Origin of the sequence: Actibacterium ureilyticum (assembly GCF_002285435.1) — a bacterium.
Classification (GTDB): Bacteria; Pseudomonadota; Alphaproteobacteria; order Rhodobacterales; family Rhodobacteraceae; genus Actibacterium_C; species Actibacterium_C ureilyticum.
In genome coordinates this window covers 273823-329211 of record NZ_NSBT01000024.1, presented here as the reverse complement: position 1 = coordinate 329211, position 55389 = coordinate 273823, and the positions used below count along the sequence as shown (strand labels likewise).

Sequence of the window (55389 nt, the reverse complement as noted above, 5' to 3'; positions counted from 1 at the left end):
GTTTCCCGATCTTTTCGGCCAGCGGCAGGTTGGCGTTTCCAGCAATAAGCTTGGGTTCGGTAAGAGTGGGCATGGCAGCGATCCCGGTGCAGTCTGATGACAGATTCGTGACGTGGGTTTCGCTTATCACCCCGCTACGATCTTGCAAACCACGCGCGACAGGGAGCCGCCAAGATGACGCAAATTGACTACTATTTTTCGATGATCTCGCCCTTCACCTATCTGACCGGCACAAGGTTGGAAGAGATCGCCGAAAAACACGGCGCCGGCGTGGCTTACAAACCGGTGGATATTGGCCAGCTGTTTGCGCGGACGGGGGGCACGCCGGTGCCGCAGCGTCACGAAAGCCGCCAGGCCTATCGCCTTCAGGAATTGCGCCGTCAGGCGGCCAAGGCGGGCTTGCCGCTGAATGCCAAGCCGATGTTCTGGCCGACCAATGCCGCGCCGTCGGCCTATGCGGTGATCGCGGCGCAATCGGCGGGCGGGGGCGATCTGGGCGGGTTGGTGCACGGGCTGTTGCGCGCCTGCTGGGCCGAGGAGAAGGATATCGCCGAAGACGCGGTGATCCGCACCTGTCTGGAACAGGCCGGGTTCGACGCGGGTCTGGCCGATAGCGGGCTGCTGGCGGGGGCCGAGACCTATGCCGCGAACCTGGAAGAGGCCGTGTCGCGCGGTGTCTTCGGCGCGCCGTTCTATATCACCGATGGCGACGAACGGTTCTGGGGGCAGGACCGGCTGGACGATCTGGACCTGCATCTGGCGGGCAAGATCTAGCCGCGCAGGATCTCGATGAACCGCTCGATTTCCGGGTCGGTCGTGCACCAGCTACAGGCCAGCCGCACATGCACGCGATCCTCGGGCAGGGTGGCGGGGTCTTCGGCGGGCCATTCGGCATAGCGCGCGCCCGCCGCGCGCAGCCGGGCATCGGCGGCGCGGGGCAGGGTGGCAAAGACCAGGTTGGCATCGGTGGGCTGGGTGATGCTGGCGCCCGGGCTGCGCGCCACCGCATCGGACAGCCAGCGCGCGGCGCGGTTGGCCCGCCGCGCCAGCGTGCGCCACAGATCGTCCTGCAACAACGCCAGCATCTGCGCCGACAGATAGCGGTTTTTCGACGCCAGATGCCCGGCCTGTTTCCGGCGGCGCTGAAACTCCCACGCCAGCGCCGGGTCGAAGATCACCACCGCCTCGACCCCCAGCAGCCCGTTCTTGGTGCCGCCCAGGCACAGGATGTCGGCGCCTGCCTTCCATGACAGCTCGGCCGGGGTGCACTCCAGCGCGACAAGCGCATTGGCGAAGCGCGCGCCGTCCATATGCACGCGCAGCCCGTGGTCGCGGGCAATCGCGGTCAGCGCGGCCAGATCCGACGGGCCATAGACCGTGCCGTATTCGGTGGCATTGGTCAGCGACAGCGGCCCCTTGGCCACGTGGTGAATATCCGTCTCGTCAATCGCGTCCAGCGTATCGGCCAGCGCGGCGGGATCCATCCGGCCATGCGCCCCGGGCAGCAGCGTCAGCTTGGCGCCGCCCGTCATGAAGCCCGGCGCGCTGCATTCATCGACCTCGATATGCGCTGCGTTATGGGCAAAGATCGTCCCCCACGGCGGACACAGGCAAGCCAGCGACAGCGCATTCGCGGCGGTGCCGGTGGTGACCAGAAACACCTCGGCCTCGGGCGCCTCGAAGATCTGGCGGATGCGCAGGGTCAGCTGCTCGCTCAGCGCATCGGCGCCATAGGATCGCGCGTGACCCGCATTCGCGGCCTCGATCGCGCGCAGGATTTCCGGCGGGGCAGGGGCGGCGTTGTCCGAGGCGAAATCCATGGCGCTTACAGCTCTTCGTCGATCACGTGGTCTTCCCAATCCTCGACCGGCACTTCGATCTCGGGCAGGGTCCAGCCCTGAACCGATACGCCCGCCTCGTGCACGCTGTCGGCCCGGCCCGATACCAGCGGGTGCCAGTCGGCCAGCTTGCGCCCCTCGTAAAGGCGGCGATAGGCGCAGCTTAGCGGCATCCAATAGGCGATGTCGGCGATATTACCGGGCGTCAGCACCACGCATTCCGGCACGATGGTCTTGCGCACCTGGTAATGCGCGCAGCGGCAGGTTTCATCGTCCAGCAGCTTGCAGGCGATGCGTGTGAACACGACCTCGCCGGTGTCGGCGTCTTCCAGCTTGTTCAGGCAGCACTTGCCGCAGCCGTCGCACAGCGCCTCCCACTCGGGTTGGGTCATCTTTTTCAGCGGCACACGTTCCCAGAACCGGGGACGCAGCCCGGTGCGTGTGATCGGGTCGGTCATGGGCAAGAGCCTAGCGTTTGTTCAGCGAAAAGAAAGGACTAGAGCGCTTTGAGGATCGCGCGCGCCTGATCGCAATCGGCGTGCATCTGCGCGACCAGCGCGTCCAGGGTCGTATACGCGACCTCGGGGCGCAGGTAATCGACCAGCGCGACCGAGACATGGGTGCCGTAGAGATCGCCGGCAAAGTCGAAGATGAAGGTCTCGCAATTCGGGACATTGGTCCCGAATGTGGGCCGGATCCCGACCGAGGCCGCGCCGTGATAGCTGCCCTTGTGCGGGCCGTCCAGAATGTCGATCAGCACCGCATAGATGCCGAATTTCGGCGGGTGCAGCCGGTCGACCGACATGTTTGCGGTGGGAAAGCCCAGATCGCGGCCGCGCTTGTCGCCGTGCAGCACCGCACCTTCGATCCGGTGCCAATGGCCCAGCATCGCGGCGGCGTCGCGCGGGCGGCCTTCGGACAGGGCGGTGCGGATCGCGGTGGACGAGACCGGCGTGCCCAGATTTTCCAAGAGCGGCACCAACGTTGTTTCGAACCCCATCTGCTGGCCGAACGCCTTCAGGTCCTGCGCGGTGCCCTTGCGGCCCTTGCCGAAACAGAAATCGGCCCCCACCACCACATGGCGCAGGCCCAGCCCATCGGCGATCACCTGACGCGCGAATGCCTCGGGCGTCAGACCGGCCAATGCGGCATCGAAGGGCAGTTGGAACAGCTGTTCGACACCCAGCTTGGCCAGCCGGTTCGATTTCGCCTCGGCGTTCATCAGGCGAAAGGGCGGGGCGTCGGGTGCAAAGAACTCGCGCGGGTGGGGCTCGAACGTGACCACGCCCAGCGGCGCGTCATGGGTGTTGGCCCAGTTCCGGGCAATGTCCAGAACCGCCTGATGGCCCAGATGCACACCGTCGAAATTGCCAATCGCGGCGCTGGCGCCGCGATCTTCCGGTGATAGACCCGTAAATTCCAGATGCGTCTTCATCGGCCCCCGGGCGTGCCGGGTTCCGGCACAATCAGTCGAACTTGCGGCTGGGCGCCAGAACCAGCGCTTCACCCTTCAGAACGACCGTATCGCCCACCACACACAGACATTCAAGGGCCACGCGCCGCTTGTCGAACTGGATGTCGGTCACGATGACCTCGGCCATCACCACGTCGCCGGGGCGGACGGGGGCCAGGAAGGTCAGCGATTGCTTCAGATAGATCGTGCCATGGCCGGGCAGTTGTTCGCCGATCACGGCCGAGATCAGCCCGGCGGTCAACATGCCATGGGCGATGCGCCCTTCGAAGATCGTGTCCTGTGCATAGCTGTCATCCAGGTGCACCGGGTTGTGGTCGGTGGACACTTCGGCAAACAGCTCAATGTCGCGATCGGTGATTTCCTTGCGCAAATGGCGGCGCATACCGATCTCGATATCCTCGATGCAAATCGTTCCGCGTGGCATATTGTCGAGCATCTGCTCCTCCAATTCCATGTTGCAGCGCAGCATAGACAAACCGCCCGGGCTGCGCAATCGCGAAAGCAACTTTAGGACCTATGTTGCCAATTTGGCGCAATTATGTTGCTTGGCTGATCGACTGTTTCGGATCAGCGCAGGAAGCCGATGGCATAGGTCGGGGCCGATTTTTCCTTATCCAAAAAGCGGTTAAGCGCATCTTCATCGGGTTGCCGGGTGGTTTCGGTCTCTGCCGCGGCCAGACCGCCGGTGATGAACAGGCTGTCGATATCCTCGCCCATCGCGCCGCGGATATCGGTGGCGATGCCGTCGCCAATGGCCAGGATTCGGTCATCCGATACCCGCGCCACCTGGGCCAGGCGCCGCCGGGCCAGATCATAGATCGGCGGGTGCGGCTTGCCGAAATACAGGCTCTCGCCCCCCATTTCGGTATAAAGCCGCGCCACCGCGCCCGCGCACCATTCGCGCACCTCGCCCCGGTCCACCACGATATCGGGGTTGGCGCAGAGCAGCTTCATGCCCATCTGCTTGGCGTAAAGCAGCTGCGGGCGCAGCTCGGCGGGATCGGCATGGGGGTCGAACGGGCCGGTGCAGACGATTCCCTCGGCCTCGTCCAGCGGCACCTGGCTGATCTCGACCGGGTCCTCGATGATCTGCAGCGGGTCGAAAAAGGTCTGGTCATGCGGCTCGCCGATGAAAAACACCTTTTGCCCCACCGCGCCGCGATACATGGCGGCCCGGGCGCTGTCGCCCGATGTGGTGATGGTGTCCCAGGCATCCTCGGGCACGCCCAGAACGGCCAGTTGCTTTGCCACGCTGGCCCGGTGGCGCGGCGCGTTGGTCAGCAAAACCACCACGCCGCCCGCCGCGCGATACGCCTGTAGCGCCGCAACCGCGTCGGGAAAGGGTTTGCGCCCGTCATGCACACAGCCCCAAAGGTCGACGAACAATGCTTCGTATTCTGATGAAATCTCCGACAGGCGTTCGATCATACGTGTCATGCGTGGCCCTTCCCTGCGCAACCTTTTGCCCGTTCAACGCGCATTCGGCGCCGTTGGGTCCTTGGGTGCTTTCTATTGCGCATCGTCCCGCTTGGCGAGGGGGTGCGTGGCCCGCGCGGCGCTTGCCACAGGCGGCAAACCGTGATTGGCTTTGGCTAAACCCACAGGAACAGCGCGATGATTTTCAAAGGCATTCTTTTTGCCCTGGCCGCTTTTGGCCTTTATGCGACCCATGACGTGGTGGTGAAGACCCTGGGGGGCAACTATTCCCCGATTCAGATCGTCTTCTTCTCGACCCTGATGTCGTTCCCGCTGGTCACGTTCATGCTGATGAACGACCGGACCCAGGGCAACCTGTTGCCGGTGCGGCCGGTCTGGACGCTGCTGCGGTCGGCCAGCGCGACAATCGCGGTGTCGTCGGCATTCTATGCGTTTTCGGTGCTGCCGCTGGCGCAGACCTATGCGATTCTGTTTGCCATGCCGCTGTTGATCACGCTGCTTGCGATCCCGATCCTGGGCGAGCGTGTGGGCCTGCACCGGGGGGCTGCGGTGGCGCTGGGGCTGATCGGGGTGATCGTGGTGCTGCGCCCGGGTTCGGCCGAACTGTCGCTGGGTCACCTGGCGGCGCTGATGGCGGCGGTCTTCAGCGCGCTGGCCGGGGTCATCGTGCGCAAGATCGGCCAGGAGGAACGGATGGTCGTCCTGATGCTGTATCCCATGGCGCTGAACTTTCTGGTGATGGGGCTGCTTCTGCCCTTTGTCTATCACCCGATGCCGCTCTTGGATCTGGGCGGGCTGGCGCTGGTGTCGGTCTTCGGCTTTGCCGCGGGCCTGTGCCTGATCGCCGCCTATCGCTATGCCGAGGCCGCGATCGTCGCCCCGATGCAATATTCGCAGATGCTGTGGGCCACCGGCTATGGCGCGCTGCTGTTCGACGAAAGCGTCGACAGCGCCACGCTGACCGGCGCGGGGATCATCATCCTGTCGGGGCTCTACATCGTCTTCCGCGAGGCCCGCGGAGGCCAATCCCGCACCACACCCGTGCTGCGCACCCGCTCGCGCGCGGCCACATCGATGTCGTTCCGGATCTCGCCCATGTTGCGGCGGTTACGGGTGCGGGGGGAGTAGCAGTATGTTTCGGTTCTTAATCTGTATTACATGATGCCAAGTGTTGTTGGGTTATCCACAGCATTTCTCCATACATCTGTTGACGGGTCCGCAATATGCTGTGTATAACTTTTTTAAGTTCGCCATATTTTGCGGAAACCCGGCAAATATGGTGGTTTATCCGTTGACATTGAAATTGATGCGCGCCAGCCTTCCTTTTGACAGCTGGTGAATCAGAAACGCCGCCATGGTGGCTAGACCAAGGCGGCGTGATGCTCCAGCTCCGCTTCCTGGGAAGGTCGCGGCGGTCATTCGGAGAACATCTTCTTTCAATAGAAAGAGGACGAGTGAGTCAAGCGGCCTTCGATCACAACCTTAGGCACAGTTATGTCTTACTATTACCTAAACCGAAACGCCCAACCTGATGGATATCACGAAGTGCATGTCGACTCGGGGACATGTCCATTTCCGCCAGATACGGAAAATCGTGTGCCTCTCGGCTGGCACAGCACATGCGCAAGTGCGTTAGCTACTGCGCGTGCTTACTACCCACTGGTTGATGGTTGCCATTGGTGCAATCATCCTTGTCATACGCGATAGGTGCTATCATGGCGACGAACCCGCCAAGCGGCGACGGAAAACGAAACGGAATGGTGCGTGGGCGTTCGCAAACGCAAGCGCCCAACGGAAATTGGGTCAAGCGCGACACGAAGACCGGGCGTTTCATGGATCAGAAAACTTCTAGCAAGACGCCATTCAAGGGTGTCCGAAAAGAGAGATGAGGCACGAATTTGCGGGCGGTTTTTCCGCCCGCATCACACAGCCTTTCGCCCCCACAAATCATACTCCCCGGCCTCGTCGACCTCGACACTCACGATATCGCCCACCTTCAGCCCCTCGGTACCCTCGTCGATGAACAGGTTACCGTCGATCTCGGGGGCGTCGGACTTGGTGCGGCAGGTGGCGATGCCGTCTGCGTCGATATCGTCCACGATCACGTCCATGCGCTGGCCCACCTTGGCGGCCAGTTTCGCCTCGGAGATCGCCTGGGCCTTGGCCATGAAGCGGTCCCACCGGTCCTGTTTGACTTCATCCGGCACATGGTCGGGCAGGGTGTTTGACCGCGCGCCCTCGACATTTTCGTATTGAAAGCAGCCGACACGATCCAGCTGTGCCTCGTCCATCCAGTCCAGCAGGGTCTGGAATTCATCCTCGGTCTCGCCCGGATAGCCCACGATGAAGGTCGAGCGCAGGGTGATCTCGGGGCAGATCGACCGCCATTCGGCGATCCGGTCCAGCGTGCGTTCGGCGGCGGCGGGGCGGGCCATGCGGCGCAGCGTGTCGGGGTGGGCATGCTGGAACGGGATGTCCAGATAGGGCAGCACCAGCCCATCCGCCATCAGCGGGATCAACTCGCGCACATGCGGATAGGGATAGATGTAATGCAGCCGCACCCAGGCGCCGAGCGACCCCAGATCGCGCGCCAGATCGGTGATATGGGCGCGGTGGCCATGTCCCTCGGCATGTTTGATGTCGACGCCATAGGCGCTGGTGTCCTGGCTGATGACCAAAAGCTCGCGCACGCCGTTTTCGACCAGCTTTTCGGCCTCGCGCACCACCGCATGGGCCGGGCGGCTGGCCAGCTTGCCGCGCATGTCGGGGATGATGCAGAACTTGCACTTGTGGTTACAGCCCTCGGAGATCTTGAGATAGCTGTAATGGCGCGGGGTCAGTTTCACGCCGCTGGCGGGCAGCAGGTCGATGAACGGGTCGGGGTCGGGCGGCACCGCGCCGTGGACGGCGTCCAGCACCTGTTCGTATTGGTGCGGTCCGGTGACGGCCAGAACCGATGGGTGGGTGCCGCGAATGTAATCCTCTTCCGCGCCCAGACAGCCGGTGACGATCACCCGGCCGTTTTCCGTCAACGCCTCGCCAATCGCTTCCAGGCTTTCGGCCTTGGCCGAATCCAGAAACCCGCAGGTGTTCACGATCACGGCGTCGGCGCCGGCATAATCGGGGCTGATCGCATAGCCTTCGGCGCGCAGCCGGGTCAGGATGCGTTCGCTGTCGACCAACGCCTTGGGGCAGCCCAGGCTGACAAGGCCCACGGTGGGCTGACCGGCGCGGCGGGCGTCGGCAATGCGGGGGGCGGGGGCGCGGTCGGGGCGCAGATCGGGCGGGTTTTGTACCATGCCGCCCCTATATCGCAGGGCAATCGCGTGGGAAAGCGCGCTCTTGCCTTGTTGGGTGGGCGGCTTGGCCCTAGATTCAGGGGCAAGTGTGTTCAGGTTGGGAGGCTGCGCCATGCGGTGGCTTTTGCGGTTCTTGTTGTCCCTTGTCATTCTGGCGGTCCTGCTGATCGGCGGTCTGTTCCTGTTGCCCGCCGACAAGATCGCGGGGCTGGCCAGCGAGCAGCTGCGCGCCGCCACGGGCCGCGATGTGACGCTGACCGGGCGGCTGGCCCCCACCGTCTGGCCGCAACTGGGCGTGTCGACCGGGCCGGTGACGCTGTCGAATGCCAGCTGGTCCGAGGCCGGCCCGATGCTGCGGGCCAAGGGGTTGTCGGTGGGCCTTGATGCATCGGCGCTGATCGGCGGGCAGATCAAGATCCGCAAGCTGGAGCTGCGCGGGCCGCAGATCATCTTGGAAAAGGCCGCCGATGGCCGGGTGAACTGGGATCTGGCCGTGGCGGATGCCGCGGCACAGACGGTGGAGCCGGGCGGCACTGGCACCGGCGGCGCGGCCAAAAGCAGCGCGCCGACCGAATTTTCCATCGACCAGGCCGAGATCAGCGATGCCACCCTGCGGTTCATCGACCACGCGGCGGGGACCGAAACGCGGATCGACGGGCTGACCGCCCGGATTACCGCGCCCGAATTCACCGGCCCTGCGGATCTGTCGGTTCAGGCCACGCTGAACGGCCAGCCGATGCAGGCCGAGGCGCATCTGGACCAGCTGGCCGCGCTGCTGGTCGGGCAGGTCAGCGGCATGAAGCTGGACCTGTCGCTGGGCGAGACCACGCTGGATTTCGCGGGCCGTGGCGGGTTGGAGCCGCTGGCGGCCGAGGGGCAGATGTCGCTGAAAAGCGGCGATCTGGCCGGGGTCTTTGCCGCGCTGGGCCAGCCCGCGCCCGAGCTGCCCGCCGATCTGGCCAAGGGCCTGTCGCTGAGCGGCGGGCTGACCTATGCCCCCGCCGGGTCGGTGCATCTGCGCCAGGCGGTGCTGCGCGCGGGGTCGAACCAGTTGGCGGGTGACGCGGACCTGACCCTGGACGGCAAGCCGCGCCTGACCGGCAGCTTCACCACCGATGCGCTGGACCTGAGCCCCTTCATGGCCGACACGCCCAAGGGCGGTTCGGGTGGCAATGGCGGTGGCGGCGGCAAGAAATCCGCCGGGGGCTGGTCGACCGATCCCATCGATGTCAGCGCGCTGGCCGCGCTGGATGCCGAGGTCGCGCTGGACGCGGGCAGTGTCGATTTGGGCGACACCAAGCTGGGGCGCACCCGCATCCTGGCCACCCTGACCGACCGGCGGCTGGTGCTCACCCTGCGCGAGGTGCGGGCGCATGACGGGCTGCTGACCGGGGAATTCGTGGTCAACGGGCGCGGCGGGCTGTCGGTGGGCGGCGATCTGAACGCGCAAGGGGTCGGGATGCAAAGCCTGCTGTCGGAGCTGGCGGGGTTCGACCGGCTGCTGGGCGCGGGCAACCTGCAACTGAATTTCCTGGGGTCCGGCAACAGCATGGATGCGATCATGAAAAGCCTGAAGGGTGACGGCAAATTCTCGGTCGGCAAGGGCGAGTTGCGGGGGCTGGACCTGGCGGGGATGCTGCGCAACCTCGACACCTCGTACGAGGGGCAGGGCGCCAAGACGATCTTCGACAGCATCGGTGCGAGCTTTGCGATCAGGGACGGCGTGCTGCGCAACAAGGACCTGAGCCTGCTGGCACCGCTGTTGCAGGCGGTGGGTCTGGGCAAGGTCGACCTGGGCGGCCAGACGCTGGATTACCGCGTGACGCCCACGGCGTTTTCCGGCGCGGATGACGAGGGGGTGAAGGTGCCGCTGCTGATCACTGGCACCTGGGCCAGCCCCAAGTTCAAGCTGGACCTCAAGGCGCTGGCCGAGCAGGAGCTGGAGCTGGAACGCCGCAAGCAGGAACTGGAAGACCGCGCCAAGGCCGAGACCGAAAAGGCCAAGGCGCGGGCCGAAAAGCAGGTCGGCAAGAAGCTGGGCGTCAAGGCCGAGGATGGCGAGTCGCTGGAGGATGCCGCCAAGCGCCAGCTGCGGGACGAGGCCAAGAAATCCCTGCGCAAGCTTTTCGACTGACCGGCGCGCAGGGCGCACAGAAAAAGGGCGGCGCCGTGCGGTGCCGCCCTTTCACGTTCGAAAGCGGTGCGATCAGTCGCCGGTGGTGACCTTGGCCACCGCTGCGGCCAGGATCGGCACGGTTTGCGCGTTCAGCCCGGCCACGTTCATCCGGCTGTCGCCGATCACATAGATGCCGTGATCATTGCGCAGGGTGTCGACCTGCGCGGGCGTGATCCCCAGCATCGAGAACATGCCGCGATGACGGCCGATGAAATCGAACCGGTCGGAATTGGTCAGGCGTTGCAGTTCGGCGGCCAGCTGTTGGCGCAGGTCCAGCATGCCGGTGCGCACCTGTTCCAGCTCGGCCTCCCAATCGGCGCGCAGGGCGGGATCGGTCAGCACCATGCTGACCAGCCGCGCGCCGTGATCGGGCGGGAAGGAATAGGTCTGGCGGTTCAGAAAGTTCAGGTTGCCCTGGTTCAGCGTTTTCAGCCCGCCATCCTGCGCCACGGCCATCAGGATGCCGGTGCGTTCGCGGTAAACGCCGAAATTCTTCGAACAGCTGGCGGCGATGATGGTTTCCGGCACGGACGAGGCCACCAGCCGTACGGCGGCGGCGTCTTCCTCCAGCCCGTCGCCGAACCCCTGATAGGCGATGTCGATCATCGGGATCAGCCCCTTGGCCAGCAGCGTGTCGATCACCGCCTGCCACTGATCCGCGGTCAGGTTCGCGCCCGTTGGGTTGTGGCAGCAGCCATGCAGCAGCACCACGTCGCCCGGCGCCGCACCGTTCAGATCGGCGATCATGCCGTCGAAATCGACCGTGCCCGTCGCCGGTTCGAAATAGCGATAGGGGCGGTTCTTGATCTGAAGGTAATTCAGGATGCTGACATGGTTGCCCCAGGTCGGGTTCGACACCCAGACCGTGACATCGGGGTTGGCCATCCGCGCCAGGTCAAAGCCCAGCCGCACCGCACCGGTGCCGCCCGGCGTGGCGATGCTGGCGACCTTGTCGCGCGCCACGGCGTCGCCCAGAACCAGCGCCACCATCGCGTCGTTGAATTCCGGCGCCCCGGCCAGCGCGACATAGGTCTTGGTATCCTCGACCTCCCACAGCTGCTTTTCGGCGGCCTTGATGGCGCGCATGATCGGGGTGTGGCCGGTGGCATCCTTATAGACACCAACGCCCAGGTCGATCTTGTCGGTGCGGGGGTCTTCGCGGAAAATCTGCATCAGCGCCAGGATCTTGTCGGCGGGATGGGTCGGCAGATCGGAAAACATCGGGGCCAGTCCTTTTCTGAGGGGGTAGGGGGCCGTTCGCAGGCGGTTCAGACCATGCCTCAGAGCGTCTGACAGGGCAACTGGGAATTCAGCGCGTCCGCCGCATCAGATAGATATCCATGATCCAGCCGTGCCGCGCCCGTGCCTCGGCCCGGGCCGCGACGATCTGCGGGCCGACTTGCGCCAGCAGGCCGGTGATGCGGATCTCCTCCGCCATCCCGGCATAGGCCGACCACCAGATCTCGACCCCGTCGGGGTCCAGCGCCTGAAACGCGCCGCCCGCGTCCAGCATCACCACCACGGTATCGGCGCCGTCGGGCCAGCCGTGGTCGCGGATCTGGCGGCCGGTGGTGATCTGCACCGGCGCGCCGATCTCGTTCAGCGTGATCGCGTGGCCGGCGGTCAGGCTTTGGATCGCGGTGATGCCGGGAATGACGGTCAGGGTCAGCTTCATCCGCCGTTGCAGCCGCTCGGCGATGCGCATCGTGCTGTCGTAAAGCGATGGATCGCCCCAGACCAGAAAGCCCACACGGCCGGTGCCGCCGGTCGCTTCCATGATCTCGGCCTGCCAGATTTCGGCGATCACGTCGTGCCAGTCATCGACGCGGGTGCGGTAATCGGCGGTGGCCGCGTCGCGCACGGGCAAGTCGAATTCGCGCAAGACCGGGCCGTCAGGACCCAGATGCTCGGCACAGATCTGGCGGCGCAGGGCGGCCAGATCGTCCTTTTGCGCGCCCTTGTTCGGGATCAGGATCACATCGGCGCTGCGCATGGCATCAATGGCCTGCAGGGTCAGGTGCCGTGGGTTGCCCGCCCCGATCCCGATCAGCAAAAGCTCCAACATGCGCTGCCCCCAAATGAAAAACGCGGCCCCCGAAGGCGCCGCGCCAGACCCCAATGGGTCGAAATCAGCCCGCGTTGTGCAGGCGCGGTTCGAACAGGCCGTTGCCGGTCAGGCCGCGCAGCGATTTCGCCACGGCCAGCACCGCCAGATCGGCCAGCGGCTCGACCAGAACGACCAGCATATAGGCGCCGCCAAAGGCCAGAACCGAGCTGACATTCGCTGCGCCGAAGCCCTGACCATAGAACGCCCAGAACGCCACCCAGGCCACGACGCCACCCTGATAGGCGGTCGAAAGCGCCAGCGCCTGGCTGTATTTCAGGTCAACATAGGCGGTGCCCGGCGCGATGATGCGCTTGGCCAGCTCGCGCATCGCATACAGCGGCACCAGCAGCGTGGTGATGTTGATGAAATATTGCGGCAGATCGAAGGGCGCAAAGAAAACGCCCTGCGCCAGCAGACCCAGCGCCAGGCCAAAGGCCGCAGGCGCCGCGCCGAACAGCAGGAACAGGGTCGAGCCCAGGATGAAGTGAACCTCGGACACGCCGACCGGGTAATGCGGCAGAACCTGGAAGAAGCAGAACACCAGCGCGGTCGTGGCAACGGTGCGCGCGGCAAGCGAGGCGACGCCGCTTTCCTTTACCGCGTCCCACGCCAGTTTCGCGCCAACAGTGGCGGCACCGGCGGCGGTGACGAAGCTGAGCGCCATTTTCGCGCCGTGAACGATTCCGGGTTCGATATGCATAAACTTTTCTCCCTGCCGTCTCACCCGACGGCGTTGCGATGTGTGGACCGCGTGGCGCGGCATGGTGCGGGGCCGATTCATCGGCCCCATGACGGCAGGTCTCCTGACTCGCGGGTCGTCGCTTTCCCGGGCCTTCCCAACCCCCGGATGGGGTCAGTGGCATGTGCCGGGCACGCTCGCCGCTTACAGTTGCGGGGGCAGTCACGGAATTGGCGCCTGATGGCTACACCGCACCGTGTTCCCTTTTCATCCCCTGAGCTTCATGTCGTGGGGAACCGTCAGGTTTCGGGGTCTCATGCCGGACCCGGGCTTGTCAAGCGTCCTGCGCCGCCAGCGGGCCATAAAGGATCAGCGCGGGTGCGCCCCTGGTGTCGGCGGGGATGGTTTCGGCCAGGGCGGCGACGGTGTGGCGGCTTAACACCTGATCTGGCGTCGACACGGATTCGGCCAGCATCGCGGGGGTGTCGGGCGGCAAACCGGCATCCAGCAGCAGCTTGGCAAAGGCCTGGAACGTGCGGCGGCCCATATAGACGACGGTCGTCGCCTCGGCGTCGGCCAGCGCGGCCAGGTTCAGGTTCTCGGGCAGGGCGCCGGTCACGTCATGGCCGGTCACGAACTGCACGCGCCGCGCGGTCAGCCGCCGGGTCAGCGGGATCGCGGCGGCGGCGGCGGCGGCCGAGGCCGCGGTGATCCCGGGGATGACCTCGAACCCGATCCCGGCGGCGCGCAGGGCTGTGATCTCTTCCTCAAGCCGGCCAAAGATCCCCGCATCGCCGGATTTCAGCCGCACCACCCGCGCGCCGGTCTTGGCATAGTCGACCAACAGCCGGCTCACGTGATCCTGCCGGGGCGACGGGCGACCGGCGCGTTTGCCCACGCCCACCAGATCGGCATCGTCGCGCGCGTGGCTCAGGATCGGGCCGGATGACAGATCGTCGAACAGCACCGCATCGGCGGTCTGCAACCGTTTGACCGCCTTGACGGTCAAAAGCTCGGGGTCGCCGGGACCCGAGGATACGAAACTGACGAATCCGCTCATGCGCTAGCTCGCCCTTGCAATCAGGTGAAAGAATGTACCCGTGGCATGGCCGCAACGCGAGCCTGTTTCCGGCACTTCGGCGCCATTGGCGTCGGTCACGTGGGCCAGCGGCGCGTCGGGCTGGGACAGGATGGTGGAATAATGGAATTCGTGCCCGCGCAGACGTGCGCCCGCCGCATGGCCCGGCAGGGGCGCCGCAAGCTCGGCCAGCCGATAGCCCAGATGCATCTTGCGCTTGGCATAGGATGTCTCCAGCCCCAGCAGCCCGGCCATCTGGTGGCGCGTGCCGTCCTTGTCGACCAGCCCCGCGCCCATCGCCATATAGCCCCCGCATTCGCCATGCACGGGCCGGGTTTCGGCAAAGGCTTGCAGCCCTGCGCGGAATGTCTCGGCCGCGGCCAGTTGCCCCGCGTGCAGTTCCGGGTATCCGCCGGGCAGCCAGCAGATATCGGCGCTGTCATCGGGGGCTTGGTCGGCCAGGGGGGAGAACGGCAGAACCTCGGCCCCTTGCGCGCGCCAGCTGTCCATCAGATGCGGATATACGAAGGAAAACGCCGCATCGCGGGCCAGCGCGATCCGTTGACCCGGCGGCGGGACGGGCGTTACCGCCGCATCCGGCGCCTGCGTGGGGCGGGCCGCCGCGATCAGCCGGTCCAGATCCAGATGACCGGCGATGAACGCGCCCGCATCGGTCAGGATCTGGTTCAACGTGCTGTGTTCTTCGGCCTGCACCAGCCCCAGGTGGCGTTCCGGCATCTCGATGCTTTTCAGCCGGGGGAGGGCGCCCAGAACCTCGATCCCCGTGCCACGGAAGCCCGCGCGCAACAGCGCCTCGTGCCGTGGGCTGGCGACCCGGTTCAGCACCACGCCCGCCAGGTCGACATCCGGGCGCATGGTGGCAAAGCCGCGCGCCACGGCGGCGGCCGATTGCGCCTGGCCCGAAGCGTCAAGGACCAGCACCACCGGCCAGCCGGTCAGCGCGGCAATGTCTGCGCTGGCGCCGATGCCGGTCTCGCCGGGGCTGGCGACACCGTCAAACAGGCCCATGGACCCTTCGGCCAGCACCAGATCGGCGCCCGATGCCACGCCCATCAGCCGCCCCAGCAGCCCCGGGGCCATCGCCCAGCTGTCCAGATTGACCGAGGCCTGCCCCGCCGCCGCGCCGTGAAAGCCCGGATCGATGTAATCCGGTCCGCATTTGAACGGCTGCACCGCCACGCCGCGATCGGCCAGCGCGCGCAGAAGCCCCAGCATCAGCGTGGTCTTGCCCGTCCCCGACGCAGGGGCCGAGATCAGCAGGCCCGGGGGCAGGGTCATTCCGTCCCCTCCGGGAAGCGCGGGTTGGTGCCCACGGGGCGATAGCGGCGGTCGTATTCGCCCGCGTACAGACGGCTTTCGCCGAACTCCTCGGCCCCGATGGCGCGGCCCACCAGGATCAGCGCGGTGCGCCCGCGTTCGCCGCCCGTGGCCTCGATCACGGTGTCCAGCGTGGCGCGGATCACCTTTTCGTCCGGCCAGCTGGCGCGCCAGACCACGGCCACCGGGCAATCGCCGCCGTAATGCGGGGTCAGCCGGGCCACCACGTCATCGAGCACATGTACCGACAGGTGGATGGCCAGCGTCGCGCCGGTCGCGGCGAAGTTTTCCAGCGTCTCGCCCTCGGGCATGGCGCTGGCCCGGCCCGAGGTGCGGGTCAGCACCAGCGATTGCGCCACGCCCGGCAGGGTCAGCTCTGCCCCCAGCAGCGCGGCGCTGGCGGCAAAGGCGGGAACCCCCGGCGTCACGTCATAGGGGATGCCCATCTCGCGCAGCCGCCGCAGCTGTTCGCCCATCGCCGACCAGACCGACAGGTCGCCCGAATGCAGCCGCGCCACATCCTGGCCCGCCGCGTGGGCGGTGGCGATCTCGTCCATGATCTGGTCCAGCGACATCGGCGCGGTGTTCACGATCCGCGCGCCGTCGGGGCAGTGATCCAGCAGCGCCTCAGGCACCAGCGACCCGGCATACAGGCACACGGGGCACGCCGCGATCAGGTCGCGTCCACGCAGGGTGATCAGGTCGGCGGCGCCGGGGCCTGCGCCGATGAAATGCACGGTCATGTGTCTGGTCCTTCTGCAAGGGCGGCGGTCGCCATGCCGTCGCCCGAAATCGCCCTGGGGGCAAGCAATACCGCGCCCGCCCCCGCCACGGCCAGCGCGGCGGCCTCGGCCAGGCTGCCGGTGCCGAATTGCGCGGCCACGCGGGCCGACTGTGTCTGTGTTTGCTGCGCGGCCAGCCGGTCGGCATCGACCGCATGCAGCGGCAGGCCAAGCCGTTTGGCCAGCGCGCGGATCTGTGGCGCATCGGCCTTGGTCGCGGCAGTGGCCAGCGCGTCGATGCGCGCGGTTCCCGCCGCCAGCTGCAGCGCCTGTTGCAGGTCGTCCAGCGTCGCCGCGCCGCGAAATCCGATCCCCGCCACGATCATCGCGTGACCGCCCATTGCAGCTGCGGGCGCGCGGGCGTCCAGCCCTGCATCCGTCCCAGCGGTGCGGCCTCGGCCATATCCATGCGCAGAAGCTGTCCCCGCTTGGCCTGATGCCAGCGCATCAGCAGCGCCTCTGTCTCCAGCGTCACGGCGTTGGCCACCAGCCGCGCGCCGGTGGGCAGGCGGTCCCACAGCGCGGTCAGCAGGTCGTCATTCGCGCCGCCGCCCACGAAGATCGCATCTGGTGTCGGCAGGGCGTCCAGCCCGCCGGGTGCGGTGGCGTGGTGTGCGGTGATGCGGTGGTCCAACCCGAACCGCGCGGCGTTCTCGCGGATATTCTCCAACCGGTCGGCGCGGGTTTCCAGCGCATGGGCCGTGGCGCGCGGCGCGGCCAGCGCCCACTCGACGGAAACCGAGCCAGAGCCCGCCCCGATATCCCACAGGCATTGCCCGGCGCGCGGGGCGAGTGCTGCCAGCGTCAGGGCGCGCATGGCCGGTTTGGTGATCTGACCGTCGCTGGCAAACAGATCCGACGGCAGGCCCGGCGTCGCAGGCAGGCCCGGCGCGCCCGAGGCCGCGATGGCGATGGCCACGGGGGCCTCGAAACTGCGAGCGCCCAGATCGGCGGCGGTGGTTGTGACAACCGCCTCGCGCGGGCCACCCAGCGCTTGCAGGACCGCTACCGCGCTGTTGCCGAAGCCTTGCGCCACCAGCCAGTCTGCCAGCGCCGCAGGCGCCGCGCCGTCGCGCAGGGTGGCGATGATCTGCTGTCCGGGGGTCAGCACCGGGCGCAGCCGGTCGAACGGCGCGGCGTGCAGGCCCAGGCACAGCGTGTCCTCCAACCGCCAGCCCATGCGCGCCGCCGCCAGTGCAAAGGTCGAGGGCGCGGGCAACGCGCGCCATTCGCCGGGCGCCAGCGCGTCGGCCAGCGTGCTGCCCGCGCCGAACCAGAACGGATCGCCCGACACCAGAACCACGACCCTTTGCCCGCGCAGCGCCAGCACCGGTTCGATGGAAAACGGAATCGGCCAGGGGTGGCCCCGGTCGCCCGCGCGTGCCAGGTTCAGGTGCCGCAACCCGCCGAACACGACCTCGGCCCCGTTGATGGCGGATCGGCTTGCATCCCCCAGCCCGCTCGGGCCATCTTCGCCGATACCGACGATTGTCAGCCACGGATCAGCCATGACACGCATCCTTCTTCTGGGCGGTACGACCGAAGCCTCGGCCCTGGCCCGCGCGCTGGCCGACAGCGGCGCGGATGCGGTCTTTTCCTATGCCGGGCGCACCAAGGCGCCGATGGCGCAGCCGCTGCCCACGCGGGTGGGCGGGTTCGGTGGCGTGCCGGGGCTGGTGCGGTATCTGCGCGCGGCTGGCATCACCCATCTGATCGATGCCACCCATCCCTTTGCTGCGGGCATGAGCCGTAATGCCATCGCCGCCGCCGGGGAAACCGGCGTTGCGTATTGCGCGTTGGAGCGGCCCGCCTGGGTGGCCGGGCCGGGCGACGACTGGCACCATGTGGCCGACATGGCCGGGGCGGTCGCCGCGCTGCCGGACGATCCGGCGCGGGTGTTTCTGGCCATCGGCAAACAGCATGTGGCCGATTTCGCCGCCAAGCCGCAGCACCATTACCTGTTGCGGCTGGTCGATGCGCCCGACGGGCCGCTGCCGCTGCCCGATGCGCAGGCGGTGATCGCGCGCGGGCCGTTCACAACCGACGCCGACCGGGCACTGATGGCGGACCATCGCATCACCCATATCGTAGCCAAGAATGGCGGCGGCGCGGGCGCGCGGGCCAAGCTGGACGCGGCGCGCGATCTTGGCCTGCCGGTGATCCTGATCGACCAGCCCGCCTTGCCACCCCGCCGGACATTTGACAGCGCGAAGGATGTGATGCGCTGGCTGGGTCATGCGACCGACCGGGGGGTGTAAAGGTAGCCGCCCACCCGGCGGGTATCGGCATTGCCGACGATCACCAGCGTGCGCATATCGGCCATGTCGGCGGTGGCCTCGGCCAATGTCACGGTGTTCAGCGTCTGGTCCGGGCGGCTGACATTGCGCGCGAAAGAGATCAGAACCTCGGGGCCCGCCTCCTCGCGCAGGATCTCCAGCGCGCGGCCGAACTGATGCGGCCGGGATTTCGAGCGCGGGTTGTAAAACGCCATCGCGAACCCGGCCTGCGCGGCCAGCCGCAGGCGCTTTTCGATCAGCTCCCACGGCTTTAGATTGTCGGACAGGTTGATCGCGCAGAAATCATGGCCCAGCGGCGCGCCAAGCGCGGCAGCGGCGGCCAGCATCGCGGTGATGCCGGGCAGCACGCGGATGTCCAGATCGTGCCAGTGGGGGGCGTCCTCCAGCGCCTCGAACACCGCGGCCGCCATGGCAAAGACGCCCGGATCGCCCGAGGACACCACCACGACGCGCTTGCCCTCGGCCGCCATCTGCAGCGCATGGCGGGCGCGGTCGATTTCCACCCGATTGTCGCTTTCGTGCAAGGTTAGTCCGGATCTGGGCGCAATCCGACGCACATAAGGTATGTATCCGACAATATCGGTCGCCGCATCAATCGCGGTGCGGACCTCGGGCGTGACCAGATCCTCGTTCCCCGGGCCAAGCCCCGCGATGACGACCCAACCGGTCATGGGCGGCGCCCTTGGCCGTGGATCAGCACGATGGCGAAATAGGGCGTGTCGCCGGTGAACTCGGTCAGCTTCTGCACGCTCTGGCCCGGCATGGTGCCGCGTTCGACCAGCCATGCATCGTCGAGCCGCCCGGCGGCGGCCAGCGCACGGGTCAGCTTGGGCAGATTGCGCCCGATCTTCATCACCACCAGCGCGTTGGTGTCGGCGATGCGGCGGGTCAGCTCATCCTCGGGCAGGGTCGCCATTGCCACGGTCAGCACGTCATCGCCCCAGGTGATCGGCTGGTCGGTCGCCGTCCAGCAGCCCGACATGCCGGTGATGCCGGGCACGATTTCAACCGCCGCGCGCCCTTGCAGCCGCGAATGCAGGTGCATGAACGAGCCATAGAAGAACGGGTCGCCCTCGCACAGGACGATCACGTCGTCGGTCTTGGCCAACGCTTCCAACTGGTTGGCCCAGTCGTCATAGAACTCGGCCAGCAGGCGCTTGTATTCGGGGTCGTCGAAAGGAATTTCCGTGGTGACCGGGTATTCCATCGGGTGTTCGACCGCTCCGTCCGCCAACATCCCGTTGACGATCTGGCGCGCCTGGCCCTTGCGCCCGGCCTTGCGGAAATAGGCCACATGGCGCGCGCCCCGGATCAGCCGGTCGGCACGCACGCTCATCAGATCGGGGTCGCCGGGGCCCAGCCCCACACAGATCACACGTCCCATTCTCATTCCTTCCGGCTGGCCAGCGCGTTGACGGCGGCCACGGTCACGGCCGAGCCGCCCAGGCGACCGGCGACGATCATCGCGGGGACGGGCGGGTCGGCCATCAGCGCGTCTTTCGATTCCGCCGCGCCCACGAACCCCACCGGGCAGCCGATGATCGCCGCCGGGCGTGGGCATTCGGGGTCTTCGAGCATGTTCAACAGGTGAAACAGCGCCGTGGGCGCGTTGCCGATCGCCACGACGGCACCCGCCAGATGCGGGCGCCACAGCTCCAGCGCGGCGGCGGAGCGGGTATTCGACATCTGCCGCGCCATGTCGGGCACGCGCGGGTCCTGAAGGGTGCAGATGATCTGGTTGTCGGCGGGCAGGCGCGGGCGGGTGATTCCCTCGGACACCATGCGGACATCGCACAGGATCGGCGCGCCGTCCTTCAGCGCGGCACGCGCGGCGGTCGCCATGCCGGGGGTGAAGCGCACATGGCGTTCCAGCCCCACCATGCCAAGCGCGTGGATCATCCGCACGACGACCGGCTCCTCGTCGGCGTCGAACCGGTCCAGCGCGGCCTCGGCCCGGATGGTGGCGAAGCTTTCGGCATAGATGGCGGCGCCATCCTTTTCATAAACATGCGGCATTTATAGGCTTTCGGTCAGGATCGCGGGTGTGTCGGTCAGCTGCGCGGCGGTCAGGTCGCTTTGGGCGGGGTGGCCCGCGGCGGTGCCGTTGCGGATCAGGTCGAACCGGTCGGGTCCGGTGGCGACCAGCGTCAGCGGGGCCGGGCCGGGATGAGCGCAGCCCTTGGCGCAGCCCGAGACATGCAACGACGTGTCGTTCGGCAGGTGTGGGGCCAGCGCGCGGGCAAGGGGGCGGGTCGGCGCCAACCCTTGCGGACAGCCGGGCGCGCCGGTGCAGGCCACGACGCGCAGGCGCGGGTCATTGGGATCGGTGATCAACCCCGGCAGATCGGGCAGGCGATCCGCGCCCTCGATCAGCACCATACGCCAGGGCGTCAGGCGCAGCGGCCCCAGATCGGCCAGCGCGGCCAGGTCTTCGGCGCCCATCTGGCCGAATTCCAGCGCCACCAGCGCGCCGGTTTCGGTCAGGTCGGGGTGGGGCCGTGGGGCGGTGGGTGCGGGCGGGACGCTGTGGCCGTCGGGCAGGGGCGTGCCCTTTGCCAGATGCCGGGCCATACGGCCGCGCCCGTCTGGCGCGCCGCCGGTTGCCAGAAACCAGCGGGCCAGGTCCAGCGCGGTTTCTGCGGCGGTCCCGGGCGTGACCGCCACGCCACCCGGCGCGCCATCGGCACGACAGATCAGCCCGCCCTTGGCGCCCGTTTCGATCCGGATATCGGCCGATATGTCGGACAGCACCGGCGCGCGCCGGCAATCGACGGCAAAGCCGAACTTGCCCGGCAGGTCGGGCGCGTCCGGTGCGGCCAGCGCGTCGGTCAGGGCGCGGGCGACGGTGTGGGTCGCATCGCCATCGCGCCAGAACGGGGTCAGGACCAGATTGCGCCGCGCCTCGATCTCGGGCGCGGGATCGATCAGGCCCAGATCGGTCAGCCCGGCGATCAGGGGCGCGTGGCTGTCGGGGGTGACGCCGCGCAGCTGCATGTTGGCGCGTGCCGACAGGTCGATCCGGCCATTGCCATGCGCCGCCGAAAGCGCCGCAATGCCGCGCGCCTGTTCCGGCGACAGCCGCCCCAGCGGCGCGCGGATGCGCACCACCCAGCCATCGCCAGACGCCATCGGGCGCAGCGCGCCGGGGCACCAGCCATGGACGATGGGCGCGCTCATGCCGGGACCTCCAGCTCCGCGACGATGGAATTGCGGCGGGTTTCCCACAGGCCGGCCTCACGTAGGGCGGCAAAGCGCGCCTGCATCGCGGCCAGCGCCTGCGGGTTGGCCTGTTCCATGAAGGCGACAAGATCGTCGCGGCCCAGCGTGGCCTCGTAGTAAAGGTCAAACAGATGCGCGGGCACGACGCCCGCCAGATGCGCAAACGCCGCCATGTGATCCAGCGTTGCCGCGATTTCGGCCGCGCCACGAAAGCCGTGCTCCATCATGCCGGTGGCCCAATCGGGGTTGGCGGCGCGGGCGCGGGTGACGCGCGCGATCTCCTCGCCCAGGTCGCGGGCGCGGGGGGCGTCGGGGCGGGTGGCGTCCATGTGATAAAGCGCAGGCTTTGCCGCGCCCAGCCGCGCCATGGCGGCGGCAAAGCCGGCCTCGTGCGCGGCATAATCGGTGGCCATCAGCAGGTCGGTTTCCGGCAGGTCCTGCAAATGCACGAAACTGTCGGCGCTGCGCAGGCGGGTTTCCAACGCTGCGCGCGCCGGCTGGATCTGACCATTTGCGTCGATCGCGTGGGACGATGCCGCCAGCCAGGCCTCGCCCGCCGCCTGCCGAGCCTCGGCGCTGTAATCGTCCAGCATCTCGGTCATGCCCAGCCCGTACAGGCCCGGCTTGGGGCCGAAGACGCGCGCGATCTGTTGGCGATAGGGGTTGTCGGCGGGCGCCTCGTCCCGGTCGGCCAGCGCGGCGCTCGCGGCCTCGAACATCTGCGCCAGACCCGGAAACACATCGCGGAAGAGGCCCGAGACCCGCAGCGTCACGTCGATCCGCGGGCGGTTCAACAACGCCAGCGGGACGATCTCGAACCCCGACACGCGTTCGGACCCGTCATCCCATTTCGGCGCCAGACCGGCCAGGTGCAGGGCCATCGCGAATTCCTCGCCGCCCGTGCGCATCGTGGCCGACCCCCACAGGTCGATGACCAGCCCGCGCGGCCAGTCGCCCTGATCCTGCAGGTGGCGGCGCAGCAGCTCCTCGGCCAGTTTCACGCCCTGGGCATGGGCGGCGCGGGTGGGCACGGCACGCGGATCTGTGGTGAACAGGTTCCGCCCGGTGGGCAGCACATCGGCCCGCCCGCGAAAGGGCGAGCCTGACGGCCCCGGCGCGACGAACCGGCCCGACAGCGCGGTGTGGATCGCGGTCAGTTCGGACGCGCCACAATCGCCGGTGCCGAAAATATGCAGCCCCTCGCTGAACTGGCTTTCCTTGATGTCGCAGACGAACCGGTCGATGCGGGTGATCGCCTCGGCCGGGCTGGCGTCGGGTGTCAGGCCCAGATCGGCCTCGACCCCCGAACCCTGCGCCTCGGCGCGGATATCGGCGATCAGCCGGTCGCGGCGGGCCGGGTCCAGCCCGTCGGCGGTGGAATATTCGTCCAGCAGGTGTTCAAGCCGCCCCATGCCCTCGGGCAGGGTGGTCTGGGCCAGCGGCGGGGGCAGGTGGCCGATGGTGACCGCGCCGATCCGGCGCTTGGCCTGCGCGGCCTCGCCCGGGTCGTTGACGATGAAGGGATAGATGACGGGCAGCGGCCCGGTCAGAACCTCGGGCCAGCAATCGGCGGACAGCGCCACGGCCTTGCCGGGCAGCCATTCCAGCGTGCCATGCGCGCCGATATGGATCAGTGCATCGGTCTGCGCCCGCAGCCACAGATAGAACGCCACATAGGCATGGCGCGGGGTGCGTGACAGGTCGTGGTAATCGTCGGCGCGGGTCTGGACCGCGCCGCGTTCGGGTTGCAGCGCGATCAGCGCCTTGCCCGCGCGCAGCGCCGGGAACTGAAACGCGCCGTCCCGCACCATCGGATCGGATTGCGGATCGCCCCAGGCTTCGGCCAGATCCTGTTGCAACGGGTCGGGCAGAGATCTCAGCGCCTGCTCATAAGCCGCGACCGGCCAGGCGATGTGTTCGGCCAACAGCCGCTGGCCCAGATCGCCCGGCGCTTCGGTCGCATAGCCCGCCGCGCCCAGCGATTGCAGCAGCGCATCGCAGGAGGCCAGCGCATCCAGCCCCACCGCATGGGCCAGCTGATGCGCCTTGCCGGGATAGGTCGACAGCACCAGCGCCAGCCGCTTTTCGGCGGGCGGCGTTACCCGCAACCGGTGCCAGCCCGCCACGCGGTCGGCGATCATGGCGATGCGGCCCGCATCGGCGCGATGGGCAAAGCGGCTGTACTCCAGATCGGGGTCGCGCTTTTCGGGCTGTTTGAAACTGGCCACGCCGGTGAAGATGCGGCCGTCGACCTCGGGCAATACCACATGCATGGCCAGATCGGCGGGCGACAACCCGCGCTCGGCCTCGGCCCAGTCCTTGCGCCGCGCTGTGGACAGCGCCACCTGAAACACCGGGCATCCGGCGGCATCCAGGGGCGAGGGCGCGCCATCGCCGCTTTGTGCCGAAAACGCCGTGGCGTTGACGATGGCGGCGGGCGACAGGCGGGCGATCTGGTCGCGCAGCCAGCCGGTCGATCCCGGCGCCTTGAGGCTGGGCGCAAAGAGGCCCCATGTCTGGAACCCGCGCGCGCGCAATTCGGTGATCAGCGCATCGACCGGCCCGGTATCGGCCGCCGTCAGATAGGAGCGATAGAATGTGACCAGCGCCACCGGCTGTTCCGCGATAGGTTCGGGTGCGGCGACCACCCCGGCATCGGGGCAATAAAACCCGGCCTCGGGCACGGTCTTGGCCCCGGCCACCGGCCCGGCATAAAGCCCCGCCGCCAGCGCCAGCTGCGCCAGTGCCGCCTGCGCGGCCACCGCCCCGCCGGAATCGCACAGGTGCTGCAACCGCCGCAGCGTGCTGACCGGCAGGGTCGAGACCGCATCCAGCCGCGTATCGGGCCGCCCGTCGGCGGGCAGAACGGCCAAGGCGATGCCGTTGCGCCGGGCCATATCCTGCAACGTGGCCAGCCCATAGGGCCAATAGCTTTCGCCGCCGATCAGCCGCACCAGCACGCCCTTGGCGCCGGCCAGCGTCTGTTCGGCATAAGTGTCGACCGACAGCGGATGTTTCAGCGCGACCAGATTGGCCAGCCGCAGGCTGGGCAGGGACCCGTCCGCCCGCCGCCATCCCGCCGCAAAGGCCCCCAGGTCGGAATCGGAAAAGGACAGCACGATCAGGTCCGCGGGCGTCTGCCCCAGATCCTGTGGCGTGTCGGTTTCCTCCAACCCGTGGCTTTCACGGAAGACGACGTGCATGGCTTGCCCCCGCGCCCGTCCGTCAGACCGCCAGCGCGGCGCGAATGGCGGTTTCGTCGATATGGTCGTGCTCGGCGATCACGACCAGCTGTGTCTGGCGGGGCATGTCGCCCCAGGGGCGGTCGAACTGCGCGCGCAGCCGTTCGCCCACGGCCTGAACCAGCATCCGCATCGGCTTGCCGGTCACGGCGACATAGCCCTTGACGCGCAGGATGTTCAGATCGCGCGCCATGCGCACGATGGCGGCCTGCAACGCGTCGGGGTCATTAACCTCGCCCAGATCCACCACGATACTGTCGAAATCGTCATGTTCGTGGTCGTGATGGCCGTCATGGTGGCTGGGCCGCGCATCCAGGTCATCCTCGGCCGCGGCGTTCAGGCCCAGCACCACGCGCGGGTCGATCACGCCCTCGGTCATCGGCAGGATCGGCAGCTTGCGCGGTGCCTCTGCCTCGATCACGGCGCGGGCCTTGGCCAGACCATCTTCCCCGGCCAGATCGGCCTTGGAGAGCAGAATGATATCGGCGCAGGAGATCTGATCCTCGAACACCTCGGCCAGGGGCGTGTCGTGGTCCAGGCTGTCATCGGCCTCGCGCTGGGCCTGTACCGCATCGACATCGGTGGCGAACTGGCCCTTGGCCACGGCCTCGGCATCGGCCAGCGCGATCACACCATCGACGGTGATGCGCGAGCGGATCGCGGGCCAGTCGAACGCCTTGAGCAGCGGCTTGGGCAGCGCCAGGCCGCTGGTTTCGATCAGGATGTGCTCGGGCGTTTCGGGCAGGGCCATCAGCGCCTCGATCGTCGGGATGAAATCGTCGGCCACGGTGCAGCAGATACAGCCATTGGCCAGTTCCACGATGTTTTCCGCCGGGCAATCGGGCACGGCACAGGATTTCAGGATGTCGCCATCGACGCCCGCGGTGCCGAACTCATTGACCAGAACCGCCAGGCGCTTGCCCTGCGGGTTCTGCATCAGGTGACGGATCAGCGTCGTCTTGCCCGCGCCCAGAAAGCCGGTGATGACGGTGACGGGAATTTTCGAAAGATCGGACATCGGTTACTCCTGCGGGGGGATACGGGCGAGGGATTGCTTGCGAAAGACCTGCGGGCGTTCGCGCCAGGGCACGATCCCGTCCCCGGTCGCGTCATAGGCGGCGGCGCCCTCGACGATCTGCGGCACATGGTCCAGCGTCAGGTGGCCATAGACATAGGTCCATTTGTCAGCGCCCCCCGACAGCACCAGCGCGCAGCCATTGTCACAGGCCGACAGGCATTCGACCCCGCGCAGGGTCACGCCCTGCGGCAGCTGGCCCTCCAGCGCGTCGAACAGCTGCGCGCCCGGGCGCGGCCCCTCGGCATCGGTGGGCAGACCTGCGCGGCAGGTGGTGCAGACGGTGATCACGGTTCCGGCCAAGGGCACACCTATTGTTATAGGGCATAGGGGCATGGTCAGACAGCGGGACGGATCGGCCCCCGATGCCCGCGCGAAACACCCCGTTCGCCCGTTGCGTCACATGTGCTGGCAGGTCTCCCGGCTTGCAAGGATCGGGTTTCCCCGGCGGATGACCGGCCTTCCCGACATGTGTCAGTGGCCCTTGGCACCCTTCCTCGGTCACGGTCGCGGGGGCGGCTGCGCTTCGGTTTCCGGACCGTTCCGGTCGCGGACCCTATCGCATTCCCTCTTCGCCTGTCATAGACAGGCACCAGCAACGCCTCACCTGAGGCAGAACCCGCCCCCTTGTCAAGCGAAGGATGCGCCATGAGTGACACCGTTTCCGACGAAAACGCCCGCCACGCCGCGAAGATGGCCAAGAAGAAAGCCGCGCGCGACAAGATCATGGCCGGGAAAGAGGGCGAGAAGGGCCTGGTCATCGTCCATACCGGGCCGGGCAAGGGGAAATCCTCGTCGGGCTTTGGGATGATTCTGCGCTGTATCGCGCATGACATGCCCTGCGCCGTGGTGCAGTTCATCAAGGGCGCCTGGGACACCGGCGAACGGCGGTTGATCGAGGGGAATTTCGGCGATCTTTGCCAGTTTTACGCGATGGGCGAGGGCTTCACCTGGGAAACCCAGGACAAGGAACGCGACATCGCCGCCGCCCGCAAGGGCTGGGAAAAGGCCAAGGAGCTGATCCGCGACCCCGAAATCCGCTTCGTCCTGCTGGACGAGATCAACATCGCGCTGCGCTATGATTATCTGGACGTGGCCGAGGTGGTGGCGTTTCTGCGGGACGAAAAACCACCCATGACCCATGTCTGCCTGACCGGCCGCAACGCCAAGGAAGAGCTGATCGAGATCGCCGACCTGGTGACCGAGATGACGCTGGTGAAGCACCCGTTCCGGTCGGGTATCAAGGGCCAGAAGGGCGTGGAGTTTTGAAAGTGCTCGCGGGGCGCTGCCCCGCACCCCGAGGTATTTTCGCCAAGATGAAAGCAGTAAATTGTTAACCTTAATCGGGCAGAACGGAGTCGCGGTACAGGGAGAGGTCCCGATGACCGCCCAAGGTGAAAGCGCCGCGTGTCTGACCCGTGACAAGGCAGGGGCGCGGCGCGGCCTGTTCTTTTGCAGTCCCCTTTTCATCATGGCCCGAAATACCTCCGCCGGAGGCATCCGACGGCGCCACAGGCGCGGCGGTGGTGGGGTGGCATGACCAGATCCCTAATGATCCAGGGGGCGGGCTCGAATGTGGGCAAGTCGCTGTTGGTGGCGGGGCTGTGTCGGGCGGCGCGGTTGCGCGGGTTGCGGGTCGCGCCGTTCAAGCCGCAGAACATGTCGAACAATGCGGCCGTCACGGCGGATGGCGGAGAGATCGGGCGGGCGCAGGCCTTGCAGGCGTTGGCTTGCGGGGTGGACCCCGTGACCGACATGAACCCCGTTCTGCTGAAGCCCGAGACCGATATCGGCGCGCAGGTGGTGGTGCAGGGCAAACGACTGACCACATGCAAGGCGCGGGACTATGCCAGGCTGAAGCCACAACTGCTGGAGGCGGTTCTGCAGAGCTTCCACCGGCTGAAGGCGCAGAACGATCTGGTGATTGTCGAAGGCGCGGGCAGCCCGGCAGAGGTCAACCTGCGCGCGGGCGATATTGCCAATATGGGCTTTGCGCGCGCCGCCGATGTGCCGGTGGTGCTGGCGGGCGATATCGACCGGGGCGGGGTTATCGCCCAGATCATCGGGACGCAGGCAGTGCTGGACCCCGAAGATGCGGCAATGATCGGCGGCTTTCTGATCAACAAGTTTCGCGGCGATCCCAGCCTGTTCGACGATGGGTATCGGTTGATCGAAACGCGCACCGGCTGGCGCGGCTTCGGCGTGCTGCCCTATTTCGCGGATGCGCACAAACTGCCGGCCGAGGACGCATTGGACATTGCGCCCAGCAAGGGCACGGGCGGGGTGCATATCGTCTGCCTGCGCCTGTCGCGGATCGCGAATTTCGACGATCTGGACCCGCTGGCGCAAGAGCCGGGGGTGCGGCTGACCATGCTGGGCGCGGGCCAGCCGATCCCGGGTGACGCGGATCTGGTGATCATTCCGGGCAGCAAATCGACACGGGGCGATCTGGCCTTTCTGCGTGCGCAGGGTTGGGATGTCGACCTGCAGGCGCATACAAGACGCGGCGGGCATGTGCTGGGCATTTGCGGCGGCTATCAGATGTTGGGCCGCACCGTTGCCGATCCGCAGGGGCTGGAGGGCGCGCCGGGCACCGATCCGGGGCTGGGCCTGTTGGCGATCGACACGGTGATGAGCGCCGACAAGACGCTGACCCGGGTACAGGCGACCCATGCGGCCAGCGGCGCGCCGATGCAGGGCTACGAGATCCATATCGGCCGCAGTGACGGGCCGGACCGCGCGCGGCCCTTTGCCCATGTTGCGGACCAGCCCGAGGGCGCGGTCAGCGCCGATGGCCGGGTGATGGGCAGCTACCTGCACGGAATGTTCGCCGAGGATGGCTTTCGCCGCGCGTTCCTGTCGGCGCTGGGCGCCACCGCGTCAGAGCAAAGCTATTCCGAAACCGTCGACCAGACGCTCGATGCTCTGGCGGCACATATGGCGGCGCATCTGGATATCGACGGGCTGCTGGCGCTGGCGCGCTAGGGTCCTGACCCTAGCGTTCCTCCCACGCGGTGGGGGTGTTCTGTTGCCAGTCGGCGCGGTGCAGAAGCGGGGTGTCGTCGGTGAATTCCGGGTGGCCGATGCACAGATAGGCGCTGAATTGCCAGCCCTCGGGTGCGTCGAAGATGTGCGCCATGCGGTCCGGCCGCAGGATCGACACCATGCCCACGCCCAGGTTCAGCGCCCGCGCGGTCAGCCACAGCGCGTGGATCGCCATCGCGGTCGATTGCTGCAGGGTTTCAGGCATGGTGCGGCGGCCCAGCTTGCGCCCCTGCGCCGGGCTTGTGTCGGTGAAGACGGCCAGCTGTTCCGGCGCGGCGTCCAGCCCGGCGAGCTTCAGGCGCAGGTATTCGTCGCGCGTGGCGTCGTCATAGGACGCGGCGGCATCGGCGTTGCAGGCCTGGAATTCGTCCCGCACCTGCGCGCGCAGGCTGGCAGAGGTCACGCGGATCACCCGCCAGGGCCGGGCATTGCCGACCGACGGCGCCATATCCAGCGCGTGCCGCAATGCGTCCATCTGTTCGGGCGCGACGGGATCGGTGCGGAAATGGCGCACATCGCGGCGCCAGCGCAGCAGGTTGGAAAGGGCGGTGCGGTCGGCCTCGGTGAAGTTCACAGCGCTTCCTCCAACCTTTGCCATTCCGCGTCGGACCCGGGCAGGCCCAGCCGGATCAGGTCGGGCGACCAGGGAAAGATGCGGCTCCAGATCCGCGCCTGTGCCAACTGGTCCTGTGCCGCAACCGCGTCGGGTGTGCGGTACAGGCGGAAAAGCTCGGTCCCGCCGATAAGGGGCCACCCCGCAACGTGGGCGATGCGGTCGATACGCTCGACCTCGGCCCGCAGGCGTTCCACAGTGGCGCGCGCCCATGCGGTATCGGCCAGGGCCTGTTGCCCGATGGCAATCGCCGCGCCCGAGATCGGCCAGGGACCGGCCAGTTCCGACAGTTGGGCGATGGCCTGTTCCGTGCCCAGCACGAAGCCCAGCCGCAGCCCGGCCAGCCCATAGAACTTGCCGAAGGACCGCAGGACATAAAGCCCCGGCAGGTCGCCCGCCAGGCTCGCAACGGACAGCTCGGGGCTGGGATCGGCAAAGCTTTCGTCGACCACCAGCGTGCCGACCTGCCCCGCCAGATCGCGCAAGGCGCCGGGCGACACGCGCCGACCATCGGGATTGTTGGGGTTCACCACCACCGCCAGATCGGCGCCGGGCAGGGCGTCGACCGCGGCCACCTGTTCCACCGTCCACCCCGCAGCGTGCAGGCTGGCGGCGTGTTCGTTATAGGTCGGGCCAAGGACGCGGGCGGTGCCAGGGGGCAAAAGGCGCGGGATCATCTGGATCGCGGCCTGCGCCCCGGCCAGCGGCAGGACCGCGCCCGTGGTGCCATAGGCGCGCGCGGCGGTCGCGGCCAGCGCGGCGATCTCGGCCCGCGTGGGCAGGGCCGTCCAGGCATGTTCGGGCAGGTCGGGGATGGGATAGGGCACGCGGTTGATGCCGGTCGACAGGTCGATCCAGTCGGCCCGCGTGCCGCCGAACCGGGCCATCGCCCCATCCAGATTTCCGCCGTGATCGCGCATCACGTCCCCCCTTCAGACAGCCGCCCATAGCAAGAGCAGCCCGGCAAAGGCAACCAGCATCCGGACGTAGGCGCGCAATCCGCGCCAGATGTCGCGGGCATCGGGATCGGGGCGGCCTGCATTCACCCACGGCTCGTCGGTGATCCGGTCGCCATAGCTGCGCGGGCCCGACAGGCGCCGGTCCAGCGCGCCGGCCAGGGCGGCCTCGGGCCAGCCGGCATTGGGCGAGCGGTGGTGGCCCGCGTCGCGCCACATGACCCGCAACGCCGCGCGCGGGCGGGCGGTGGTCAGGGCGAAGAGCACGCCGGTCAGCCGCGCGGGGATCAGGTTCACCAGATCGTCGAGCCGCGCGGCGGTTTTGCCGAATGCCTCGTACCGGTCATTGCGGTGACCGATCATGGAATCGAGCGTATTGATCGCCTTGTATCCAGCGATCCCGGGCAGCCCCAAGAGCGCTCCCCAGAAGAGCGGCGCGACGATCCCGTCCGAGCTGTTCTCGGCCAGGCTTTCCAGCGTCGCGCGGCTGACCCCGGCCTGATCCAGCGCCGCCGGATCGCGGCCCACGATCATCGCCACCGCGCCGCGCGCGCCGGGCAGGTCGCCTTGGTCCAGCGGGCGGGCCACATCGGCCACATGGGTATACATCGACCGCGCCGCCACCAGTGGCCATGCCAGCACCCCGGCGATGAGGGTGCCCAGCCAACCATCGGGTAGCAGGGCGGCCAGCATCCACGCCAGCCCGGCGGCCACGGCGACCGTCAGCGCCGTGGTCAGCGCGCCGGTCAGCAGGCGGGGATAGGGCGCGCGGTTCAGCCGCTGTTCCAGGGCCGCGATCAACCGCCCCAGCCAGGTCACCGGATGCCCGATCCGGGCATAAAGCGGCGCGGGCCAGCCCAGCACCGCATCCAGCGCCAGCGCGATCACCATGACCAGCGGCCAACTCATGCGCCGCCCGCCCGAAATTGCAGGATGCCGCGAAACCCAGCCGCACGCAGCCGGGCCGGGCCATCGGCCGGGATCGCGCCGGGGGCAAAGATCAGCCCGCGCGCGGCCCCGGTATGGGCGATCACCATGCCCTTGGCGCCAAGCGCCTGTGCCAGTGCCTCGGTCGGATCGCCCGCCAGCCCCAGTTGCGACAGCCTGCGCCGGGCCGAGGTGCTGGCCAGCGCGGCCAAGGTGCCCAGATCCCCGGCGCGGGCAGCGGCGCACCAGTGCGGGACCAGATCGTCGATCTGTGGGAAATCCGTGCAGCCGGGATCGGTGCGCCGGGTCGGGCCGTAAAAGCCGCCCAGCACATCGAAACGCGGCAGTGCGGGCAGCGCCCTGAGCGGTTGCGCATGGCGCGAGGCCCAAAGGACACGCGCAGGCCCCGGCAGCATCAGCGGATCAGTCGCGCCCTCGACCATCAAACAGGCGCGGGCCAGCTCCAGTGGCGCACAGTCGGGCGTGACCAGCCGCGCGATGGCAACCAGCGCGGCGGTCGACGCGCCAGCCCCGCCGCCGGGTGGCATATCCGTGTGTAGCGTGAACCGCCCCCGCACGGGCACATCCAGCGCGCGCAGAAACCGCCGTAACACGGGCAGGGTCAGCACCCGCCCCGGCGCGTGCAGCCGCAGGTCGCGCGCCGGAACACGCCGCGCGGTGGCGCGCAGCGCGGGGCAGGGCAGCGTGACCAGCGCGACCGGCCCGCCCGCGCCCAGCCGCCCTTGCAGCAGCTCGCCGAAATGGCCGGGGGCGTGGGCCTTGTGCGGGCTCAGGCGGGGCACCGGTTGACCTCGTTCACGATGGCGCCGGTGCCGGGAATGGCGGTGATCCGGGTCAGCGACAGGGGCGTGATGTCAAAGCCCAAAGCCGGGCCGGTCACCCCCAGCGCCCAGGCCAGCGCCGCGCGGATCGTGCCCGCGTGACAGACCAGCGCGACCGGCGCGCGCGCATCGGCCAGCGCGGTCAGACAGGGCGCCACCCGCGCACAGACATCGTCGAAGCTTTCACCGCCCGGCGGGCGATGGGCGGCCAGCGCGGCGGTATCGAGCGGCCCCAGATCGGGCAGGTCGGCATGGGCCACCCCCTCCCACGCGCCGAAATCCTGTTCCCACAGGGCGGGATCGGTGTCGAAGGGTGCGCCGGGCCAGATCGCCTGTGCGGTCTGGCGGCAGCGCAGGGCGGGGCTGGCGATGCGGCGTGCGCTGTCGGGCACCGCCCGCGCCAGCGCCCGCGCCGCGGCATCGTCCAGCACGGCAGCCAGGTCGCGGCGGCCATAGATCCGGCCATCGCCCGCGACCGGGGCGTGCCGGATCAGATAGAATTCGGTCGTGCCGCTTGAGGGCATATTGCGCGTTTCCTCTTCCCACCGCCGCCCGTTTCTGCTTTGTCACAGCGCCATGAGCAAGACGATACTGATCACCGGGGGCGCGCGATCGGGCAAAAGCGCGATTGCCGAGGGGCGCGTTCTGGCGCTGGGCCAGCCCGCGATCTATATCGCCACGGCCGAGATTCGCGATGCCGAGATGGCGGATCGTGTGGCCACGCATCAGGCCCGGCGCGGGCCGGAATGGACCACGATTTCCGAGCCGCTGGATCTGTGCGGCGCGCTGCGCGACAGCGATGGACAGGGGCCGCGGCTGGTCGATTGCCTGACGCTGTGGCTGACCAACCTGATGCTGGGCGAACAGGACTGGCGCGCGGCGGGGAATGATCTGGCCGCGCTGTTGCCGACGCTGTCCGATCCGGTGGTGCTGGTCACGAACGAGGTCGGTGCCGGGATCGTGCCGGAAAACGCGCTGGCGCGCGCGTTCCGCGATGCCGCCGGGACGCTGAACCAGCAGATCGCCCATGTGGCGGACGAGGTAATCCTGGCCGTGGCTGGCCTGCCGATGAAGGTGAAACCCTTATGACCGATGCTCTTTTCCCGATCTCGGCACTGGCCGATCTGAGCGGACTGGCCGCGCGCCTGCCTGCAGCGAACAGCGCCGCCGCCGAAGCCGCGCGCGACCGCCAGAACCAGCTGACCAAACCGCCCGGATCGCTGGGCCGTCTGGAGGAGCTGGCGATTTTCCTGGCAGGATGGCAGGGCACGGCGCGGCCGCAGATCGACAAGGCGCAGGCACTGGTCTTTGCCGGAAACCACGGCATCTGCGCGCAGGGCGTGAACCCCTATCCGCAGGAAGTCACCGCCCAGATGGTGGCAAACTTTCACGCCGGGGGGGCGGCGATCAACCAGCTTTGCGCGGCAAACGGCGCGGACCTGTCGGTGATCGCGCTGGACCTGGACCATCCCACCGATGATTTCACTCAAGGCCCCGCAATGTCCGAGGCCGCCTGCCTGGACGCGCTGAACCGTGGCGCGGCGGCGGTCGATCCGGGGGCCGATATCCTGATCCTGGGCGAGATGGGAATCGGCAATTCGACCATCGCGGCGGCGCTGTCGGCGGCGATCTTTGGTGGCGATGTGACCGATTGGGTCGGCCCCGGCACCGGGTCGGACGATGCGGGCATCACCCGCAAGGTCGCGGCGATCCGGGCCGGGCTGACCCGCCACGCGGGGCTGTCGGGCAACGCGCCCGCGATTTTGGCCGCGTTGGGCGGGCGTGAACAGGCGGCGATCTGTGGCGCGGTGCTTGCCGCCCGCGCGGCGCGCATTCCGGTCGTGCTGGACGGGTTCATCTGCACCGCCGCAACCGCGCCGCTGCATGGCACCGATCCCGCTTTGCTGGATCATTGTCTGGTCGGCCATGTCAGCGCCGAGCCGGGGCACCGCAAACTGCTGGCCGCGATGGGCAAGGACCCGGTTCTGGCCTTTGACATGCGGTTGGGCGAAGGCTCGGGCGCGGCGCTGGCGCTGGGCATTTTGCGGTCGGCTTTGGCCTGTCACAACGGCATGGCGACCTTTGGCGAGGCCGGGGTCAGCGGCGGATGAGCCGCCGTCTGGCAGAGCTGCAGGTCGCGGTGATGCTGCTGTCGCGCCTGCCTGCGGGGCGGGTCGGCGACGATGCGCCGGGCATGGGGCGGACCGCCTGGGCCTGGCCGCTGGTGGGGGCGCTGATCGGGTCGATCACGGCGGGGGCCTATGCCGCCTGTCACGCGCTTGGCCTGCCCGCCGCCCTGGCGGCGCTGGTCGCGCTGAGCGCGGGGATCTTCGCCACCGGCGCCCTGCACGAGGACGGGCTGGCCGATCTGGCCGATGGCTGCGGCGGCGGGCATGACCGTGCCCGCAAGCTGGAGATCATGCGCGACAGCCGCATCGGCAGTTATGGCGTGCTGGCGCTGATCCTGTCGGTGGCGTTGCGCGCGGGCGCGATGTCGACCCTGGCCGACCCGGCGCAGGTGGCACTGGCGGCGGTTGGGCTGGCGATCGTCACGCGCGGCTGGCTGCCCATGTGGCTGTACCTGTTGCCGCCCGCGCGCGATGACGGGCTGGGCCGGGGCGCGGCGCAGGTGACCAAAGCCGCTATGGGCGTTGCACTGGCGCTGGGCCTGGCCGGGCTGGTTCTGGCGGGGCCGGGTGCCGGGCTGGCGACGCTGGCGGGCGGCGCCGTGGTCGCCGGGATCGCGCAGCGGCAGTTGGGCGGTCAGACAGGCGATGTGCTGGGCGCGATCCAGCAGGTTTCGGAAATCACCGGCTGGCTGGTTCTGGTCGCTCTCTGGGCTTGAAGCCGCCCGTCAATACGGGCAGTCTGCGCCGCAAAAAGGATCCCACCCATGTCCCAGCGCAATATCCCCCAGGCCGTCGAAGAACTGCGCGCGCTGCTGGGCGACCGGTTGTCCACCGGAAGCTCGGTCAAGGCGCTGCACAGCCGGGGCGAGGGTCTGGATATCCAGGCCATGCCCGATGCGGTGGCCTTTCCCGATACCACCGACGAGGTATCGGCGATCATGCGGATCTGTTCGGCGCATCGCTGCCCGGTGGTGCCCTATGGCATCGGCTCGTCGCTCGAGGGTCATGTGACCCCCTTGCAGGGCGGGATCAGCATCGACACCAGCCGCATGAACAAGGTGCTGCGGGTCAATGACCGCGATATGGATGCGGTGGTGCAGCCCGGCGTGACCCGCACCCAGCTGAACGAGGCGCTGCGCGCCACGGGGCTGATGTTCACCGTCGATCCCGGCGCCGATGCCACGCTGGGCGGCATGGCGGCGACGCGGGCCTCGGGCACCAACACGGTGCGCTATGGCACGATCCGCGAAAACATCCTGGCGCTCGAGGTTGTGCTGGCCGACGGGCAGGTGATCCGCACCGGCACCCGGGCGCGGAAATCGGCGGCGGGCTATGACCTGACGCATCTGATGATCGGCTCTGAAGGGACGCTGGCCATCATCACCGAACTGACCGTTCGGCTGCATGGGCAGCCCGAATCCATCATGGCCGCGACCTGTGCCTTTGACAGCATCGACGGCGCGGTCGATGCGGTGATCCTGGCGATCCAGTCGGGCCTGCCGATGGCGCGGATCGAGCTGGCCGATGCGCTGACGATCCGGGCGATCAACCGCGACGACAACGGCCTGACCCTGCCGGAGAAACCGCATCTGTTTCTGGAGTTCCACGGCTCGGAAACCAGCGTCGGCGAACAGGTCGAAACCTTCCGCGAGATTTGCGACGAATTCGGCGCCTCGGATTTCAACTGGGCCAGCCGGACCGAGGATCGCAACCGCCTGTGGGCGGCGCGCCACCATGCCTATTACGCCAGCAAGGCACTGCGCCCGGGGGCCGAGGGGCTTTCGACCGATTGCTGTGTGCCGATCTCGGCGCTGGCCGAATGCATCGCGGCGGCGCAACAGGCGGTGGCCGAAAGCGGGCTGCTGGCGCCGCTTGTGGGGCATGTGGGGGATGGCAATTTCCACCTGTTGCCGCTGTTCGATCCCAAGGACGAGGAGGAGCGCGCCGCGATCCAGACCCTGCTGGCGCGGCTGAACCAGCTGGCGCTGGATCTGGGCGGCACGGTCACGGGCGAACATGGTATCGGTGCGGGCAAACAGAAATACATGGCCGCCGAACATGGCGCGGCCCTGTCGGTGATGGTTCAGATCAAGCGCGCGCTGGATCCCGACAACATCCTGAACCCGGGCAAGATGGTGGCGCTGAACTAGCCCCCCACCGGGGCGGGCGCGCGTTTCTTGCGCAGCCCGAACAGGATGCCGCCCACCACCGCCTGCAACAGCACCATGCCGAACGCGATCCACGCAAGCGAGATCGCCGCCGCCGCCGACACGCCGAAAGTGCCGAACAGAAAGATGAAGATCTGTTCGCGCACCCCGATCCCGTTGATCGAGGCTGGGATCATCATCACGAAAAGCGACACCGGGATGATTGCGAAATAGGCGATGGGCGACACGTCGATCCCCAGCGCCAGACCGATCAGGTAATAATGCAGCACCACATTGGCCTGAAAGATGACCGAGATCGCCATACAGGCCATGACCGCGCCCTTGCGTTCGGAAAACGCCTTGGCGGTTTCGGTGATCTTGACCACGATACCGCGCAGCTTGCCGATCAGCGGCAGGCGAAAGATCGGATCGGTCCAGTCGGCCAGACGGCGGTGAAAGAACAGCGTCCAGATCCCCGCCAGGATGCAGCCCACCACCAGCAGCAGCCAGCCGATCTTGGTCTGCGCCACGATTTCCCAGCCGATCATCGGCAGCGCCAGCACCGCCAGCAGCCACAGTCCGAACATGCCCGTCAGCCGTTCCACGAACAGGATCAGGAACGACCGCGCATAGGATGGCACCCGGTCCGAGATGTCCATCGCCCGGATGAAATCCCCGCTCATCAGCCCCGGCAGGAATGAGTTGAAGAAGATCCCGATCGTATAGGCGCGGATCAGCTCGATCAGCGGCACGATGAAGCCCTGCGCGCGCAGCAGGATCTGCCAGCGCCAGGAACACAGCAGATAGCCGATGGTGTTCAGCGAAAAGGCCAGCAGCAGCAGCCACGGGTTCGCCCCGCCCATCGCGGCCCAGATCTCGTCCATGGACTCGATCTGGGTGAACAGCAGATAGGCGATCAGCCCCGCGCTGACCAAAAGCTTCAGCGCGAACAGGATCATGTTCTTGCGCCGGTTGTCGGGCGCGGCAGGGGGTGTGGGTTCAACCATCGGCGCCCTCCCGCAGGCGGATCAGTTTCGCGGGCACCCCGCCCATGATGCTGTAGGGCGCGACATCGCGGTTCACCACGGCCCCGGCCGAGATGATGCTGCCCTTGCCGATGCGCACCCCGTCCAGCACCTTGGCGCCCGCGCCCAGCCAGACGTCATCCTCGATCACGATGCCCTTGGAGATGAAATCCTGTTCGCTCATGGGGCGGGTCAGGTCGGCATGGCCGTGATTGCCCGCCACGATATGGCAATGCCCGGCGATCAGGGCGTTGTTGCCGATGCTCAGACCCCCCTGGCCGTTCAGAATGGCATAGGCCCCGACGAAGCAATCATTGCCCAGCGTCACGTGCCCCTCGTACCCGGTCTCGAAACAGGCGCCCTGCATGATCTGGCCCCGCGCGCCGATATCGACCCGGGCCGCGGCGCTTTTGATGTCGAACAGCACCTGTTCGCCCACCAGCGTGCCATCGCCCAGCGACAGCCGTTTGGGGCAGCGGATCGACACGCCGCGCGATACCACCGCGCCCTTGCCCTGTGCCCCGATGAAGGCGGGATAGATCTTTTGCCGCAGCAGCAAGCCCGCCGCGCCGGGGAAGTTCACCAGAAAGAAATTCACCAGCTCGTACCCGATCAGCGCGGCCCAGCTGTCGCTGCCCACCGCGCGCGCCATATAGGTCGCCAGCGCGCCGGACTTGCCGTCGGACAAAGTCACTTTTTCCAAATGCTCGTTCATGAAAACCCCATACCACGGCGCAATTCCTGCCGCGACATACACATGCGTCACGCGCGGCATTGAACTGGACTTTCCGCGGCTTGTCACGGGTAATCGGGGGCGCGTTGCCGATTTGGCAACACCGGGCGGGGCGGGTATCGGTTTTTGCCTAGCGCCCGCCGTAATAGAGGCCCACGACATGTTCGGCCTGGGCAAAGAACAGCCAGCGCGCGACCAGAACGCCCAGCAGATGCGCCAGCACCGCCAGCGCGGCCAGCAGGTGGTTGAAGGGCAGCAATAGGCAGATCACCGGCACCACGCTCATCAGCGCCACCGCGATCAGGCGCAGCTTCTGGCTGTGCTTGCGGCCCACCACATGGACCATCTCGCGCAGCAGGTAATTGCTGCCGGTATGGGGCGGCTCGAACGGGCGCGGTGTGCCGATGGCGCCCAGCCCGGTCGCTGTTTCCAGCGTCGTTCCGGCGGCGGCAAAGCGTTTGTCGCCCTGTACCCAGGTCACCCATTGCACCCCGCCCGCCAGCAGCAACAGCGGCATGGCCAGGCTGACCTGACCGGCCAGCAGCGCGCCGCCCGCGATGGCGGTGGTCAGGAAATGCACCGGCGTCCAGATCTGGTGCCAGCGCGGCACGGTTTTCAGCTGGGCATAGATCATTGCGGTGCAATGGACCGTGAACAGCGCCAGCGCGGTGCTCAGCCAGCCCAAGGGGGCGAGCCGCGTGTCGAAGAACGCCGCACCGACGGCGCACAGCCCGGCCACGGTCAGGGTCAGGACGGCTGCGACCCCCTCGCGGCTGAGCCAGCTTGTCCGCCATTCGCGGAACGCCTTGATCGCGTTTTTCGGATTGGCCAGGTGAAAGGTCGAGGCTACCAGTCCGCCCACCGCCAGCGCAAAGCCGATCCCGTAGAAAGCCAGCGCCGAACCGCCCGTCACGTCGGGCATCCCCAGCCCCAGGAAGGCCAGCAGCCCGAAGCCCAGACCCGACAGCGTGGTGAACAGGATGACGGACGGCGCGGGATGCATCAGAGCCTCTCCAACGCCTTGTCGAGCCAGCGCAGGAAGCCGGTGGGTTCTTCGGCCACCGGGTTCAGCAATGGGGCCAGCACGTCGATCTGATCGCGGGGCCGGGGCGGCAGGTACTTGTTCACAGGCTTCGTGCCCTGTTCTGGCATCAGGTCCATGCCGTCGCGTTCCTTGGTCAGGCGGCTGACGTGGCTGTCGGGATCGGCGAAATCGCCGAAATGCCGGGCGCCGGCGGGGCAGGTGCGCACGCAGGCCGGTTCGCGGTCCTCTTCGGGCAGGTTGTCGTTATAGATCCGGTCGACGCAAAGAGTGCATTTCTTCATCACACCCGCCGCAAGGTCCAGTTCCCGCGCGCCATAGGGGCAGGCCCAGGCACAGAGGCCACAGCCCATGCAGTCTGTTTCATTCACCAGAACGATCCCGTCTTCGACCCGCTTATAGCTCGCCCCGGTGGGGCAGACGGTGACGCAAGGGGCGTCTTCGCAATGCAGGCAGGATTTGGGGAAATGCACCAGTTGGGCGCTGCCGGTTTCGGGCTGAACCTCGTAACTGTGGACGCGGTTCAGGAAGGTGCCCGAGGGGGTGCCATACGGGTCCTGATCCGAAAGCGGTGCGCCGTAATTTTCAGTATTCCACCCCTTGCACGCGATCACGCATGCCTGGCAGCCGACGCAGGTATCGAGGTCGATCACCAGACCCAACTGGCGCGTTGTGGTGGCGGGCAGGGCGGTCATGGCGCGGGGTTCGCTTTTGGCCCGCGCCGGGGTTCCGCCCCGGACCCCGGAGTATTTTGCGGAGCAATGAAGGGGCGGGCGGTGTCAGTCATCCCCGTTCCCTCTTTTCAGGGTATTGGCGATCAGCGGGCCCTTGCGCCAATGGGTGTCGGTCCGGACATGGCCTGCGCGGACCCATTTCACGACGTGTCGCTGAAAGTCGGCATAGGGGAAGGCGGCGGCGCTACGGATGACGAAGCCTTCCTGGCGGTCGGTGTCGATGGATTGCGCGATGCGGTCGGGCATATCAGGGGTGAAGGGGCCGCGCCAAAGCTCGGGCACGGGCGGCAGGCCCAGCCGGTCAAGCTCGGCCAGGGTATCGTCCCAGCCCAGACAAGTATTGCTGTCGTCCCAGACCGAGAACCCCATGAAGAACGCCGGGAGCGCGTCATAGGCAACCGCGTGCCGGGCAAACAGGTTCTCGCCGCAGATGCGGTGGCCGGGGCGGATCAGATGGGCGATCTGCCCGTGCAGGGCGGCGAGATGCGAGCGCGACGGGTGATAGCCGCTGTCGAGCGACCGCGCGTGATAGCCATCGGCGTAAAGCGTCGTGTTCTCGCCATCCATCTTCTCGGTCACCACGACCTGAGTGCCCTGCAGCGCATCGAGGTCGCGGGCGATCTTGTCGTCCGATGCCAGCCCGGGCGAGCCGGGCAGGTGAAAGGTCCGCGGATATTTGTGGCGATCAGTCATGGCCCAACCTTCCATGCCAGCGCGTCGGGGGCAACGGGAACGGGAGAGTTTTGGCGGCCGGTATCGGGCAGGGTGCTGGTGCGGGCCGGGAGTTTTTCGATGCGGACCTTCAGGTCGAACCAGGCGGCCTGGCCGGTGACGGGGTCGGAATTCGACCAGCGCAGCCCGTCGCCCCTGGGCGGCAGAAGCTCGTGGATCAGGTGGTTCAGCAGAAAGCCCCTTGTGGCCTCGGGCGCGTCTTCGGCAAGGGCCCAGGCGCCGCCGCGTTTGCCGATGGCGTTCCAGGTCCAGATCGTGTGCGGGTTCAGCCCGGCATGGTGGGCCACGGGCACGGTGATCGCGCCATGGGGTGAGGTGACGCGCGCCCAGTCGCCCGGGGCAAAGCCGTGCCCGTCCCAGATCGCGGTCGGCAGGTAGAGCGGGTTTTCCCCGTGGATCTGGCGCAGCCACGCGTTCTGGCTGCCCCAGCTGTGATACATCGCCATCGGGCGTTGGGTCAGGGCGTGGATCGGGTATGCGGGGTCGGACGGGGCCGGGTGCCAGGCGGGCAGCGGGTCCATCGCCGCGTGGACGCGGTCGCGCAGGTGGGCGGGCGGCTGGCGGTCGCCGTGCCCCTCGGCCGCGCGCTGAAAGGCGCGCATGGGTTCGACGTAAAGCTGAAACAGATAGGGTTGCGGCGCGTCATAGAGGCCCATGCCGACCGCCCAATCCTGATAGGCGGCGTTCCAGGGTTTGTAGTAAAGCGCCTCGTCCGGGATATGCGCGACGCAAAAGCCGCCGTTTTCGATATAGCGGTCGATCTGATCGTGGTTGGGGGCGCCGCGCCCGGTGTCGGTGCCATCTCCACGCCAGCCCATCAGGGGGCCGATGCCGGGTTTGCGTTCGTGCCGGGTCATGTAATCGGCGTAATCGGTGTAAAGCGGCTGGCCATCCGCGCCGGTGAAGCCGGGCAGTTTCAGCCGGTTGGCCAGTTGCACCAGCACCGTCTGGAACCCGCGCACGTCGCGGTCGGGCGCCGCCACCGGCCAGCGGATCGCATCGGCGGCGGCGCCGGGTTCGCAGATCGGGCGGTCCAGCAGGCTGATGCAATCGTGCCGTTCCAGATAGGTCGTGTCGGGCAGGATCAGATCGGCATAGGCCACCATTTCCGAGCTGTAGGCGTCGGAATAGATGATGCGCGGGATGACATAATCGCCGTTGTCATCCGTATCCGTCAGCATCTGCATGACGCCGCCGGTGTTCATCGACGAGTTCCACGCCATGTTCGCCATATACAGAAACAGCGTGTCGATCCGGTACGGATCGCCCGCATGGGCGTTGCTGATGACCATATGCATCAGCCCATGCGCCGAAAGCGGGTTTTCCCAGGTGAACGCCTTGTCGATGCGCGCGGGGCTGCCATCGGGTTTCAGCGCCAGATCCTGGGGCCCGCGCGGGAAGCCCAGGTGAGGGCCGTCGAGCGGGCTGTCGGGCTGCGCGGCGCAATGCGGGGTGGGATGGGCCGTGACCGGTTTGGGATAGGGCGGTTTGAAACGAAAGCCGCCCGGAACCTCGACCGTTCCCAGCAGGATCTGCAGCAGGTGCAGCGCGCGGCAGGTCTGAAACCCGTTGGCGTGCGCCGAAATCCCGCGCATGGCGTGAAAGCTGACCGGGCGGCCTGTCATCTTTGCGTGACGCTCGCCCCGGAAATCGGTCCAGGGCTGGGCGATCTCGAACGCCTCGTCAAAGGCGACGCGGGCGATTTCGGCGGCGATGGCGCGGATGCGGTTCGCGGGGATGCCGCAGGTTTCGGCCACGGCGTCAGGCGCATAGTCTGGCGACAGGTAGCGGTCGGCGATCAGCTGGAACACGCTGCGATGGCCGTCCAGCGTACCGGCCAGATCGGGCTGCACGCCGGGTTCATCGAAGGGCGCGGGGGCGCCGGTGCGGCGGTCGATGACCAGCTCTTTCCCCGCGTCGTCGCGCAACAGCATGCCGGTATCGGCATCGACCAGAACCGGGGCGTTGGTGAACCGCGCCAGATAGTTCAGGTCGATCTTGCCCGCCCGCAACAGCTCGTGGATCAGCGACAGGATGAACAGCCCGTCCGTGCCCGGCGTGATGCCCACCCAATCGTCGGCCACAGCGTTATAGCCGGTGCGGATCGGGTTCACGCCGATCACGCGGGCGCCGCGCGCTTTCAGCTTGCCGATGCCCATCTTGATCGGGTTGCTGTCGTGATCCTCGGCCACGCCGAACAGCAGGAACAGCTTGGTGTGGTCCCAATCGGGCTGGCCGAATTCCCAGAACGCGCCACCCATCGTATAGATGCCCGCCGCCGCCATGTTGACCGAACAGAACCCGCCATGGGCGGCATAGTTTGGCATGCCGAAATTCTGCGCCCAGAAGCTGGTGAAGGATTGGCTCTGGTCGCGGCCGGTGAAAAAGGCGAGCTTTTCGGGGTTGTCGTGGCGAATGGGCTCCAGCCAGGATTGGGCGATATCCAGCGCCTCGTCCCAGCTGATTTCTTCGAACTCGCCCGATCCGCGCGGCCCCACCCGTTTCAGCGGTGCGCGCAGGCGTGAAGGCGCGTTGTGCTGCATGATGCCCGCGCTGCCCTTGGCACACAGGACGCCCTTGTTCACCGGGTGGTCGCGGTTCCCTTCGATATACGCGACCTTGCCGCCCTTCATGTGCACGTTGATGCCGCAGCGGCAGGCGCACATGTAGCAGGTGGTGTGCCGGATTTCATCCGACACCGGGGGCGCGGTATCGAGGGGCGGTTGCCTCATGCGGGTTTCTGCGGGCGCATATCGGCGGGGTCGATCCCCGCAACGGCCACGGGCTTCTTCATCGCGTCGCGGCGGAAGGGCTCACCCAGTTCCTGGTTGATCATCGCCTCGATCAATGTGGTCTTGCCCGCCATCTGATCCTTGATCGCCCGATCCAGCGCAGCGGTCAGCTCCTCCATGGTAAAGGCTTGAACCCCTTGCAACCCGCAGGCGGTGGCGATCCCGGCATAGCTGACCTGATCGTCCAACTCGGTGCCGACGAAATTGTCATCGTACCACAGGGTCGAGTTTCGCTTTTCCGCGCCCCATTGATAGTTGCGGAAAACGATCATCGTGATGGCGGGCCATTCGGGGCGGCCGATCGCGGTCAGCTCGGTCACCGCGATGCCGAAGGCGCCGTCACCGGCAAAGCCCACAACGGGTGTATCCGGGCAGCCGATCTTGGCGCCGACGATGGACGGCAGGCCATAGCCGCAGGGGCCGAAAAGCCCCGGCGCCAGGTATTTGCGCCCCGCCTCGAACGATGGATAGGCATTGCCGATCGCGCAGTTGTTGCCAATGTCGGAACTGATGATCGCGTCCTTGGGCAGGGCGGACTGGATCGCGCGCCAGGCCATGCGGGGGCTCATCCAGTCGGGCTTGTCGGCGCGGGCGCGTTCGTTCCAGGTGGTGCCGGGGTCGTCCTCCTCGTGGTCCATCGCGCTCAGCTGTTGCGCCCAGCGGGATTTCGTCTCGGCGATCTTCGCCTTGCGCTCGGCGCGGCCCTCGTCCCCCGCAGTACCCGACAGGCGCGACAGGATCGCGGTGGCGACCTTGCCCGCGTCGCCTACGATGCCCACGGTCACGGGTTTGGTCAGGCCGATCCGGTCGGGGTTGATGTCGACCTGGATGATCTTGGCGTCCCTGGGCCAGTAATCCAGCCCGTAGCCGGGCAGGGTGGAAAACGGGTTCAGCCGGGTGCCAAGGGCCAGCACCACATCGGCCTGCTGGATCAGCTCCATCCCCGCCTTGGACCCGTTATAGCCCAAGGGGCCGGCGAAAAGCGGGTGCGACCCGGGGAAGGCATCGTTGTGCTGATAGCCCACGCAAACCGGCGCATCCAGCCGTTCAGCCAGCGCCATGGAGGCCGGAATCGCACCGGCCAGCACCACGCCCGCGCCGTTCAGGATCACCGGGTTGCGCGCGCCCGACAGCAGCGCGGCGGCCTGGTCCAGCGCCGCATCCCCGCCGCCGGGGCGTTCGAATTCCACCACCTGCGGCAGGTCGATATCGATCACCTGCGTCCAGAAATCGCGCGGCATGTTGATCTGGGCGGGCGCGCTGGCGCGGCGGGCGTTCAGGATCACGCGGTTCAGAACCTCGGCCACGCGGGTGGGGTCGCGGACCTCTTCCTGATAGGCGACCATGTCCTTGAACAGCGCCATCTGTTCGACCTCCTGGAAACCGCCCTGACCGAGCGTCTTGTTGGCGGCCTGAGGCGTGACCAGCAACAGCGGCGAGTGGTTCCAATAGGCGGTTTTGACGGCGGTCACGAAATTGGTGATGCCGGGGCCGTTCTGGGCGATCATCATCGACATCTTGCCGGTGGCGCGGGTATAGCCATCGGCCATCATCCCGCCCGAGCCTTCATGCGCGCAATCCCAGAAGGTGATGCCGGCGCGCGGGAACAGGTCGGAAATCGGCATGAAGGCCGAGCCGATGATCCCGAACGCATGTTCGATGCCGTGCATCTGCAGGGTTTTGACAAAGGCTTCTTCGGTGGTCATCTTCATGGGCTGTCTCCGGCAGGGGGCGTCGTTTACGGTTCGTGTCTTCCATGCGGCGGGCCGAAATCTTAGGGCCAGATGGCGGGGCTAGTTAGGTCCAGATTGGCGCAGGCTGTCGGCGATCACCGCAATCCCGTCGGGGATGCGCTCGGACGGGATCGACGAATAGGCCAGGCGGTAATGGCGCTGGGCGGGGCGATCGTTGCCGAAGAACACATGTCCCGGCTCGATCAGAACACCCCGGTCGCGCAGCGCCAGCGCCAGCTGCGCCGTGTCGATGCCCCGCGGCGCCCTGAGCCAGAAGCTGGAGCCGCCGGCGGTCGCGCGGTCGGGTCCGAGCAGGCCATGCTGCAACAGCGCCTGTTCCATCACCCCGCGCCGCTGGTGATAGGCCTGGCCCATGCGCTTGACCTGACTGTCGTAGTGACCCTGCGACAGGAAATAGGCGGCGGTGCGCTGGATATGCCCCGGCGGATGGCGCAGGATCAGCGACCGCAGCGCGCGCGCCTCGCGGATGAACGCCTCGCTGGCCACGACATAGCCCAGGCGCAGCCCGGGAAAGAGCGATTTCGAGAACGACCCGATATAGATCACATGCCCGCCTTCATCGAGCGACTTGAGCGCGGGCTTGGGCGAGCTGGCAAAGGACATCTCGAATTCGTAATCGTCCTCGACCACGATGAATTGCCGTTCGGCGGCCATCCGCAGCAGCTGGCGCCGCCGGTCGATGGGCATGGTCGCATTGGTCGGGCAATGGTGGCTGGGCGTGGTAAAGACCACGTCGATATCGGGCGGCAGCGCCTCGGGCGGCAGGCCGTCCGCATCCACATCCACCGACACCGTGCCGCAGCGGGTCTGGGCCAGGATCTCGCGCAGGCCGGGATAACAGGGATATTCCATCGCCGCCTTGCGCCGCTGGGTCAGCAGGATCTGCGCGGCAAGCCACAGCGCGTTCTGCGCGCCCATGGTGATCAGGATTTCCTGTGGCCGGGCCGAGATCCCCCGCCGGGGCAGGATGTTGCGGACGATGAATTCGATCAGCCGGGGGTCGTCACGCTCGTACCTGTCGACGGTCATGGATTCGAAATCGCGCTGTCCCAGCGCGCGCAGTGCGCATTGCCGCCAGTTCTGGTGGTCGAACAGCCGCATGTCGGCCTGCCCATAGATGAACGGATAGCGATAGCTGCGCCAGTCGGGCGGGCGGATCACATCGACAAAGCCGGAAAACCGCTGCCCCAGCGCGCGGGACCAGTCGACGCTGTCTTGCCGCTGGCGCGGGGCGAGGTCGAATTCCGGCGGCGAGGGCGCGTTTTCGGACACGAAATAGCCCGACCGCCCGCGCGCCACCAGATAGTCGTTCGCCACCAGCTCGGTATAGGCCAGCGTCACGGTGATCCGGCTGATGCCCAGGTGCTGCGCCAGCTTGCGGCTGGACGGCATGCGTTCGCCCGGGCGCAGAACGCCGGTCAGGACCCCCTCGGTCACGTGCTGCTGGATCTGCTGCTGCAACGTGCCGTCAAAGCCGGGGTCCAGAAAGAAGGTGTCCACCGGAATCGCCATGTCTGGCGTCATGATGCGCGCAAACTGGACCTATGGAAAGCGCGGCGTTGGCTCAGCCGAAAACCCGCGCCAGCGCGCCGTCCACCGCATCTGTGGTCCGGTCGATATCGTCGGGCGCGGCGATCAGGGCGGGGCTGAAGCACAGCGTGTTGTTCATGCCCGGCAGCGAGCGGTTGGTCACGCCGATGATCACGCCCTGCGCCATGCAATCGGCCACCACCGCCTGCGCCTGCTTTTCGTCCACCGGTTCCTTGGTGATGCGGTCGCTGACCAGTTCCGCGCCGCAAAACAGGCCCGCGCCGCGCACATGCCCGATCACCGCGTGACGGTCGGCCAGCGCGTTCAGGTTGTCGATCAGCCGCGCGCCCATGTCGCGGGTGTTCTGCAGCAGCGCCTCGTCCTCGATGATGCGCATGTTTTCCAGCGCCGCCGCCGGACCCGCCGCGCAGCCGCCAAAGGTCGAGATGTCGCGGAAATAGGACAGCGGATCGGCGGCATCGTCCTTGAACTGTTCGAACACGGCCTCGGTCGTGACGGTGCAGGAAATCGCGGCATAGCCCGAGGCGACGCCCTTGGCCATGGTCACGAAATCGGGCTGCACGCCATAGTTCTGATAGCCGAACCATTCACCGGTGCGCCCCATGCCGCAGACGACCTCGTCGATGTGCAGCAGGATGTCGTATTTGCGGCAGATTTCCTGCACGCGGGGCCAATAGCCGTCGGGCGGCACGATGACGCCGCCACCTGCGGTCACGGGTTCCAGACACAGCAGCCCGATCGTGTCGGGGCCTTCGCGCAGGATGACCTCTTCGATCGCATCGGCGGCCCTTTCGCCGTAATTTTCCACATCCCATTGCGCGCGGTATTCCAGGCAATGTGGCACCGCGACGAAGCCCGGCGTGAAGGGGCCGTATTGTGCGTTGCGCTGCGGCTGGCCACCCGCCGACAGACAGGCGATGGTCGTGCCGTGATAGTCGCGCTCGCGGTACAGGATCTTGTGCTTGCGCCCGCCATGGTGCCGGGCCGAGATCTGGCGCACCATCTTGAACACCTTTTCATTCGCCTCGGACCCGGAGTTGGCGTAATAGACGCGACTCATCCCCGGCATCTTCTCGATCAGGCGCTTGGCGAAGTTCGATCCCGGAACCGAACCCGCCGATTGCGCGAAATAGTTCAGCGTCACCAGCTGGTCGCGCACCGCGTCGGCAATCGATTCGCGGCCATAGCCCACGTTCACGGTCCACACCCCGCCCGAAACCGCGTCCAGGTATTCCGCGCCCGTGGCGTCCCAGACCCGCATGCCGCGCCCTTCGACAATGACGCGCGGATCGCTGGTTTCCAGCGCCTTGTGCTGCATCAGGTGATGCCAGATATGCGCGCGATCGGCTTCGATCACATCGGTCAGGTCATTTGGCGATACCGGGCTGTTCATGGCGGCGCTCCATCGGGATTTGGGGTGTTTCGGGCCGCGCCCAAGGTCGGAAATCCGGATGCGCCCGGTTCACAAACTGCATGAATTTCGTGCGGCGAATAGGGCCAGAATGCCCCTTCAGTTAAGGCCAGTTTGCCGGCGCCGTTGTCACACCGGATTTCCGCCGCTTAAGTTTATTTCGGACATGGCCGCGAACGGGTTGATGAATTCGCCCCGACGCTTAAGCTGCGGGCCATGCGAACACAGACGGGCGTTCAGCCCGCGTGGATGACCAACAAGGAGATTTGACGATGGCCCTGAAGATTATGCTGAAAAGCGCCACCGCCGCGATCGGATTGCTGTCGGGGGCGCAGGCCGCGCTGGCCGCTGACGAGATCACGGTCGGTTACTTTCTGGAATGGCCGATGCCGTTCCAATACGCCAAGGCGATGGGCACCTACGAGGAAGCGCTGGGCATCCCGATCAACTGGGTGTCCTTCGACACCGGCACCGCGATGTCGGCCGCGATGGCGGCGGGCGATGTGCAGATTTCGGTCAGCCAGGGCATTCCGCCCTTCGTGGTGGCCACCAGTGCCGGCCAGGACCTGAAGGTGGTCGATGTCGCCGTCAGCTATTCCGAGAACGACAATTGCGTCGTCGCCTCGGCGCTGGAAATCGACAAGACCAACGCCAAGGAGATCGAGGGCAAGAAGGTCGGCGTGCCGATCGGCACCGCCGCGCATTTCGGGTTCCTGGAGCAGATGAACCATTTCGGCGTCGACATGTCGACGCTGGAAATCGTCGACATGGCCCCGCCCGATGGCGCGGCGGCCTTTGCGCAGGGCAACCTGGACATGGTCTGCGGCTGGGGCGGGGCGCTGCGCCGGATGAAGGAACACGGCAACGTGCTGCTGACCGGCGCGGAAAAGGAAGAGCTGGGCATCCTGGTCTTTGACGCCACGACCGTCCCGGCCGAATTCGCCGCAGCCGAGCCCGAATTGCTGGCCAAGTTCCTGAAGGTCACCGCCGATGCCAACGCGATGTGGAACGCGGGCGAGATGAAGGACGAGATGCTGCCGGTGATCGCCAAGGATTCCGGCATGGCGCTGGAAGACACCGAGGCGACCATCGCCACCTTTGTCTTCCCGTCGGTAGACGATCAGCTGGGCGAGAAATGGTTGGGCGGCGGCGCGCAAAGCTTCATGCTGGGCGTGGCCAACGTGTTCAAGGATGCAGGGTCGATCCCGACGATCCTGGACACCTATGAAACGGCTGTCGATATCGAACCGCTGACCGCCGCAAGCGGCATGTGATCGCACCGGCAGGGGCGCCTTTGCGTGCCCCTGCCATGACCTAAGGATCGGGGCGGGGCATCATGAGCGGGCTTTCCATTCGCAATGTTTCCATGCGGTTCGAGCTGCCCGGCGGCGGGCATGTTCAGGCGCTGAAGGATGTGTCGCTGGACCTGAAGACGGGCGAGCTTCTGTCGGTTCTGGGGCCGTCGGGCTGTGGCAAGACCACGCTTTTGAACATCGTGGCGGGCTTTCTGGCCCCGACCGAGGGCCGGATCGAGCTGAACGGCCATCCCGTCACCGGCCCCGATGCCGAACGCGGCATGGTGTTCCAGAAGGGCGCGCTGTTCGAATGGATGAGCGTGCGCGAGAATGTCAGCTTCGGCCCCCGGATGAAGGGCCAGCGCCCGGCCGATTATCGCGCCACGGTCGATCACCTGCTGGATGTGGTCGGGCTGCAGGATTTCAAGGAAAAGGCCATCTATGAATTGTCGGGCGGGATGCAGCAGCGCGTGGCGCTGGCGCGCTGTCTGGCCAACGATCCCGACGTGATCCTGATGGATGAACCGCTTGGCGCGCTGGATGCGCTGACCCGGGAAAAGATGCAAAGCCTGGTACTGAAGCTGTGGAAGGAAACCGGCAAGACGATCATCCTGATCACCCATTCCGTTGAAGAGGCATTGTTGCTGGGCGAGCGGCTGTTGGTGATGGCGCCGCGCCCGGGGCGCATCCATCGTGAATATGCGCTGCCCTTTGCCGATCTGGGGGTGGGGCAGGACCTGCGCGAGGTCAAGAAACACCCCGAATTCGCCACCCGCCGCGAAGAGATCCTGGGCATGATCTGGGACATGGAGGAAGAGATCATGGGCCGGGCCGAGGGCGCCGCATGACCGGTCTGTTGATCCTGGTCTTCTATGTCGCGCTGTTTCTGGGCAGCCTGTTCATCCTGTCGGCGATCCGTAGGGCGCGCGGGCGGACACGGGATTTCACCAGCCTGAAAACCGTGACCTTCGGCGATGAAAGCGCGGTGCGGCCGGATCGGGCGGCCTCTGTCATCTCGGTGCTGGTGATCTTCCTGATCTGGGGCGCGTTCACCGGATCGAAGCTGGTGCCGATCCATGTGCCGGGCCCGTTTCTGGGCGATTCCCAGTTCACCTATACGCTGGAGGCCCCCGATGGCCGCCGCGACGACGCGACGGTTTACACCCGTGTCTTTCGCGTCGGGACCGAAGTTACCCCGCGCGAGGTCGCGCCGGGTGACGGCTTTGCCAAGGACGACACGGTCGAGGTCGGCGCCTGGCGGTCGAAGCTGATCCTGATGGATCGCAATGACGAGGTCACGCGCAAGGATGGCGCCCGGGTCGTGGCCATCGACGGCCAGCCGATTTCGGTGGGCGGCCAGGTCAGGGCCGGCAACGGCATCGTGCGGCTGACCGACAAGGGCGCGCTGGACTATGCCCCGGCCAAGGGCCTGCAGATGGAGCCGATCTGGATGCCTGCGCCCGAAGCGGTGTTCGGCCAGTTGATCAAGATCGCGGGCGAAGGCTATCAGAATTTCACCCTGTGGCAGCATCTGGGATGGTCGCTGTTGCGGGTGCTGGCGGGGTTCGTGGCCGGGTCCGTCGTGGGCATCCCGCTGGGCTATGCGATGGGGCTGTCGGGCTGGTTCCGGGGCTGGTTCGACCCGATCGTGGAATTCATGCGCCCGGTGCCGCCGCTGGCGCTGATCCCGCTGGTGATCATCTGGTTCGGCATCTGGGAAACCGGCAAGATCGTGCTGCTGTTTCTGGCCGCGCTTTGGATCATGACAATTGCGGCGCGCGCGGGTGTTTCCGGGGTGAACATCACCAAGATCCACGCCGCTTATTCGCTGGGCGCCAGCCGCTGGCAGATCATGCGCCACGTGATCATTCCCAATTCCCTGCCCGAGATCTTCACCGGTGCGCGGGTGGCGATGGGCGTCTGCTGGGGCACGGTGGTCGCGGCCGAACTGGTGGCGGCGCAGAAGGGCGCGGGGATGATGATCATCGCGGCGTCGAAATTCCAGCTGACCGATATCGTGATCATGGGGATCATCCTGATCGGCATCATCGGATACGGCATCGATATCCTGATGCGCATCGCCGAACGGGTGCTTGTGCCGTGGAAGGGCAAGTCCTGACCCCGGTTCCCCGCCTGTAACACGCAGATTCGCGCCGAACGGCGGACAGGGGGCTTGGCCGGCCCTTGATTCTCGACCAAAGTCGAATAGGCGGTGGGGGCAAGTGGCTTGCGCTTGTCCGCAACCTGCCTAGTATGGCAGCCCTAAGGTAAAAATATGTCTTTCTGACGTGCACATTTAACACATTGTTATCGTTTCGATTTTCCGAAACTTCCCCTTGAAAATTTACAAATAAACCGGCGCCCTGTGAAAGTATTTACAGGAAAAGCCATTTATAAAAATAACTTACAACTTCTTTGACAGATAGGTTATGTTACGCCCGAGGATTCTGAGCCCGTCCGGGATCAGCAGGGGGATTGGCCGCAAACAACCCAGGCGTTTGCGCAGCCAAAAAAGGAGGAGACCGTCATGACCGATCAAACCTATCCGCCCAGTGCGTCTTTCGCGGCCAACGCGCATATCAATGCCGAAAGCTATGACAAGATGTACGCGGCGTCCGTGAACGAGCCCGAGGCGTTCTGGGGCGAGCACGGCAAGCGGCTGGACTGGATCAAGCCCTATACCAAGGTCAAGAACACCAGCTTCGCGCCCGGCAATATCGATATCAAGTGGTTCGAGGACGGCACGCTGAACGTCAGCGCCAACTGCATCGACCGCCACCTGGAAACCCGCGGCGAACAGACCGCGATCATCTTCGAGCCGGACGATCCGAACGAAGACGCCCAGCACATCACCTATAACCAGCTGCACAAGCGGGTCTGCCGGATGGCCAACATCCTGGAGGATCTGGGCGTGCGGAAGGGCGACCGGGTCGTGATCTATCTGCCGATGATCCCCGAAGCGGCCTATGCCATGCTGGCCTGTGCGCGCATCGGCGCGATCCATTCCATCGTCTTCGCGGGCTTTTCGCCCGACGCGCTGGCGGCCCGTATCAACGGCTCGGACGCCAAGGTGGTCATCACCGCCGACGAGGCGCCGCGCGGCGGCCGCAAGACCCCGCTGAAATCCAATGCCGATGCGGCGCTGCTGCACTGCAAGGACACGGTGAAATGCCTGGTGGTCAAGCGGACCGGTGGCCAGACCACATGGATCGCCGACCGCGATTTCGACTATAACGAGATGGCGCTGGAAGCGGACGAATATTCCAAGCCCGCCGAGATGAACGCCGAAGATCCGCTGTTCATCCTCTATACATCGGGGTCGACCGGCCAGCCCAAGGGCGTGGTGCATTGCACCGGCGGTTATCTGGTCTATGCCGCGATGACCCACGAATATTCCTTCGATTACCATGACGGCGACATCTACTGGTGTACCGCTGACGTGGGCTGGGTCACCGGCCACAGCTATATCGTCTATGGCCCGCTGGCCAATGGCGCGACCACGCTGATGTTCGAAGGCGTGCCGACCTATCCCGATGCCAGCCGCTTCTGGCAGGTGTGCGAAAAGCACAAGGTGAACCAGTTCTATACCGCGCCGACCGCGCTGCGCGCGCTGATGGGGCAGGGCAACGAATTCGTCGAGAAATGCGATCTGTCGTCGCTGAAGCTGCTGGGGACGGTGGGCGAGCCCATCAACCCCGAGGCCTGGAACTGGTACAACGACGTGGTCGGCAAGGGCAAATGCCCCATCGTCGACACCTGGTGGCAGACCGAAACCGGCGGCCACATGATGACCCCGCTGCCCGGCGCGCATGCGCTGAAGCCCGGTTCGGCGATGAAGCCGTTCTTTGGCGTGCAGCCGGTGGTTCTGGACCCCCATTCGGGCGAGGAAATCGACACCTATCCGACCGAGGGCGTGCTGTGCATCAAGGACAGCTGGCCCAGCCAGATGCGCACGGTCTGGGGCGATCACGAGCGGTTCGAGAAGACCTATTTCAGCGATTACAAAGGCTATTACTTTGCCGGTGATGGCTGCAAACGCGACGAGGATGGCGATTTCTGGATCACCGGCCGCGTCGATGACGTGATCAACGTGTCGGGCCACCGCATGGGCACGGCCGAGGTCGAAAGCGCGCTGGTCGCGCACGCCAAGGTCGCCGAGGCCGCCGTGGTGGGCTACCCGCACGAGATCAAGGGCCAGGGCATCTATTGCTATGTCACCCTGATGAACGGGGTCGAGCCCAGCGACGAGCTTTACAAAGAGCTGCGCACCTGGGTCCGGACCGAGATCGGCCCCATCGCCAGCCCCGACCTGATCCAGTGGGCACCCGGCCTGCCCAAGACCCGTTCGGGCAAGATCATGCGCCGTATCCTGCGCAAGATCGCCGAGAACGACTATGGCAGCCTGGGCGATACCTCGACCCTGGCCGATCCGTCGGTGGTCGATGAGCTGATCGAAAACCGGATGAACAAGGGGTGAGCGGGATGAGCGATACAGCCGTCGAAGTCGTCCCCGCCGTTCTGATCCTGCTGGGCCCTCCGGGGGCCGGCAAGGGCACGCAAGCCCGGATGCTGGAGGAAAAATTCGGACTTGTGCAACTGTCGACCGGCGATCTGCTGCGTGCAGCGGTGGCCGCGGGCACCGATGCGGGCAAGGCCGCCAAGGCGGTGATGGAAGCCGGCGATCTGGTCAGCGACGAGATCGTGCTGGCGATCCTGAAGGACCGCCTGGCCGAACCTGATGTGGCCAAGGGCGTGATCCTGGACGGGTTCCCGCGCACCACGGCCCAGGCCGAGGCGCTGGATGGCATGCTGGCGGCCACCGGCCAACAGGTGAACGCCGCGGTCAGCCTTGAGGTCGAGGATGACGCGATGGTCGACCGTGTGGCGGGCCGCTATACCTGCGCCAAATGCGGCGAGGGGTATCACGACAGCTTCAAGCAGCCCAAGGCCGAAGGTGTCTGTGACAAATGCGGCGGGACGGAGTTCAAGCGCCGTGCCGACGACAATGCCGAAACGGTGCGCGCGCGGCTTCAGGCCTATCACGATCAGACCGCGCCGCTGATTGCCTATTACGACGGCCGCGGCTGCCTGGAACGGGTGCCCGCGATGGGGGCGATCGACGAGATTGCCGGTGCACTGGGCGACATCGTCGCCAAGACCGCCGGCTGAGCAGGGGAGCGCGGGGCGGCATGGTGCCGCCGCGCGGGGGTTCTCAATCTAAGGGAGGGTCGTCTCATGGCAGACAACTCATCAAGTAACGCGTACTGGGCCGCGAACGTCCGGATTATCTTGGTCAGCCTCGTGATTTGGGCTGTGGTTTCCTTCGGCTTCGGCATCCTGCTGCGCCCGATGCTTGCGGGCATCAGCGTCGGCGGAACCGACCTGGGCTTCTGGTTTGCCCAGCAGGGTTCGATCCTGGTCTTCCTGGCGCTGATCTTCTTCTACGCCTGGCGGATGAACAAGCTCGACCGCGAACACGGCGTCGAAGAATAAGGAGCTCTGGGACAGATGGATCAGTTTACACTCAACTGGATTTTCATTGGGGCAAGCTTCCTGCTCTATATCGGCATCGCAATCTGGGCGCGTGCCGGATCGACGTCGGAATTCTATGCCGCGGGCC

53 protein-coding genes and 2 riboswitches (2 of these 55 cut by a window edge) are annotated in these 55389 nt (G+C 66.8%); of the genes, 17 read left to right on the top strand and 36 right to left on the bottom strand.

Annotated features, from left to right (window positions below; translation table 11 throughout):
• A protein-coding gene (locus tag CLM60_RS07680; RefSeq protein ID WP_095588689.1) for a ribose-phosphate pyrophosphokinase crosses the window boundary here: on the bottom strand, nucleotides 1-73 show its 5' end (the start). It extends 944 nt beyond the left edge of the window; 73 of the gene's 1017 nt are visible here — the first part of the coding sequence; it begins with the start codon at nucleotides 71-73; its stop codon lies beyond the left edge, outside the window.
• A 101-nt stretch (nucleotides 74-174) separates the two neighbouring features.
• Here CLM60_RS07680 and CLM60_RS07675 point away from each other — a divergent pair, with 101 nt between their 5' ends.
• Nucleotides 175-774 carry a 2-hydroxychromene-2-carboxylate isomerase gene (locus CLM60_RS07675; protein ID WP_095588572.1) on the top strand — a complete coding sequence of 200 codons (600 nt, stop codon included), beginning with the start codon at nucleotides 175-177 and terminating at the stop codon, nucleotides 772-774.
• Here CLM60_RS07675 and CLM60_RS07670 read toward each other — a convergent pair.
• The 5 genes from CLM60_RS07670 to CLM60_RS07650 form a co-directional block, all read right to left on the bottom strand.
• The gene (locus tag CLM60_RS07670; protein WP_095588571.1) at nucleotides 771-1820 is read right to left on the bottom strand and encodes a threonine aldolase family protein; all 1050 of its coding nucleotides are present in this window, start codon (nucleotides 1818-1820) and stop codon (nucleotides 771-773) included. The genes CLM60_RS07675 and CLM60_RS07670 overlap by 4 nt on opposite strands.
• A 5-nt stretch (nucleotides 1821-1825) precedes the next feature.
• Entirely contained in the window at nucleotides 1826-2296 is a 471-nt protein-coding gene (locus CLM60_RS07665; RefSeq protein WP_095588570.1) for a YcgN family cysteine cluster protein, read from the bottom strand.
• Between the two features lie 38 nt (nucleotides 2297-2334).
• Nucleotides 2335-3273, bottom strand: a complete 939-nt coding sequence (locus CLM60_RS07660; protein WP_095588569.1) for a bifunctional riboflavin kinase/FAD synthetase — start codon at nucleotides 3271-3273, stop codon at nucleotides 2335-2337.
• A gap of 31 nt (nucleotides 3274-3304) precedes the next feature.
• On the bottom strand, nucleotides 3305-3748 hold the full coding sequence (locus CLM60_RS07655; protein ID WP_095588688.1) for a MaoC family dehydratase: 444 nt from the start codon (nucleotides 3746-3748) through the stop codon (nucleotides 3305-3307).
• A 131-nt stretch (nucleotides 3749-3879) separates the two neighbouring features.
• A complete protein-coding gene (locus CLM60_RS07650) occupies nucleotides 3880-4749 on the bottom strand; it encodes a TIGR01459 family HAD-type hydrolase (RefSeq protein ID WP_095588568.1) in 870 nt (289 codons plus the stop codon).
• 177 nt (nucleotides 4750-4926) lie between these two features.
• On the opposite strand from CLM60_RS07650, the gene CLM60_RS07645 reads away from it, so the two are divergent.
• Nucleotides 4927-5877 (top strand): DMT family transporter, encoded by a 951-nt coding sequence (locus tag CLM60_RS07645; RefSeq protein WP_095588567.1) that lies wholly within the window; start codon nucleotides 4927-4929, stop codon nucleotides 5875-5877.
• Nucleotides 5878-6671: 794 nt separating this feature from the next.
• Here CLM60_RS07645 and rimO read toward each other — a convergent pair.
• A complete protein-coding gene (gene rimO, locus CLM60_RS07635) occupies nucleotides 6672-8048 on the bottom strand; it encodes a 30S ribosomal protein S12 methylthiotransferase RimO (protein WP_095588687.1) in 1377 nt (458 codons plus the stop codon).
• Between the two features lie 112 nt (nucleotides 8049-8160).
• On the opposite strand from rimO, the gene CLM60_RS07630 reads away from it, so the two are divergent.
• Nucleotides 8161-10182, top strand: a complete 2022-nt coding sequence (locus tag CLM60_RS07630) for an AsmA family protein (protein WP_176473824.1) — start codon at nucleotides 8161-8163, stop codon at nucleotides 10180-10182.
• 72 nt (nucleotides 10183-10254) lie between these two features.
• On the opposite strand, the gene CLM60_RS07625 is transcribed toward CLM60_RS07630, so the two are convergent.
• From CLM60_RS07625 to cbiE, 8 genes are all read right to left on the bottom strand, one after another.
• Nucleotides 10255-11445 carry an amino acid aminotransferase gene (locus tag CLM60_RS07625; protein WP_095588564.1) on the bottom strand — a complete coding sequence of 397 codons (1191 nt, stop codon included), beginning with the start codon at nucleotides 11443-11445 and terminating at the stop codon, nucleotides 10255-10257.
• 88 nt (nucleotides 11446-11533) lie between these two features.
• Entirely contained in the window at nucleotides 11534-12289 is a 756-nt protein-coding gene (cobF, locus tag CLM60_RS07620) for a precorrin-6A synthase (deacetylating) (protein ID WP_095588563.1), read from the bottom strand.
• A 64-nt stretch (nucleotides 12290-12353) separates the two neighbouring features.
• A complete protein-coding gene (locus CLM60_RS07615) occupies nucleotides 12354-13031 on the bottom strand; it encodes an energy-coupling factor ABC transporter permease (protein WP_095588562.1) in 678 nt (225 codons plus the stop codon).
• Between the two features lie 76 nt (nucleotides 13032-13107).
• Nucleotides 13108-13326, bottom strand: a riboswitch (cobalamin riboswitch).
• 18 nt (nucleotides 13327-13344) lie between these two features.
• A complete protein-coding gene (gene cobA, locus CLM60_RS07610) occupies nucleotides 13345-14070 on the bottom strand; it encodes a uroporphyrinogen-III C-methyltransferase (protein ID WP_095588561.1) in 726 nt (241 codons plus the stop codon).
• 3 nt (nucleotides 14071-14073) lie between these two features.
• Nucleotides 14074-15387, bottom strand: coding sequence for a cobyrinic acid a,c-diamide synthase CobB (locus CLM60_RS07605; protein WP_095588560.1), 1314 nt, complete (start codon nucleotides 15385-15387; stop codon nucleotides 14074-14076).
• Entirely contained in the window at nucleotides 15384-16169 is a 786-nt protein-coding gene (gene cobM / locus CLM60_RS07600) for a precorrin-4 C(11)-methyltransferase (protein ID WP_095588559.1), read from the bottom strand. Before cobM ends, CLM60_RS07605 begins: the two co-directional genes overlap by 4 nt.
• Nucleotides 16166-16534, bottom strand: a complete 369-nt coding sequence (locus tag CLM60_RS07595) for a cobalamin biosynthesis protein (RefSeq protein WP_095588686.1) — start codon at nucleotides 16532-16534, stop codon at nucleotides 16166-16168. The genes cobM and CLM60_RS07595 overlap by 4 nt, the downstream gene beginning before the upstream one ends.
• Nucleotides 16531-17718, bottom strand: a complete 1188-nt coding sequence (gene cbiE / locus CLM60_RS07590) for a precorrin-6y C5,15-methyltransferase (decarboxylating) subunit CbiE (RefSeq protein ID WP_095588558.1) — start codon at nucleotides 17716-17718, stop codon at nucleotides 16531-16533. Before cbiE ends, CLM60_RS07595 begins: the two co-directional genes overlap by 4 nt.
• Between cbiE and CLM60_RS07585 the strand changes: the two genes are divergently transcribed.
• Entirely contained in the window at nucleotides 17717-18466 is a 750-nt protein-coding gene (locus CLM60_RS07585) for a cobalt-precorrin-6A reductase (protein ID WP_095588557.1), read from the top strand. The genes cbiE and CLM60_RS07585 overlap by 2 nt on opposite strands.
• Here the strand turns inward: CLM60_RS07585 and cobJ are convergent.
• Genes cobJ through CLM60_RS07550 form a run of 7 tightly spaced genes read right to left on the bottom strand, consistent with a single transcriptional unit; the run spans nucleotide 18442 to nucleotide 26377 of the window.
• Complete coding sequence (gene cobJ / locus CLM60_RS07580; protein ID WP_095588556.1) at nucleotides 18442-19176, bottom strand: precorrin-3B C(17)-methyltransferase; 735 nt, start codon at nucleotides 19174-19176, stop codon at nucleotides 18442-18444. The genes CLM60_RS07585 and cobJ overlap by 25 nt on opposite strands.
• Complete coding sequence (locus CLM60_RS07575; protein WP_095588555.1) at nucleotides 19173-19889, bottom strand: precorrin-2 C(20)-methyltransferase; 717 nt, start codon at nucleotides 19887-19889, stop codon at nucleotides 19173-19175. Before CLM60_RS07575 ends, cobJ begins: the two co-directional genes overlap by 4 nt.
• Nucleotides 19890-19891: 2 nt before the next feature.
• Nucleotides 19892-20521, bottom strand: a complete 630-nt coding sequence (locus tag CLM60_RS07570; protein ID WP_095588554.1) for a precorrin-8X methylmutase — start codon at nucleotides 20519-20521, stop codon at nucleotides 19892-19894.
• Nucleotides 20522-21682: a precorrin-3B synthase gene (gene cobG / locus CLM60_RS07565; protein ID WP_095588553.1), complete on the bottom strand. Its 1161-nt coding sequence runs from the start codon at nucleotides 21680-21682 to the stop codon at nucleotides 20522-20524. It abuts the gene before it with no gap.
• Entirely contained in the window at nucleotides 21679-24927 is a 3249-nt protein-coding gene (cobN, locus tag CLM60_RS07560; RefSeq protein WP_095588552.1) for a cobaltochelatase subunit CobN, read from the bottom strand. The genes cobG and cobN overlap by 4 nt, the downstream gene beginning before the upstream one ends.
• A gap of 22 nt (nucleotides 24928-24949) precedes the next feature.
• Nucleotides 24950-25984: a cobalamin biosynthesis protein CobW gene (cobW, locus tag CLM60_RS07555; protein ID WP_095588551.1), complete on the bottom strand. Its 1035-nt coding sequence runs from the start codon at nucleotides 25982-25984 to the stop codon at nucleotides 24950-24952.
• A 3-nt stretch (nucleotides 25985-25987) separates the two neighbouring features.
• The gene (locus CLM60_RS07550; protein WP_095588550.1) at nucleotides 25988-26377 is read right to left on the bottom strand and encodes a DUF1636 family protein; all 390 of its coding nucleotides are present in this window, start codon (nucleotides 26375-26377) and stop codon (nucleotides 25988-25990) included.
• 57 nt (nucleotides 26378-26434) lie between these two features.
• Nucleotides 26435-26653: riboswitch (cobalamin riboswitch) on the bottom strand.
• A gap of 36 nt (nucleotides 26654-26689) precedes the next feature.
• On the opposite strand from CLM60_RS07550, the gene cobO reads away from it, so the two are divergent.
• Nucleotides 26690-27310 (top strand): cob(I)yrinic acid a,c-diamide adenosyltransferase, encoded by a 621-nt coding sequence (cobO, locus tag CLM60_RS07545; protein ID WP_095588549.1) that lies wholly within the window; start codon nucleotides 26690-26692, stop codon nucleotides 27308-27310.
• A gap of 267 nt (nucleotides 27311-27577) precedes the next feature.
• Entirely contained in the window at nucleotides 27578-29026 is a 1449-nt protein-coding gene (locus CLM60_RS07540) for a cobyric acid synthase (protein WP_095588548.1), read from the top strand.
• Nucleotides 29027-29036: 10 nt separating this feature from the next.
• Here the strand turns inward: CLM60_RS07540 and bluB are convergent, their stop codons facing one another.
• From bluB to CLM60_RS07515, 5 genes are read right to left on the bottom strand one after another with little or no spacing between them, the layout of a single operon-like run.
• Nucleotides 29037-29660, bottom strand: a complete 624-nt coding sequence (bluB, locus tag CLM60_RS07535; protein WP_217983278.1) for a 5,6-dimethylbenzimidazole synthase — start codon at nucleotides 29658-29660, stop codon at nucleotides 29037-29039.
• The gene (gene cobD / locus CLM60_RS07530) at nucleotides 29657-30619 is read right to left on the bottom strand and encodes a threonine-phosphate decarboxylase CobD (RefSeq protein WP_095588546.1); all 963 of its coding nucleotides are present in this window, start codon (nucleotides 30617-30619) and stop codon (nucleotides 29657-29659) included. The genes bluB and cobD overlap by 4 nt, the downstream gene beginning before the upstream one ends.
• A 12-nt stretch (nucleotides 30620-30631) precedes the next feature.
• Nucleotides 30632-31564 (bottom strand): adenosylcobinamide-phosphate synthase CbiB, encoded by a 933-nt coding sequence (gene cbiB / locus CLM60_RS07525; protein WP_095588545.1) that lies wholly within the window; start codon nucleotides 31562-31564, stop codon nucleotides 30632-30634.
• Nucleotides 31561-32385: a propanediol utilization protein gene (locus CLM60_RS07520; RefSeq protein ID WP_176473823.1), complete on the bottom strand. Its 825-nt coding sequence runs from the start codon at nucleotides 32383-32385 to the stop codon at nucleotides 31561-31563. The genes cbiB and CLM60_RS07520 overlap by 4 nt, the downstream gene beginning before the upstream one ends.
• Nucleotides 32373-32948 carry a histidine phosphatase family protein gene (locus tag CLM60_RS07515; protein WP_095588544.1) on the bottom strand — a complete coding sequence of 192 codons (576 nt, stop codon included), beginning with the start codon at nucleotides 32946-32948 and terminating at the stop codon, nucleotides 32373-32375. The genes CLM60_RS07520 and CLM60_RS07515 overlap by 13 nt, the downstream gene beginning before the upstream one ends.
• A 52-nt stretch (nucleotides 32949-33000) precedes the next feature.
• On the opposite strand from CLM60_RS07515, the gene cobU reads away from it, so the two are divergent.
• From cobU to CLM60_RS07495, 4 genes are read left to right on the top strand one after another with little or no spacing between them, the layout of a single operon-like run.
• Nucleotides 33001-33513 carry a bifunctional adenosylcobinamide kinase/adenosylcobinamide-phosphate guanylyltransferase gene (cobU, locus tag CLM60_RS07510; protein WP_095588543.1) on the top strand — a complete coding sequence of 171 codons (513 nt, stop codon included), beginning with the start codon at nucleotides 33001-33003 and terminating at the stop codon, nucleotides 33511-33513.
• Entirely contained in the window at nucleotides 33510-34535 is a 1026-nt protein-coding gene (gene cobT / locus CLM60_RS07505) for a nicotinate-nucleotide--dimethylbenzimidazole phosphoribosyltransferase (protein WP_095588542.1), read from the top strand. Before cobU ends, cobT begins: the two co-directional genes overlap by 4 nt.
• A complete protein-coding gene (cobS, locus tag CLM60_RS07500) occupies nucleotides 34532-35269 on the top strand; it encodes an adenosylcobinamide-GDP ribazoletransferase (RefSeq protein WP_095588541.1) in 738 nt (245 codons plus the stop codon). Before cobT ends, cobS begins: the two co-directional genes overlap by 4 nt.
• 48 nt (nucleotides 35270-35317) lie before the next feature.
• Entirely contained in the window at nucleotides 35318-36703 is a 1386-nt protein-coding gene (locus CLM60_RS07495; protein WP_095588540.1) for an FAD-binding oxidoreductase, read from the top strand.
• Here CLM60_RS07495 and CLM60_RS07490 read toward each other — a convergent pair.
• The 9 genes from CLM60_RS07490 to CLM60_RS07450 form a co-directional block, all read right to left on the bottom strand.
• Nucleotides 36700-37707, bottom strand: coding sequence for a lysylphosphatidylglycerol synthase transmembrane domain-containing protein (locus tag CLM60_RS07490; protein ID WP_095588539.1), 1008 nt, complete (start codon nucleotides 37705-37707; stop codon nucleotides 36700-36702). The two genes, CLM60_RS07495 and CLM60_RS07490, sit on opposite strands and share 4 nt — an antisense overlap.
• Nucleotides 37700-38440 (bottom strand): acyltransferase, encoded by a 741-nt coding sequence (locus CLM60_RS07485; protein ID WP_176473822.1) that lies wholly within the window; start codon nucleotides 38438-38440, stop codon nucleotides 37700-37702. Before CLM60_RS07485 ends, CLM60_RS07490 begins: the two co-directional genes overlap by 8 nt.
• A 148-nt stretch (nucleotides 38441-38588) precedes the next feature.
• Nucleotides 38589-39461, bottom strand: a complete 873-nt coding sequence (locus CLM60_RS07480) for a dimethyl sulfoxide reductase anchor subunit family protein (protein ID WP_095588537.1) — start codon at nucleotides 39459-39461, stop codon at nucleotides 38589-38591.
• Entirely contained in the window at nucleotides 39461-40195 is a 735-nt protein-coding gene (locus CLM60_RS07475) for a 4Fe-4S dicluster domain-containing protein (RefSeq protein ID WP_095588536.1), read from the bottom strand. The genes CLM60_RS07480 and CLM60_RS07475 overlap by 1 nt, the downstream gene beginning before the upstream one ends.
• Nucleotides 40196-40279: 84 nt before the next feature.
• A complete protein-coding gene (locus CLM60_RS07470; RefSeq protein WP_095588535.1) occupies nucleotides 40280-40927 on the bottom strand; it encodes an RNA ligase family protein in 648 nt (215 codons plus the stop codon).
• Complete coding sequence (locus tag CLM60_RS07465; RefSeq protein ID WP_095588534.1) at nucleotides 40924-43698, bottom strand: molybdopterin oxidoreductase family protein; 2775 nt, start codon at nucleotides 43696-43698, stop codon at nucleotides 40924-40926. The genes CLM60_RS07470 and CLM60_RS07465 overlap by 4 nt, the downstream gene beginning before the upstream one ends.
• Nucleotides 43695-45470 carry a sulfoacetaldehyde acetyltransferase gene (xsc, locus tag CLM60_RS07460; RefSeq protein WP_095588533.1) on the bottom strand — a complete coding sequence of 592 codons (1776 nt, stop codon included), beginning with the start codon at nucleotides 45468-45470 and terminating at the stop codon, nucleotides 43695-43697. Before xsc ends, CLM60_RS07465 begins: the two co-directional genes overlap by 4 nt.
• An 81-nt stretch (nucleotides 45471-45551) precedes the next feature.
• Entirely contained in the window at nucleotides 45552-47024 is a 1473-nt protein-coding gene (gene pdxR / locus CLM60_RS07455; RefSeq protein ID WP_095588532.1) for a MocR-like pyridoxine biosynthesis transcription factor PdxR, read from the bottom strand.
• A 52-nt stretch (nucleotides 47025-47076) separates the two neighbouring features.
• Entirely contained in the window at nucleotides 47077-48456 is a 1380-nt protein-coding gene (locus CLM60_RS07450; protein ID WP_095588531.1) for an aminotransferase family protein, read from the bottom strand.
• Between the two features lie 290 nt (nucleotides 48457-48746).
• Between CLM60_RS07450 and CLM60_RS07445 the strand changes: the two genes are divergently transcribed.
• The 7 genes from CLM60_RS07445 to CLM60_RS07415 all read left to right on the top strand — a co-directional run.
• On the top strand, nucleotides 48747-49748 hold the full coding sequence (locus CLM60_RS07445; RefSeq protein WP_095588530.1) for a taurine ABC transporter substrate-binding protein: 1002 nt from the start codon (nucleotides 48747-48749) through the stop codon (nucleotides 49746-49748).
• Nucleotides 49749-49810: 62 nt separating this feature from the next.
• Complete coding sequence (locus CLM60_RS07440; RefSeq protein WP_095588529.1) at nucleotides 49811-50617, top strand: taurine ABC transporter ATP-binding protein; 807 nt, start codon at nucleotides 49811-49813, stop codon at nucleotides 50615-50617.
• A gap of 5 nt (nucleotides 50618-50622) precedes the next feature.
• On the top strand, nucleotides 50623-51888 hold the full coding sequence (locus CLM60_RS07435) for an ABC transporter permease subunit (RefSeq protein WP_095588684.1): 1266 nt from the start codon (nucleotides 50623-50625) through the stop codon (nucleotides 51886-51888).
• A 408-nt stretch (nucleotides 51889-52296) separates the two neighbouring features.
• Nucleotides 52297-54246, top strand: coding sequence for an acetate--CoA ligase (gene acs, locus CLM60_RS07430; protein WP_095588528.1), 1950 nt, complete (start codon nucleotides 52297-52299; stop codon nucleotides 54244-54246).
• Between the two features lie 5 nt (nucleotides 54247-54251).
• Nucleotides 54252-54938 carry an adenylate kinase gene (locus CLM60_RS07425; protein ID WP_095588527.1) on the top strand — a complete coding sequence of 229 codons (687 nt, stop codon included), beginning with the start codon at nucleotides 54252-54254 and terminating at the stop codon, nucleotides 54936-54938.
• 66 nt (nucleotides 54939-55004) lie between these two features.
• Complete coding sequence (locus tag CLM60_RS07420; protein ID WP_095588526.1) at nucleotides 55005-55262, top strand: DUF4212 domain-containing protein; 258 nt, start codon at nucleotides 55005-55007, stop codon at nucleotides 55260-55262.
• Nucleotides 55263-55277: 15 nt separating this feature from the next.
• Nucleotides 55278-55389, top strand: the 5' portion of a protein-coding gene (locus tag CLM60_RS07415; RefSeq protein WP_095588525.1) for a sodium:solute symporter family protein. It continues 1655 nt past the right edge of the window; the window shows 112 of its 1767 coding nt (coding positions 1-112); the start codon lies at nucleotides 55278-55280; its stop codon lies off the right edge, out of view.

Bases quoted from the DNA above. Each gene is read 5' to 3' on its own strand.
- CLM60_RS07485 (WP_176473822.1), bottom strand. From the start codon at position 38,440: ATGAACGAGCATTTGGAAAAAGTGACTTTGTCCGACGGCAAGTCCGGC.
- CLM60_RS07660 (WP_095588569.1), bottom strand. From the start codon at position 3,273: ATGAAGACGCATCTGGAATTTACGGGTCTATCACCGGAAGATCGCGGC.
- CLM60_RS07425 (WP_095588527.1), top strand. From the start codon at position 54,252: ATGAGCGATACAGCCGTCGAAGTCGTCCCCGCCGTTCTGATCCTGCTG.
- CLM60_RS07650 (WP_095588568.1), bottom strand. From the start codon at position 4,749: ATGACACGTATGATCGAACGCCTGTCGGAGATTTCATCAGAATACGAA.
- CLM60_RS07450 (WP_095588531.1), bottom strand. From the start codon at position 48,456: ATGAACAGCCCGGTATCGCCAAATGACCTGACCGATGTGATCGAAGCC.
- CLM60_RS07540 (WP_095588548.1), top strand. From the start codon at position 27,578: ATGACCAGATCCCTAATGATCCAGGGGGCGGGCTCGAATGTGGGCAAG.
- CLM60_RS07665 (WP_095588570.1), bottom strand. From the start codon at position 2,296: ATGACCGACCCGATCACACGCACCGGGCTGCGTCCCCGGTTCTGGGAA.
- rimO (WP_095588687.1), bottom strand. From the start codon at position 8,048: ATGGTACAAAACCCGCCCGATCTGCGCCCCGACCGCGCCCCCGCCCCC.
- CLM60_RS07630 (WP_176473824.1), top strand. From the start codon at position 8,161: ATGCGGTGGCTTTTGCGGTTCTTGTTGTCCCTTGTCATTCTGGCGGTC.
- cbiE (WP_095588558.1), bottom strand. From the start codon at position 17,718: ATGGCTGATCCGTGGCTGACAATCGTCGGTATCGGCGAAGATGGCCCG.
- cobM (WP_095588559.1), bottom strand. From the start codon at position 16,169: ATGACCGTGCATTTCATCGGCGCAGGCCCCGGCGCCGCCGACCTGATC.
- CLM60_RS07445 (WP_095588530.1), top strand. From the start codon at position 48,747: ATGGCCCTGAAGATTATGCTGAAAAGCGCCACCGCCGCGATCGGATTG.
- CLM60_RS07625 (WP_095588564.1), bottom strand. From the start codon at position 11,445: ATGTTTTCCGATCTGCCGACCCATCCCGCCGACAAGATCCTGGCGCTG.
- cobN (WP_095588552.1), bottom strand. From the start codon at position 24,927: ATGCACGTCGTCTTCCGTGAAAGCCACGGGTTGGAGGAAACCGACACG.
- CLM60_RS07550 (WP_095588550.1), bottom strand. From the start codon at position 26,377: ATGCCCCTATGCCCTATAACAATAGGTGTGCCCTTGGCCGGAACCGTG.
- cobA (WP_095588561.1), bottom strand. From the start codon at position 14,070: ATGAGCGGATTCGTCAGTTTCGTATCCTCGGGTCCCGGCGACCCCGAG.
- CLM60_RS07480 (WP_095588537.1), bottom strand. From the start codon at position 39,461: ATGCATCCCGCGCCGTCCGTCATCCTGTTCACCACGCTGTCGGGTCTG.
- cobF (WP_095588563.1), bottom strand. From the start codon at position 12,289: ATGTTGGAGCTTTTGCTGATCGGGATCGGGGCGGGCAACCCACGGCAC.
- acs (WP_095588528.1), top strand. From the start codon at position 52,297: ATGACCGATCAAACCTATCCGCCCAGTGCGTCTTTCGCGGCCAACGCG.
- CLM60_RS07420 (WP_095588526.1), top strand. From the start codon at position 55,005: ATGGCAGACAACTCATCAAGTAACGCGTACTGGGCCGCGAACGTCCGG.
- cobJ (WP_095588556.1), bottom strand. From the start codon at position 19,176: ATGACCGGTTGGGTCGTCATCGCGGGGCTTGGCCCGGGGAACGAGGAT.
- cobS (WP_095588541.1), top strand. From the start codon at position 34,532: ATGAGCCGCCGTCTGGCAGAGCTGCAGGTCGCGGTGATGCTGCTGTCG.
- CLM60_RS07475 (WP_095588536.1), bottom strand. From the start codon at position 40,195: ATGACCGCCCTGCCCGCCACCACAACGCGCCAGTTGGGTCTGGTGATC.
- CLM60_RS07655 (WP_095588688.1), bottom strand. From the start codon at position 3,748: ATGCTCGACAATATGCCACGCGGAACGATTTGCATCGAGGATATCGAG.
- pdxR (WP_095588532.1), bottom strand. From the start codon at position 47,024: ATGGCGATTCCGGTGGACACCTTCTTTCTGGACCCCGGCTTTGACGGC.
- cobU (WP_095588543.1), top strand. From the start codon at position 33,001: ATGAGCAAGACGATACTGATCACCGGGGGCGCGCGATCGGGCAAAAGC.
- CLM60_RS07615 (WP_095588562.1), bottom strand. From the start codon at position 13,031: ATGCATATCGAACCCGGAATCGTTCACGGCGCGAAAATGGCGCTCAGC.
- CLM60_RS07585 (WP_095588557.1), top strand. From the start codon at position 17,717: ATGACACGCATCCTTCTTCTGGGCGGTACGACCGAAGCCTCGGCCCTG.
- CLM60_RS07670 (WP_095588571.1), bottom strand. From the start codon at position 1,820: ATGGATTTCGCCTCGGACAACGCCGCCCCTGCCCCGCCGGAAATCCTG.
- CLM60_RS07675 (WP_095588572.1), top strand. From the start codon at position 175: ATGACGCAAATTGACTACTATTTTTCGATGATCTCGCCCTTCACCTAT.
- cobO (WP_095588549.1), top strand. From the start codon at position 26,690: ATGAGTGACACCGTTTCCGACGAAAACGCCCGCCACGCCGCGAAGATG.
- CLM60_RS07570 (WP_095588554.1), bottom strand. From the start codon at position 20,521: ATGCCGCATGTTTATGAAAAGGATGGCGCCGCCATCTATGCCGAAAGC.
- CLM60_RS07495 (WP_095588540.1), top strand. From the start codon at position 35,318: ATGTCCCAGCGCAATATCCCCCAGGCCGTCGAAGAACTGCGCGCGCTG.
- cobD (WP_095588546.1), bottom strand. From the start codon at position 30,619: ATGCGCGATCACGGCGGAAATCTGGATGGGGCGATGGCCCGGTTCGGC.
- CLM60_RS07490 (WP_095588539.1), bottom strand. From the start codon at position 37,707: ATGGTTGAACCCACACCCCCTGCCGCGCCCGACAACCGGCGCAAGAAC.
- CLM60_RS07575 (WP_095588555.1), bottom strand. From the start codon at position 19,889: ATGGGACGTGTGATCTGTGTGGGGCTGGGCCCCGGCGACCCCGATCTG.
- CLM60_RS07465 (WP_095588534.1), bottom strand. From the start codon at position 43,698: ATGAGGCAACCGCCCCTCGATACCGCGCCCCCGGTGTCGGATGAAATC.
- cobT (WP_095588542.1), top strand. From the start codon at position 33,510: ATGACCGATGCTCTTTTCCCGATCTCGGCACTGGCCGATCTGAGCGGA.
- CLM60_RS07440 (WP_095588529.1), top strand. From the start codon at position 49,811: ATGAGCGGGCTTTCCATTCGCAATGTTTCCATGCGGTTCGAGCTGCCC.
- CLM60_RS07470 (WP_095588535.1), bottom strand. From the start codon at position 40,927: ATGACTGATCGCCACAAATATCCGCGGACCTTTCACCTGCCCGGCTCG.
- cobG (WP_095588553.1), bottom strand. From the start codon at position 21,682: ATGAGCGCGCCCATCGTCCATGGCTGGTGCCCCGGCGCGCTGCGCCCG.
- CLM60_RS07515 (WP_095588544.1), bottom strand. From the start codon at position 32,948: ATGCCCTCAAGCGGCACGACCGAATTCTATCTGATCCGGCACGCCCCG.
- CLM60_RS07605 (WP_095588560.1), bottom strand. From the start codon at position 15,387: ATGACCCTGCCCCCGGGCCTGCTGATCTCGGCCCCTGCGTCGGGGACG.
- xsc (WP_095588533.1), bottom strand. From the start codon at position 45,470: ATGAAGATGACCACCGAAGAAGCCTTTGTCAAAACCCTGCAGATGCAC.
- cobW (WP_095588551.1), bottom strand. From the start codon at position 25,984: ATGTCCGATCTTTCGAAAATTCCCGTCACCGTCATCACCGGCTTTCTG.
- CLM60_RS07595 (WP_095588686.1), bottom strand. From the start codon at position 16,534: ATGATCGTGGCGGGGATCGGATTTCGCGGCGCGGCGACGCTGGACGAC.
- cbiB (WP_095588545.1), bottom strand. From the start codon at position 31,564: ATGAGTTGGCCGCTGGTCATGGTGATCGCGCTGGCGCTGGATGCGGTG.
- CLM60_RS07645 (WP_095588567.1), top strand. From the start codon at position 4,927: ATGATTTTCAAAGGCATTCTTTTTGCCCTGGCCGCTTTTGGCCTTTAT.